The organism is Companilactobacillus futsaii JCM 17355 (genome assembly GCF_001435505.1).
GTDB classification, from domain to species: Bacteria; Bacillota; Bacilli; order Lactobacillales; family Lactobacillaceae; genus Companilactobacillus; species Companilactobacillus futsaii.
In genome coordinates, this window is the sequence record NZ_AZDO01000024.1 from 1 (window position 1) to 40,692 (window position 40,692).

Annotated in this window: 42 protein-coding genes, 1 other RNA gene, 1 pseudogene and 1 other annotated feature; of the genes and pseudogenes, 7 read left to right on the forward strand and 37 right to left on the reverse strand. The window is 36.2% G+C overall.

The genetic code is table 11. The annotated features are described in order from the left end of the window. Positions 1-71: 71 nt before the first annotated feature. The 23 genes and pseudogenes from FC88_RS02985 to FC88_RS03085 all read right to left on the reverse strand — a co-directional run bounded on the left by FC88_RS02985 (position 72) and on the right by FC88_RS03085 (position 16,272). Entirely contained in the window at positions 72-359 is a 288-nt protein-coding gene (locus FC88_RS02985; protein WP_057812638.1) for a YaaL family protein, read from the reverse strand. 1 nt (position 360) lies between these two features. After that, on the reverse strand, positions 361-960 hold the full coding sequence (recR, locus tag FC88_RS02990; RefSeq protein WP_057812640.1) for a recombination mediator RecR: 600 nt from the start codon (positions 958-960) through the stop codon (positions 361-363). Then, entirely contained in the window at positions 960-1,289 is a 330-nt protein-coding gene (locus tag FC88_RS02995) for a YbaB/EbfC family nucleoid-associated protein (RefSeq protein WP_010018682.1), read from the reverse strand. The genes recR and FC88_RS02995 overlap by 1 nt, the downstream gene beginning before the upstream one ends. Positions 1,290-1,300: 11 nt before the next feature. Further along, positions 1,301-3,007: a DNA polymerase III subunit gamma/tau gene (gene dnaX / locus FC88_RS03000; RefSeq protein WP_057812642.1), complete on the reverse strand. Its 1,707-nt coding sequence runs from the start codon at positions 3,005-3,007 to the stop codon at positions 1,301-1,303. Between the two features lie 83 nt (positions 3,008-3,090). Then, positions 3,091-3,173: signal recognition particle sRNA small type (gene ffs, locus FC88_RS12570), an RNA gene on the reverse strand. Between the two features lie 43 nt (positions 3,174-3,216). Then, positions 3,217-3,693, reverse strand: coding sequence for a nucleoside deaminase (locus FC88_RS03005; RefSeq protein ID WP_057812644.1), 477 nt, complete (start codon positions 3,691-3,693; stop codon positions 3,217-3,219). Positions 3,694-3,695: 2 nt separating this feature from the next. Beyond that, the gene (locus FC88_RS03010; RefSeq protein ID WP_057812646.1) at positions 3,696-4,010 is read right to left on the reverse strand and encodes a hypothetical protein; all 315 of its coding nucleotides are present in this window, start codon (positions 4,008-4,010) and stop codon (positions 3,696-3,698) included. A gap of 43 nt (positions 4,011-4,053) precedes the next feature. Beyond that, positions 4,054-4,655 (reverse strand): annotated as a pseudogene (locus FC88_RS03015) (class I SAM-dependent methyltransferase). 69 nt (positions 4,656-4,724) lie between these two features. Next, positions 4,725-5,093, reverse strand: coding sequence for a 50S ribosomal protein L7/L12 (gene rplL / locus FC88_RS03020; protein WP_057812648.1), 369 nt, complete (start codon positions 5,091-5,093; stop codon positions 4,725-4,727). A 42-nt stretch (positions 5,094-5,135) separates the two neighbouring features. Continuing rightward, on the reverse strand, positions 5,136-5,642 hold the full coding sequence (gene rplJ / locus FC88_RS03025) for a 50S ribosomal protein L10 (protein WP_057812651.1): 507 nt from the start codon (positions 5,640-5,642) through the stop codon (positions 5,136-5,138). A gap of 48 nt (positions 5,643-5,690) precedes the next feature. Continuing rightward, positions 5,691-5,810 (reverse strand) — a sequence feature (ribosomal protein L10 leader region). Between the two features lie 34 nt (positions 5,811-5,844). After that, a complete protein-coding gene (rplA, locus tag FC88_RS03030; protein WP_057812653.1) occupies positions 5,845-6,525 on the reverse strand; it encodes a 50S ribosomal protein L1 in 681 nt (226 codons plus the stop codon). Between the two features lie 96 nt (positions 6,526-6,621). After that, on the reverse strand, positions 6,622-7,044 hold the full coding sequence (gene rplK / locus FC88_RS03035; RefSeq protein WP_010018673.1) for a 50S ribosomal protein L11: 423 nt from the start codon (positions 7,042-7,044) through the stop codon (positions 6,622-6,624). Positions 7,045-7,163: 119 nt separating this feature from the next. Beyond that, complete coding sequence (nusG, locus tag FC88_RS03040) at positions 7,164-7,709, reverse strand: transcription termination/antitermination protein NusG (RefSeq protein WP_057812654.1); 546 nt, start codon at positions 7,707-7,709, stop codon at positions 7,164-7,166. A 95-nt stretch (positions 7,710-7,804) separates the two neighbouring features. Next, entirely contained in the window at positions 7,805-7,990 is a 186-nt protein-coding gene (secE, locus tag FC88_RS03045; RefSeq protein WP_057812656.1) for a preprotein translocase subunit SecE, read from the reverse strand. A 13-nt stretch (positions 7,991-8,003) separates the two neighbouring features. After that, complete coding sequence (gene rpmG, locus FC88_RS12575; protein WP_083484540.1) at positions 8,004-8,153, reverse strand: 50S ribosomal protein L33; 150 nt, start codon at positions 8,151-8,153, stop codon at positions 8,004-8,006. 70 nt (positions 8,154-8,223) lie between these two features. Beyond that, on the reverse strand, positions 8,224-8,781 hold the full coding sequence (locus tag FC88_RS03050; protein WP_083484541.1) for a sigma-70 family RNA polymerase sigma factor: 558 nt from the start codon (positions 8,779-8,781) through the stop codon (positions 8,224-8,226). 122 nt (positions 8,782-8,903) lie between these two features. Then, positions 8,904-9,680: a 23S rRNA (guanosine(2251)-2'-O)-methyltransferase RlmB gene (rlmB, locus tag FC88_RS03055; RefSeq protein ID WP_057812660.1), complete on the reverse strand. Its 777-nt coding sequence runs from the start codon at positions 9,678-9,680 to the stop codon at positions 8,904-8,906. Then, a complete protein-coding gene (locus FC88_RS03060; protein ID WP_057812662.1) occupies positions 9,661-10,074 on the reverse strand; it encodes a Mini-ribonuclease 3 in 414 nt (137 codons plus the stop codon). The genes rlmB and FC88_RS03060 overlap by 20 nt, the downstream gene beginning before the upstream one ends. Then, a complete protein-coding gene (gene cysS, locus FC88_RS03065) occupies positions 10,067-11,473 on the reverse strand; it encodes a cysteine--tRNA ligase (RefSeq protein WP_057812664.1) in 1,407 nt (468 codons plus the stop codon). The genes FC88_RS03060 and cysS overlap by 8 nt, the downstream gene beginning before the upstream one ends. Before the next feature lie 85 nt (positions 11,474-11,558). After that, positions 11,559-13,055 carry a glutamate--tRNA ligase gene (gltX, locus tag FC88_RS03070; RefSeq protein WP_057812666.1) on the reverse strand — a complete coding sequence of 499 codons (1,497 nt, stop codon included), beginning with the start codon at positions 13,053-13,055 and terminating at the stop codon, positions 11,559-11,561. Continuing rightward, positions 13,036-14,325 (reverse strand): PIN/TRAM domain-containing protein, encoded by a 1,290-nt coding sequence (locus FC88_RS03075; protein WP_057812668.1) that lies wholly within the window; start codon positions 14,323-14,325, stop codon positions 13,036-13,038. Before FC88_RS03075 ends, gltX begins: the two co-directional genes overlap by 20 nt. A gap of 14 nt (positions 14,326-14,339) precedes the next feature. Then, positions 14,340-15,710 carry a DNA repair protein RadA gene (radA, locus tag FC88_RS03080; protein WP_057812711.1) on the reverse strand — a complete coding sequence of 457 codons (1,371 nt, stop codon included), beginning with the start codon at positions 15,708-15,710 and terminating at the stop codon, positions 14,340-14,342. Between the two features lie 19 nt (positions 15,711-15,729). After that, entirely contained in the window at positions 15,730-16,272 is a 543-nt protein-coding gene (locus FC88_RS03085) for a dCTP deaminase/dUTPase family protein (RefSeq protein WP_057812670.1), read from the reverse strand. Between the two features lie 131 nt (positions 16,273-16,403). On the opposite strand from FC88_RS03085, the gene FC88_RS03090 reads away from it, so the two are divergent. From FC88_RS03090 to FC88_RS03110, 5 genes are all read left to right on the forward strand, one after another. Next, positions 16,404-16,706, forward strand: coding sequence for a GNAT family N-acetyltransferase (locus FC88_RS03090; protein ID WP_057812672.1), 303 nt, complete (start codon positions 16,404-16,406; stop codon positions 16,704-16,706). Further along, entirely contained in the window at positions 16,707-17,396 is a 690-nt protein-coding gene (rpiA, locus tag FC88_RS03095; protein ID WP_057812674.1) for a ribose-5-phosphate isomerase RpiA, read from the forward strand. Positions 17,397-17,420: 24 nt separating this feature from the next. Then, positions 17,421-18,764: a C1 family peptidase gene (locus tag FC88_RS03100; protein ID WP_057812676.1), complete on the forward strand. Its 1,344-nt coding sequence runs from the start codon at positions 17,421-17,423 to the stop codon at positions 18,762-18,764. A 129-nt stretch (positions 18,765-18,893) separates the two neighbouring features. Further along, positions 18,894-21,314, forward strand: a complete 2,421-nt coding sequence (locus tag FC88_RS03105) for a Xaa-Pro dipeptidyl-peptidase (RefSeq protein WP_057812678.1) — start codon at positions 18,894-18,896, stop codon at positions 21,312-21,314. 124 nt (positions 21,315-21,438) lie between these two features. Then, positions 21,439-23,523 carry a KUP/HAK/KT family potassium transporter gene (locus tag FC88_RS03110; RefSeq protein ID WP_057812680.1) on the forward strand — a complete coding sequence of 695 codons (2,085 nt, stop codon included), beginning with the start codon at positions 21,439-21,441 and terminating at the stop codon, positions 23,521-23,523. 34 nt (positions 23,524-23,557) lie between these two features. Here FC88_RS03110 and FC88_RS03115 read toward each other — a convergent pair whose 3' ends face one another. From FC88_RS03115 to FC88_RS03140, 6 genes are all read right to left on the reverse strand, one after another. Beyond that, entirely contained in the window at positions 23,558-24,076 is a 519-nt protein-coding gene (locus tag FC88_RS03115; protein ID WP_057812682.1) for a hypothetical protein, read from the reverse strand. A gap of 161 nt (positions 24,077-24,237) precedes the next feature. Beyond that, entirely contained in the window at positions 24,238-25,041 is an 804-nt protein-coding gene (locus FC88_RS03120; protein WP_083484542.1) for a Cof-type HAD-IIB family hydrolase, read from the reverse strand. 94 nt (positions 25,042-25,135) lie between these two features. After that, a complete protein-coding gene (locus FC88_RS03125) occupies positions 25,136-25,996 on the reverse strand; it encodes a GRP family sugar transporter (protein WP_057812683.1) in 861 nt (286 codons plus the stop codon). A 338-nt stretch (positions 25,997-26,334) separates the two neighbouring features. After that, a complete protein-coding gene (locus tag FC88_RS03130) occupies positions 26,335-27,009 on the reverse strand; it encodes a 2,3-bisphosphoglycerate-dependent phosphoglycerate mutase (RefSeq protein WP_057812685.1) in 675 nt (224 codons plus the stop codon). Positions 27,010-27,073: 64 nt separating this feature from the next. Continuing rightward, positions 27,074-27,952 (reverse strand): cation diffusion facilitator family transporter, encoded by an 879-nt coding sequence (locus FC88_RS03135; protein WP_057812687.1) that lies wholly within the window; start codon positions 27,950-27,952, stop codon positions 27,074-27,076. A 97-nt stretch (positions 27,953-28,049) separates the two neighbouring features. Further along, the gene (locus tag FC88_RS03140; protein WP_229239878.1) at positions 28,050-28,262 is read right to left on the reverse strand and encodes a hypothetical protein; all 213 of its coding nucleotides are present in this window, start codon (positions 28,260-28,262) and stop codon (positions 28,050-28,052) included. Between the two features lie 196 nt (positions 28,263-28,458). Here FC88_RS03140 and FC88_RS03145 point away from each other — a divergent pair, with 196 nt between their 5' ends. Further along, positions 28,459-29,202, forward strand: a complete 744-nt coding sequence (locus FC88_RS03145; protein ID WP_057812691.1) for a DUF5067 domain-containing protein — start codon at positions 28,459-28,461, stop codon at positions 29,200-29,202. 15 nt (positions 29,203-29,217) lie between these two features. Here FC88_RS03145 and FC88_RS03150 read toward each other — a convergent pair whose 3' ends face one another. From FC88_RS03150 to nagE, 8 genes are all read right to left on the reverse strand, one after another. Then, on the reverse strand, positions 29,218-29,955 hold the full coding sequence (locus FC88_RS03150) for a CPBP family intramembrane glutamic endopeptidase (RefSeq protein WP_057812693.1): 738 nt from the start codon (positions 29,953-29,955) through the stop codon (positions 29,218-29,220). Between the two features lie 208 nt (positions 29,956-30,163). Continuing rightward, a complete protein-coding gene (locus FC88_RS03155) occupies positions 30,164-30,760 on the reverse strand; it encodes a hypothetical protein (protein ID WP_149029861.1) in 597 nt (198 codons plus the stop codon). Positions 30,761-30,858: 98 nt separating this feature from the next. Then, positions 30,859-31,251 (reverse strand): DUF956 family protein, encoded by a 393-nt coding sequence (locus FC88_RS03160; RefSeq protein WP_057812696.1) that lies wholly within the window; start codon positions 31,249-31,251, stop codon positions 30,859-30,861. A gap of 112 nt (positions 31,252-31,363) precedes the next feature. Continuing rightward, entirely contained in the window at positions 31,364-32,275 is a 912-nt protein-coding gene (locus FC88_RS03165; RefSeq protein ID WP_057812698.1) for a PTS system mannose/fructose/sorbose family transporter subunit IID, read from the reverse strand. 19 nt (positions 32,276-32,294) lie between these two features. After that, positions 32,295-33,116, reverse strand: a complete 822-nt coding sequence (locus FC88_RS03170; RefSeq protein ID WP_057812700.1) for a PTS mannose/fructose/sorbose transporter subunit IIC — start codon at positions 33,114-33,116, stop codon at positions 32,295-32,297. 40 nt (positions 33,117-33,156) lie between these two features. Beyond that, complete coding sequence (locus tag FC88_RS03175) at positions 33,157-34,125, reverse strand: PTS sugar transporter subunit IIB (RefSeq protein WP_057812702.1); 969 nt, start codon at positions 34,123-34,125, stop codon at positions 33,157-33,159. A 656-nt stretch (positions 34,126-34,781) separates the two neighbouring features. Further along, positions 34,782-35,462, reverse strand: a complete 681-nt coding sequence (locus FC88_RS03180) for a DUF4867 family protein (RefSeq protein ID WP_057812704.1) — start codon at positions 35,460-35,462, stop codon at positions 34,782-34,784. A 155-nt stretch (positions 35,463-35,617) separates the two neighbouring features. After that, complete coding sequence (nagE, locus tag FC88_RS03185) at positions 35,618-37,594, reverse strand: N-acetylglucosamine-specific PTS transporter subunit IIBC (RefSeq protein ID WP_057812706.1); 1,977 nt, start codon at positions 37,592-37,594, stop codon at positions 35,618-35,620. A 371-nt stretch (positions 37,595-37,965) separates the two neighbouring features. Here nagE and FC88_RS03190 point away from each other — a divergent pair, with 371 nt between their 5' ends. Continuing rightward, positions 37,966-40,620, forward strand: a complete 2,655-nt coding sequence (locus tag FC88_RS03190) for an HAD-IC family P-type ATPase (protein ID WP_057812708.1) — start codon at positions 37,966-37,968, stop codon at positions 40,618-40,620. Positions 40,621-40,692: the final 72 nt, after the last annotated feature.

Genomic DNA, 40,692 nt, shown 5'->3' on the forward strand with positions numbered 1-40,692 from the left:
TCAACTTGACAAGGACGAGTGCATTCCAGCCAAATTTTCTTTGCTATGGAGGACGGCAATTAAAAACACTACTACCAGTGCTTTTCAGCTCGACTAGGTTGCTTCAAGAAAGTATCTTCTTCGCCAAAAATAATATTGGTCGTATTTTTAGCTTGAGCCTTTCTTCTTCTAGCTTCTAGATACAAAAATTGATACTTTAACTGATCTAATTTCAGATGGATCCTAGTCGTATCGTCTACATCCACTGAATTATTAATCATTCTTTGGGTATTCCCGATTCGTTGTTGAATCTGGTGAATATTATCTAAGAGGCGATCATTTTCCATCTTTTGGACGGATACTTTTTTTCTACCAAACATGTTAAATCTCCCTGCGTCCTAGAACAGCACTCTTTAACGTCATTTCATCAGCATATTCAATATCTGATCCGACTGCTAAACCATGTGCCAGTCTAGTTACTTTTATTCCTGCTGGCTTAACTAATTTGGCTAAATATTGAGCGGTTGCTTCCCCTTCTGGTGTAGCGTTTGTTGCGATAATCAATTCTTTAACACTTTGATTTTGTTTCAAACGATTTAGCAACATCTTAATATTCAAATCTTCTGGGCCAACTCCATCGACTGGCGATAAGACCCCTCCTAGTACGTGATACAAACCATTATAGCCGTTCATATCGTCTAAAGACATAATATCTTTAGCTTGCTCAACGACCAAAATAGTAGATTGATCACGACTCTTATCACTACAAATTGGACAAATATCCTCAGTGGTAATATTTCCACAGATTTTACATTTCTTCAAATCCGTTTTAGCGGAAATTAAATTATTAGCAAATTCTTGCACTTGATCTTTGTCCATACCAAGTGTGAAAAATGCCATTCGAGTAGCAGTCTTGCGACCAATACCCGGTAACATCATATAACTATCGATTAATTTCGAAATTGGTTCTGGATATTTCATTACATCAACCCGTTTGTGTATTTACCTAATTTGGCTTGTTTGTCATCATCAACGGCCTTGAAAGCATTGTTCAAAGCATCGATCAACATATCTTGCAATGTATCTGGATCATCAGGATCAATAATCTTGTCACTAATTGTCATATCAGCAATCTTCTTATCACCAGTTACTTTAACGACAACAAAATCATCGACTGATTTACCAGTATATTCTGTCTTGTTAAGTTCTTCAGTTGTTGCTTGAACTTCTTTTTGCATCTTTTGGGCTTGGCGCATGATATTGGCCATATTGCCACCCATTCCACCCATATTTGGCATTCCTTTACTCATAATAATTCCTCCTAGTCATTTTTTACATCAACTATATCGTCACCAAATAATTTTAAAGCTTCATCAACGGTGGGATCAGTTTTCTTAGTTTCTTTATTAGATTTTACCGTGTTTTTCTTGGTTGAATCAATATTATTATCAATATATTCTTTTCTTATTTTAGGCCAGTCGACCTTAGGCACGAGAACTATTTGACAATCTTTTTTCAACAACTTACTAGCATTGTCGGTCAAAGATTGCAAAAAGTCACTATCATCTTGAACTTGTTCGAACCACATAGCGTAATCAAATGCGACGACGATGCCTTCTGAAGATGCAGCAACTGGTTGTGCGACTCTCATCATAGCACGTTGTGAAATTGAAAGCATACTCATTAGTTCTGGCCACATGTCTCTAGCTGCAACCAAATCATTCTTGGTAGCATTGCCGAGAACCTTATAAATTGCGGTCTTATTCAAACGAGTATTATTGTTGGCCCGGTGATGTGGCTTAGGTTTTGAGCTACTCTTTGTTACTGGTGTGCCATTAGATAAATCCTTAACTTCATTTTGTAAATGAGAAACTTCATCTCGTAATTTATCAATAACTTCATTATCAACCGAATCGTTCTCCACCGGTTCTACGCTTGAAGCAACTTGAGGTTCTGAAATCTTAACCGTTAAAATTTCCATATAAATATCTGTTTGATTAGAATTCTTGAGATTCTTTTGGGTCGCACTGACTTGATCAACGATATAAAACAAGCGTTTATTATCAAATTTATCCGCAATTGCCAACAACTCTTTAGTCATAACTGAACTATCCATCTGCTTAGACAAATCTGAATTAGAATTATACAAAATCAAATTACGGCAAACTCGAATAATCATTTCTGTAAAACGCAAAGCTGAACGGCCACTCTCTAAGATTTGATACAAACTCGTCAAAGCTTGTGCTGGCTTATTTTCAGCAATAGCCGTCATATAAGAAACAATCTGCTCATTACTCAAAGCACCAGTTACTTCTTGAGCGTTCTTAAGAGTTAATTCATCATCACCATATGACAAAGCTTGATCCAAAATACTGAGAGCATCACGCATTCCACCTTCAGCAGAAGCGGCAATAATATCAAGGCCTTCTTCATCATACTTAATATTCTTATCATTTAAAATAAAAATCATTCGTTTCAGAATATCTTGTTTAGAAATTCTTCTAAAATTAAAACTTTGTGTTCTAGAAATAATTGTTGCAGGAATCTTTTGTGGTTCAGTTGTTGCCAAAATAAACATCACATTTGCTGGTGGTTCTTCTAATGTTTTCAGTAAGGCATTGAATGCACCTTGAGAAAGCATATGAACTTCATCAATGATATAAACTTTATATTTGGCTTCAGTTGGAGCATATTTAACTTTGTCACGAATGTCACGGATCTCTTCAACACCATTGTTTGAAGCAGCATCAATCTCAATTACGTCATTTAAACGGTTCTCATTGGCTGCTAAACAAATTTCACATTCATTACAAGGTTCACCATCTTGAGGGTTAAGACAATTGACTGCCTTAGCCAAAATCTTTGCACAGGATGTCTTCCCAGTACCACGTGGCCCACTGAATAAATACGCATGACTAGTCATATTGCTAGCCACCGCATTTCTCAAGGTCTGAGTAATGACATCTTGGCCAATTACGTCAGAAAAAGTTTGGGGACGCCAAACTCGATAAAGTGCTTGATATGCCATTTTTTCTCCTTCAAAAAGTCTGATATGTAAATTTTAACACAAAAAAACTCCTAATCCGGAATAGATTAGGAGGCTAATATACATAACAAAAGGCACATGGTACACCTTACTTAGTGCTGCTTTCTTCCGAACCTGACACGATTCACAAGAGCACCATTGCCCTAAGGCCTTACGGCAATAACTATGATACTATAAATCACAAATTTTTTCTACTTTTTGCGACGAATTTCTCGAAAGAAATTGCGAAGTAAATCAGCTGCCTCTTGGTCTTTTACCCCACTCAACACTTCTGGTTGGTGATTGTAACGGGTCTCAGCCAACAAATTATTGATAGAACCGACTGACCCAGCTTTTGGATCTTTGGCACCATAAATAACTTCTTCGATACGACTGTTGATGATAGCACCGGCACACATTGGACAAGGTTCTAGTGTGACAAATAAACTCGTGTGTTCCAAACGCCAACTGCCAACTTTTTTACAAGCCGCTTCAATTGCAATGATTTCCGCATGCTTAATTGCGTTTTGGGTTTCTTCGCGCTCATTTGAACCTCTAGCAATCACTTCTCCAGTTTGGTTGTCGACGATGATACAACCAATCGGAACTTCTCTTCTTGATTCAGCTTTTTTTGCTTCTTCTAGTGCTAAATCCATGTATTCATTTATTTTATCTTCTGAAAATATCATTTTTAACCGATTAAATTAGTTACTTTCTTTTCTAAATATTTGGGAATTGCTGGTGCTTTAATTTTTAATTGTTCTCGTTCTTTTTTCAAAGTTTCCAAGATATCAATCAATTCACGAACTTGATCATCGGACAATGTACCGACAAAAGCCATTAATTTTTCATTACCGTGAAGATATTTATCAACATATTCTTCTAATTGCTCGCGATCACTTTGGACAGTCTTCTTCTTTAAAAGATGAATTACAGATGATACCGTTAAAATTGTACCTGCAGAAATTGCAGAAATAATGATTCCAATTACGATTTTTTTCTTCATAAGTAAACGCCTCCAACTTGAATATACCATATTTGGGAGTAATTTAAATCAATTTACTTTTCAAAATATAATATCCTTTATCACGTGTAACTACTTCAACGTTGCCAAAAGTTTCATCCATTAGTTTCTTAGCTGACGGAGCACCTTGTTTCTTTTGCAAGACAATCCACAATTCTCCATTTGGTTCCAGATAGTCTTTTGATTCGGCTAAAATTGAATTAACGACCTTCTTACCAGCAGAACTGGTGGATTAGAAACAATCAATGCATACTTGTCTGACACTTTATCATAAGTATCTGATTCAAAGATCTCAGCATTTTTAATTTGATTGTTATCGGCATTTTTCTTAGCCAAATCTAATGCTCTTAGATTAACATCAACCATAGCTACGTTGCGTTTAGTTTGTTCTTTAGCTAGTGCCAAGCCGATTGGACCATAGCCACAACCAACGTCTAAAATATTGCCATTAGGAATGTTCTGGAAATCAATTGCTTCAATTAATACTCGTGAACCGTAATCGATTGTTTGTCTAGAAAAAACCCCACTATCGGACATAAAATCTAAATTATGCTTGCGCAAAGTAAAATTGAAATTCTTAACTTCATGCTCCACACTAGGAGTATTTTCAAAATATTGATTAGCCATAGGTTTCATCCTTCCTTTTTTGGATAAAAAAAAATCCTCTTACGAGGATTAATTTTAACATAAAGTGTATTACTTCAATGTAACTGTTGCACCAACAGCTTCTAATTTAGCCTTCATGTCATCAGCGTCAGCCTTAGCAACGCCTTCCTTGATAACCTTAGGAGCACCATCAACAAGATCCTTTGAGTCCTTCAAGCCAAGTCCTGTGATACCACGAACTTCCTTGATAACCTTAACCTTTTCTTGACCTGCTTCTGTAAGTTCAACGTCAAATGAGTCCTTTTCTGCAGCAGCGTCGCCACCAGCAGCACCGGCAGCAGCAACTGGAGCAGCAGCCTTAACGTCAAATTCTTCTTCAATAGCCTTAACAAGGTCGTTAAGTTCTAGAATTGATGCATTTTTTAAATCATCGATAATCTTTTGTGTATCTAAAGCCATTATTGTATCCTCCAAATATTATGAGTTTTTTAGTTAATGTAATTAAGCTTCTTGTCCGTCGTCTTCTTTGTCTGCGAGTGCCTTAACAACCATAGCAAAGTCGCGTACAGGAGCTTGTAATACAGATACCAACATTGATAGCATGCCATCTCTGTCTGGTAATGTAGCTAATTCTTGAATTTCGTCAAGAGATGCAGCTTTACCTTCGATGATTCCACCCTTGATTTCAACGGCGTCAACATCTTTAGCAAACTTAGCAGCAATCTTAGCAGGTCCAACAGGATCTTCTTCAGAATAAGCGATAGCTGTAGGTCCAACGAAGAACTTCTCTAGACCTTCAACACCAGCTTTTTCAGCTGCACGTCTCAAGATTGTATTCTTAACAACTTGCATAGTAGCATTTTGTTCGCGTAATTCAGCACGCATTTCAGTTGCTTGTTCAACTGTTAAACCTAAATAATCAACAACGATTACTGATTTTGCGCCTGTAAGTTGCTTAGCAATTTCATCTACTTCTGCTTGTTTTTGTGCTAATACTTCTTGCTTCATTATTACGTTTCACCTCCACAATTTTTTAGTTAATCTTCTACAAATTCGGCTAAAAAAATAAAATCTCTGTGCCCTAAGGACACAGAGATTAAGTGAAATAATCTTCTGGCCTCGGCAGGATATTAAGACTTTCATCACCTGAGTCTTCGGTAGAAATCAACTATGATAATTTATCATTATTTTGGTAATTAGTCAACACTTATTAAGCGTTGATCTTTAGACCAGGTCCAAATGTTGATGTCATGTTTACACTGACAATATAGTTACCCTTTAATGATGCAGGACGTGCTTTTGCAATTGTATCGTAGAATGAATTAAAGTTTTCTACAATCTTATTTGTATCAAATGACATCTTTCCGATTGGTGCGTGGATAAGACCATTTGGATCTACACGGTATGTAACTTGTCCGGCTTTAATATCATTAACAGCCTTTGTAACATCCATTGTAACCGTACCTGTCTTAGGGTTAGGCATCAAACCTTTAGGTCCAAGAACACGACCCAAGCGACCAACTTTGGCCATCATAGGTGGTGTAGCAACAGCAACGTCAAAATCCAACCAGCCGTCTTGAATCTTTTCTACAAGGTCATCTGAACCAACGACATCAGCGCCGGCTGCTTCTGCATCCTTAGCTTGTTGTCCTTCAGCGAAGACAATAACCTTTTGAGTTTTACCTGTACCGTTAGGTAGTACGATAGCACCACGAATTTGTTGATCAGCTTGTTTAGGATCAACATCCAAATTGATAGCAACTTCAACAGTTGCATCGAATTTAGCGTAGTCAACTTTCTTTAATAGTTCTACAGCTTCTTCAGCAGTATAACTTTTGCTTTTATCTACTTGTTTTAATGCTTCTGTATATTTTTTTCCATGCTTAGCCATGCTAAGTTCCTCCTTGCTTTGTGGTCTTACGGGGTTTTCCCCTCCCACTTGTTAAGAATGCTTTCACATTCTTTGTAAACTGCTCAATCTAGTCTTTTACTTTACTTCAAAGCCCATACTTCTTGCAGTACCAGCAACCATACGCATTGCAGATTCAACACTAGCAGCGTTTAGGTCTTTCATCTTGGTTTCAGCAATTTCGCGAACTTGGTCTTCAGTAACTGTGGCAACCTTGTTTGTGTTAGGTTCGCCAGAGCCCTTTTCAACGCCAGCAGCTTTCTTCAATAGAACTGCAGCTGGTGGTGTCTTAGTAACGAAATCGAATGAACGGTCTTCGTATACTGAGATAACAACAGGGATAATCATACCCTTTTGATCTTGTGTACGTGCATTGAAGTCTTTTGTAAAGGCAACAATGTTAATACCAGCTTGTCCTAGTGCAGGACCAACTGGAGGAGCTGGAGTAGCCTGTCCAGCAGGGATTTGTAATTTTACTACGTTAGCAACTTTTTTAGCCACGGTGCATACCTCCTTGTTCCGTGATGTGGTCATGATGAGAATGAAAATTTTCTCTCCCACATGTATGTGTCAAAAACATACCGTTATATAGTAGCACGGCCTACTAGTCTTTTCAATAACTATTTTTGTTTTTCAACTGATGTGAAATCAAGTTCAGCAGAAGTCATACGACCAAACATATCAACGTCAACTTTAAGTTTTCTATGTTCATCATCGATTTCTGTGATCTTACCAGTCGTATCTGAAAAGGCACCATCAGTGATGTTAACTGTTTCGCCAACTTCAAAGTCAGATGGTTTATTAGCATTCATACCGTATTGTTTCATGATGCTATCAATTTCTTCAGGTAATAGTGGTGCAGGCTTACTACCTGAACCGTGACTGCCGACAAATCCAGTAACGCCTGGTGTATTACGAACGATAAACCATGATTCATCACTCATAACCATTTGTACTAAAACGTAACCAGGGAAAGTTTTTTCCATTTCTTTCTTTTCTTTACCGTTTTTCATTTTTGTTTCTTCTTCTTCAGGAACAACTGCTTGGAAAATGTAATCTTCCATACCCATTGATTGAGCACGTGATTCTAGATTTTCCTTAACTTTATTTTCATATCCTGAATAGGTATGCAAAACATACCATTGTTTTTCGCCAGCTTCAGCCATAATTTCCTCCAAAATTCAAAATAAAAAAACTCCGAACCACAGTCGAAGTTTTTCTCATTGCTAATATCATAGCAAATTTTTGACGCTCTTACAATCTATTTACCCATGATAAAGGTTTGTAATAGTTTAATCAGACCCCAATCAACTACGGCAAAGAAGATTGCATACATCAATGATGTAGCGATAACAGTCCATGTATCACGTCTGTTTTCTTTAAATGTAGGCCAAACAACTAATTTCATTTCTTTATTGACACTACCAAAAAATTTAAATAGTTTCATTTGTTCCTCCAGCTTATCTTGTTTCTTTATGTAACGTGTGTTTTCCACAGTGCTTACAGAACTTTTTAACTTCTAAACGTTCTGTGCGGTTTGGGTTCTCACTGATTGTGTAGTTACGTGAACCACAAACAATGCAAGCTAATGCGACTTTTCTTAATCCCATGTTTATCTCCAAAATCTATTCTTAATCTTATTAATTGTAAACTCTGGAAATAGTTTTGTCCATTGCAAACTCATGACAAATCAGAATCATCTTGTTTCAAAATAAGTCGTTTCAATCGATAAATTGCATTTTGAATTTTTTTAGGCGTACAAGATTCCCTTTTGCAGGCTTGATCCATAGTGATTTTTCCTAAAATAAATTGCATCGCTGTTAATTCTAATTTGCTCATTCTTTTAGTCAAAATTTCAACTTGATCTTTTACTTCTATTAGATAGCGATGACCGTCAATTGGTTGTTGGTTCGGATGAATCTCCAAAGGTTCAGTCATCCCGTTAATTTTTCTCTTACTTGCATTTTCACGTCTGATCAAATCAATAATTCGACGTTCAAATTTCATCTTAAAAAAGCTACCGAATCTTGAACCACTGGTGCCATCAAAAACTTGGCAAGTCTCATAACAAGTTATAAAAGCTTCTTGATACCAGTCTTCGCGGTCAAAGCCGGCAATGTAATAATGTTTAGCTAGGTTATCGATCATCGGATGGTATCGTTTCACCAATCTATTTAAAGCTGGTGAATCTCTATTAGTTCTAACTTGTTCAATCCATTGTGACTCTGAGCTATACATTTGGCATGTTATTGTGGGGAATAACTTTATATTTTTAGAATAACATTGCTATTTCTTGTATTAAAAGAGAACATTTGTTTACAAAAAAAACGAATGAAATTTAATCATTCGTTTAATATAAATTACGCATTTCTTGAAGCAAAAGCTTGATACAACAAAATCCCCGTTGCAACTGAAGCATTCAAACTTTGTACATGTCCGACCATCGGAATATTCAAAGTTTGGTCAGCTTGTTTGAGAACTAGTGGTGAAATTCCTTTACCTTCGTTACCAATGATTAGAGCGACTGCTCCTTTGGCATTCCAGTTACGGTAATTATCACCTTCCATAGCTGTACCAAAGATCCAGACATTTTTCTTCTTCAAGTCGTTGATTGTGTTGACCAGGTTAGTTACACGGACTACTGGCACGTGTTCAATGGCACCAGTTGAAGTCTTAGCAACTGTTGAAGTAAGTCCAGTTGAACGATGCTTTGGCACGATGATTCCATGAACTCCTACAGCATCAGCTGTCCGCATGATTGAACCGAGGTTATGAGGATCTTCAATTTTATCCAAAATCAAAATAAAGGGATCTTCATTTTTTTTCTTGGCATTGTCAAAGATATCTTTCATTTCAGCGTATTGATAAGGGGCAATATAAGCTGCCATTCCTTGGTGATTGCCACCTTCACTAATATCATCCAACTTGTTCTTAGGTACTTCTTGCACGATCAAACGATCACGTTTAGATAATTTAATAGCTTCCGCGATGTGTTCACTTGAAAGTCCCTTTTGAACTAAAACTTTGTTGACACGTTGATCAGCTGTTGAAGACTTCAATAATTCAATTACCGAATGAACTCCATAAACTAATTCTTTTTCTTCACTGTTATTATTTCTATTCGAATTTCCGGTCATCTGCTGCACCACTTTCTACCTCATTTATACACCACAACGCAAGTTCTTTAACACGTTCTTTGTCTCCAGTAATATCCAAGTAACCAAAGACGGCTTCAAAACCAGTGGACATATGATAAGTGACAACACTTGTATTCTTTGCTTTAGTTTGCTTCTTGGCATTACGCCCGTTCTTATAAATCTTTACTTCTTGTTCAGTCAAAACATCATTATCGAGCATCAAAGTTATCAATGAAGCTTGAGCTTTTGCTGATACGTAATGTTTGGCTTGGTGTTGTAATTCATTTACTTTGACGATATTTTTGGACAATAGATGCTCACGAATAAATACTTCATAAACTGCATCGCCTAAATAAGCCAAAGTTACACCGTTAAATTTCTTAACATCAGTCATTAATATGCCACCGTGTTCCTTGAGGGGTATCTTCTAAGATTACGCCCATGTCTTTTAGTTGGTCACGTAATTTATCACTCGTAGCGAAATCTTTGTCGGCACGAGCTTGGTCACGTTGATCGACCATTTGTTGAATTTCTTTTGAAAGGTCTTGTTGATTATCCAAGTTGATTCCCAAAATACTTGTCAAATCAACCATAGCTTTTAGGATAACATTTACAGCATTTTTAGCAACTGCATCTCTTGATGAGTAGTTGTTAGCTAAACTGACCAAATTAAAGATTTCTGTCAAACCATTTTGAACGTTAAAGTCATCATTCATAGCTGTCTTGAAGTCATCAATGATACTTTGAGTTTGAGTAACGATTTCTCCATCATCAGAATCTTTGGCATCATCTAGTCTGAATTTCAAATTGTTGTAAGCTGTCTTGATTTTATCCAAGTTGTCAGCAGCCTTTTGCAAATTAGCTTCTGAATACTCGAGTGGTCGACGATAGTGAGTTGACGATAAAAAGAATCTCAAAACTTGTGGATTAGTCTTTTTGACTAAATCGTGAACCGTGACAAAGTTACCGAGTGACTTACTCATCTTTTCATTATTTTCAACAGTTACAAAACCGTTATGCATCCAATAATTAACAAACTTCTTGCCAGTCTTAGCTTCACTTTGGGCGATTTCATTTTCATGATGTGGGAACTCTAAATCTTGACCACCACCATGAATATCAAAAGTTTCGCCTAAGTATTTAGTCGACATAACGGAACATTCGATGTGCCAACCTGGACGACCCATTCCCCAAGGAGAATCCCATTTGATCTCACCTGGCTTAGCTTTTTTCCAAAGAACGAAGTCGATTGGGTCTTGTTTCTTATCGAATTCAGCTTCACCGATGTGTTCACTGGCACCTTCAACTAATTGGTCGATATTTTGGTCAGAAAGCTCACCATAATGTTTGAACTTTCTAGCACGATAAAAGACATCCCCGCCAGATTCATAAGCATAGCCTTTATCAATCAAAACCTTAACGAAATTGATAATATCTTGAATGTTGTCAGTAGCTCTAGGATTGATAGTAGCTTTTTGGACGTTGATAGCGGCAATATCTTCATAAAAGGCTTCGATAAAACGGTCAGCTACTTCTGGGACGGTAATTCCTTCGCGATTAGCTTCTTTAATCATCTTGTCATCGACGTCAGTGAAGTTAGACACAAATTTTACCTTGTAACCTAAGAATTCCAAATAACGGCGAACTGTATCAAAAGCTACGATCGAACGAGCATTACCAATGTGAATATAGTTATACACAGTAGGTCCACAGACGTACATGTTAACTTGATTAGGCGTTATTGGTTTAAATTCCTCTTTTTCACGGGTCAATGTATTGAAAATTTTCAACATAATCTTCACCTATATAAAAAAGAGCTTGGAGGCAAACTAAGTTTTCCTTCAACCTCTTTTTCTTTTCTTTTAGTTTTTAAACACTTTATTTCATTTCGTTCAAAGTCTTGTCGATATTTGCAAGAGCTTGTTCTTTACCAAACAACTCAATTGTTTCAGCAATTGCTGGACCATGCATTGTTCTTGTAGCAGCAATTCTAGCTGGCATGTAGAGTTTTCTACCCTTAACACCAGTATCAGCACGAACTGATTGAATAGCGTCCATGATTTGGGCAGCTGTAAATCTTGGTAAAGCTTCTAACTTACCTTTCAAGTCTTCAATAGCAGTTTTAGCATCATCGTCAGCTAATTCTTTTTGTTCGTCATCTGTTAAGTGTTCTGGTTGATTGAAGAAAACATCAGCCAAGTCAACGATTTGTTGAGTATATGACATTTGTGGCATGTAAAGTTCTGTCAAATGTCTTACCCATTGAATCTCATCAGTACTTGGGTTTTCGGCAACACGTTTTGCTTCAATCAAGTTAGCAAGTGCTAAGTCAGTGATTTCACTAACATCAGCGTGCTTAACATATTGGTTGTTGACCCATTCTAGTTTCTTTTGGTCGAATTTGGCAGGTGATTTACTCAAACGGTGTTCGTCAAAGATCTTGATGAATTGTTTGCGAGTGAATAATTCATCTTCACCAACTGGTGACCAACCTAGAAGTGTAATAAAGTTGAACATAGCTTCTGGTAGGTAACCTAGTTCACGATATTGTTCGATAAATTGGAGGATTGATTCATCACGTTTACTTAACTTCTTACCAGTTTCAGTATTGATGATCAATGTCATATGGCCGAATTTTGGAGCTTCCCAGCCTAAGGCATCATAAATCATCAATTGCTTTGGTGTGTTAGCAACGTGATCATCACCACGAAGAACATGACTGATTTCCATCAAATGGTCATCAATAACAACCGCAAAGTTATAAGTTGGCATACCGTCACGCTTTTGGATAACCCAATCGCCACCGATAGTATCTGAACCGATGGAAACTTGACCTTTTACGATATCGTCCCATTCGTAGTTCTTACCAACTGGTACATGGAATCTAACAACTGGTTGAACGCCAGCGTCTTCTGCTTCTTTGATCTTAATAGCTTTTTCTTCGTCAGACATACCTTCAAATTCGTATTCGTAATGAGGCATTTGTCCGTGAGCTTCTTGATCTTCACGCATTGCTTGTAGTTGTTCTTCAGTCAGATATGATTTGTAAGCTAAACCTTTTTCTAGTAATTCATCAATATATTTTTGATAAATTTCTTTTCTTTCTGATTGACGATATGGACCATAGTCACCACCGACATCTGGACCTTCATCCCAATCAACGCCAAGCCATTTTAGGTTTTCTAGTTGACTCTTTGTTCCACCTTTAACGTTTCTCTTTGTATCTGTATCTTCAATACGGATAACGAAAGTTCCCTTGTGACTACGTGCGAACAAGTAGTTAAAGATAGCTGTTCTAGCATTCCCAATGTGCAAGTGACCTGTTGGACTTGGTGCATATCTTACACGAATTTTATTATCTGACTTTTTTGCCATTTCTGTGTTCTCCCCTTTTATTTCTCGAGTTGTTTTTATTCGAATTCCGGTTGCCATTGTTACGGTTACGATTTCCATTATTGCGATTGCCGCCATTATGGTTATTATTGCCTTTATGGTTGTTTGAATTCTCCTTGGCACTACTCTTTTCCTGGATACCATGTATTGAATGTTTAGGCTTTGCGAATATCATTTTACCAGCATCGGTTTGTAATGCACTAGTTACGATAACTTCGACGTCTTTATTGATGAAGTATTTACCCTCTTCAACAACGACCATCGTACCATCTTCTAGGTATGCGACACCTTGTTCTCGTTCAGTACCCTCTTTTATAACTTTAACAGTCATTGCCTCTCCTGGCAAAATCATAGGTTTCAAGACTTTGGCTAGTTCGTTAATGTTAAGTACCTGAACATTTTGAAATTCACTTACCTTACTTAAATTATAATCATTTGTCATGACGGCACCACCAATTTCTTTGGCTAATTTAAGTAATTTCATGTCAACTTCTGGTATATTATCATAATCTCGCGTCGTTGTTTCATAATTAATAGTTTGATCCATCTTCATTTCATTCAAAATGTCCAAACCACGACGACCACGTTCACGTTTTTGACTGTCACTGGAATCAGAAATCAGTTGTAATTCATGAACAACAAAATCTGGTATCATCAATTTTCCTTCCAAAAAACCAGTCTCAGCTAATTGATGAATCCGACCGTCAATAATTACTGAAGTATCCAAAATCTTATATGGATAAAAATCTTTTTTGGCAGAACGACGAGTTACTTCACCTTCAGCAGCAATTTGGTCGTTCTTATCATTTGTCTTAGTATTTCGTTTAGTAATTGAGAAATTAGTCCAATCATTGCGCCGACTAGTCCCCATTCGAAAACCGATCCACCCAAAGACGATCATTAAAATTACCGGAATCACATTTGAAAACATATTGTGCATCATATAAAACGGAATTGAAATGATATTAGCTAAAACTAGTCCAGCAATTAAAAAACTAGCCCCATAAATAATCCAACCGGGGGATCTAGAGTTTAGATATTTTTCCATCTTTTGATTTAATTCCATGATTGGTTTAACAAACAAGAACGACAAGAAATAAAATATAATACATCCAATAAGTCCGTCAAAATAGCCGTTGTTGACAAAAGCAATTCCTGCTAAACCGAAAACTTCCCACAAGCTAGGTAAAATCGTAATTCCGACTGCGATACCTAACAAAGCGAAAATGATATTTATTACAATTTTTCGCATAAAAACCTCCTTAATTAAAATATTTTGTTCATAGCATCTGACACGGTACTGACACCGATGATTTGAATCTTATTATTTTTGGACCAGTCACCAAGATTATTTTTAGGAATAAAGATTCGCTTGAAACCGAGTTTTTCTGCTTCATTAACCCGTTGATCGATGCGATTTACTCGTCTAACTTCACCAGTCAAACCGACTTCACCAACGAAGCAATCAGTGCCAGGAATCCCCGTATTCTTATAACTAGAAGCGATTGACATCGCTAAGGCTAAATCGATTGCAGGCTCATCCAATTTTACGCCACCAGTTGACTTCAAATAGGCATCTTGGTTTTGAAGCATCAAATTACCACGTTTTTCCAGTACCGCCATAATAACTGAAACCCGATTATGATCTAAGCCAGTTGCGGTTCTCTTAGCATTGCCAAATACTGTTGGTGTGATCAAAGATTGAATTTCAACCAAAATTGGTCTGGTTCCTTCCATTGAGACTACTACCGCAGACCCATTAGCATCGGCTAAACGTTCTTCTAAGAAAATCTCAGATGGGTTGGCCACTTCAACTAAACCTTTAGTCCGCATTTCAAAAATACCAATTTCGTTAGTTGAACCAAAACGATTTTTAACTGAACGTAAAATCCGATAACTGTGATGAGTGTCACCTTCAAAATACAAAACTGTATCTACCATGTGTTCCAAAATCTTTGGACCGGCAATGGCACCACCTTTAGTTACATGCCCCACAACAAAGACGGTAATGTTTTGTTGTTTAGCAATGTTCATCAGTTCAGCTGTTACTTCACGAATTTGGGAAATGCTACCAACAGCAGAAGAAATCTCCGGCTCATCCATCGTCTGTACAGAATCAATAATGAGAAAATCTGGTTTCATATCATCGATGGTTTGACGAATATAACTCATATCAGTCTGTGGATAAATGTATAAATTATCGCCCTTGATGCCTAACCGGTCAGCTCGCATTTTAATTTGTGAAGCACTCTCTTCACCAGAAACGTACAAAACCTTGCCACCGGTCTTTTGCAGTTGTCCGGAAACTTGGGTCAAAAGCGTTGACTTCCCGATTCCCGGATCTCCACCGATTAAAATCAAAGACTCTGGTACGATTCCACCACTGAGAACTCGATTCAATTCGTCCATATCAGTCTTGATTCGAGGTTCTCTTTCAAAGGAAACATCCCCAATTTTAACGGGTTTAGACTCCAAATCACTGACACGACGACTAGGTGTAGCACTAGCTTTGGCGGTTGTTTGTTCAACTTCTTCGACCATTTGATTCCACACGCCACAGTTAGGACAGCGACCTAAGTACTTTGGGGAAACGTAACCACAATTTTGACATACAAATTTTGTTTTAGCTTTAGCCAATAAAATAGTTCCTTTCTTATTATATTCCTGAAGAACCAAATCCACCAAGGCGTTTCTTTAATCCACCTTCATCATCATCGGTTGTAAGATATTTAATGAAAATTCCTTGCGCCAAACGTTCTCCCTTTTTAACTTTATAATCCATTGGGAAAAAGTTGATCAGTTGAACGAACAATTCACCCTCATTACTATCATTATTATAATAGTCTGCGTCAACTACACCAATACCATTAGGAATCGAAAGTCCACGTTTCAAAGGATTGCTTGAGCGACTGGCAATAATCAAAACTTCATCGTCTTGCATATAAGCCTTGATACCGGTTGGAACTAGAACTGGCTTGATTGATTTTTGAATTTCGGCAAGTTTTGAGTCATCCATTTTACCTTTGTTCAAAATAAATTTCAAAACGTTCAAAACTCCAAATTTCCAAATTGAAGGTACCACGAAATCCTTTGCACTTTCAATATCATAACCAGCAGCGTTTTTAGTTTGGCGAACTGGCAAATTGATACCTTGTCCCTCGTATTTTTTCACAATTTCAAATCCACGTTTTTTTGTCAAATCGAAAACTCCTTTAGCATTAGATAACTAAAATAATAGCATTTTAAGCATCATAAAACTATTCATTACACTGACTTTCTACTTATAATAGAGTAATATAAAATTAAATTAATCTAGCAGGAGGTAATTATATGGAAATGAAACATGAGGATGGTCGTTTCTACCTTGAAGATGACGGCAAAATGATTGGTGAGATCACTTATTCGACTGTTAAAGACGGTGTTGTTTCAATCGATCACACGTACGTTGACGACAATTATCGTGGTCAAGGTCTAGCTGGCAAACTTTTAAACGCTATGTTGGATTTTTCTGATTTGAAAGGCCTCAAAGTAGTACCTGTTTGTGAATACGCCAAAGCTGCTTTTAAAAAGAAGCCAGAAATCAGATTTCTTTTAGCAGACAATTACCAAGAGCTATTGAAGGGGGAAAATTAGTTGAATCAAGATGAACTAAAAAAAGCCGTTGGTGTTAAATCCGTCGACTATATCAAAAGTGATACCGTAGTCGGTTTAGGTACTGGTTCTACTGTTTATTATATGATTGAAGAATTGGGTAAAAGGTATCAAAGTGGCGAGATCAAAAATATCGTTGCCGTAACTACTTCTTCACGTTCTGAAAAACAAGCTCAGTCTTTAGGTATCCCAACTAAGGATCTAAATGATGTTGACCATATTGACTTAACTATCGATGGTGCCGATCAGATCGACAAGAACTATCAAGGAATCAAAGGTGGCGGTGCTGCTCATCTACTAGAGAAAATGGTCGCCATTAACTCAACTAAAAATATTTGGATTGTTGATCAATCGAAAATGGCTGACACGCTAGGAAGTTTTCCACTACCTTTGGAAGTAATTCCATTTGGTTGTCAAAAGACTTTCGAGGATTTGCAAAAAGAAAATCTAAAGCCAGAATTTCGTCTCGATGAAAATGGCAAGTGTGTCCTAACTCACAATAAAAATTACGTTATCGACTTAAAAGTTGGTACGATTGAACACCCACATTTACTAGCTGACTGGTTGGATCATCAAGTTGGAATAGTTGCACATGGACTATTTCTTGATATAGTTAATACTATTATCGTTGGTTTCGAGGATGGTCCCAAAGTAATCGATAATATCAGATAAATTTCAAATAGAGGAGAATATTGCATGACTAAAGAAATTACATCATCAGATTTAATTAATTTTCAAAAGAATTTCGAAAACACACCCGCTTCTTCAGCTATTAAAAATGCTGTAATCAACAACGGACTTTTCAAATCAAGTGAAACTATCGAATCTAAAATCGCTATGGATCCAACTTTCTCAGTTGAAATAGACACTGGTAAAGTTGCTGATCAAATGCGTTCTGGACTCTGCTGGGTCTTCGCTGCTTTGAATACTATGAGACACCCTGTTCAAAATGACTTTAAGATCAAAGGTTTTGAACTATCACAAGGTTACATGCTTTTCTGGGATAAATTAGAAAAATCTAACTATTTCTTCGAAAACGTTATCAACACTGCTGCACTTCCAACAGGTGATCGCAAAGTTGACTTCTTAATGACAACACCTCAACAAGACGGTGGTCAATGGGATATGGTCATGGCACTTGTTCAAAAATATGGACTAGTTCCTAAGAGCGTTATGCCAGATACTTTCAGTCGTAAGAACTCATCTGAACTAAATAACGTTCTTAACAAGAAACTACGTAAAGGCGCAATTATTTTACGTAACTTAGTTAATGACAACAAATCAGAAGAAGACATCGAACGTAAGAAGAACGAACTTCTAAGCGAAATCTACAAGATCTTAGTTTACACAGTCGGCGTTCCTCCAACAAAATTTGACTGGGCTTACCGCGATGATGATAAGAACTATCACAAAGAAGTTGGCATTACACCTCAAGAATTCTTCAAGAAATACGTTGGTTGGGACTTAGACAGCTATATCTCAACTATCAACGCTCCAACAGCTGACAAACCATACAACCACGTTTACACAGTTGAAATGCTTGGTAACGTCGTTGGTGGTCGCCAAGTTCGTCACTTGAATCTTGAAATCAATGACTTCAAGAAATTAGCTATCAAACAACTTCAAGCTGGTGAAACAGTTTGGTTCGGTAGTGATGTTGGTCAAAGTTCCGATCGTAAGATTGGTATCATGGACACAAATATTTATGATCTTGAAGGTTTATTGAATACCGATTTGAAGATGACTAAAGCAGAACGTCTCGACTACATCGAAAGTATGATGACTCACGCTATGGTTATCACTGGTGTTGATTTGGACGAAAACGGCAACCCATTGAAGTGGAAAGTTGAAAACTCATGGGGTGAAAAAGTCGGAAACAAAGGTTACTTCGTTATGAGTGACTCATGGTTTGACGAATACGTTTATCAACTAGTTATCAACAAGGAATACTTACCAGAAGACTTAAAGGATACTTTTGAAAAAGAATCCAAAGAACCTAAAGTTCTTGCACCTTGGGATCCAATGGGTGCTCTTGCTTAATATTCAAATTAACCTCGTTAGAAACTCTAGCGGGGTTTTTCTGTACCTAAATTCCGACCCAAAGTCTATGTAAAACCCTTTCACTGTCTTATAATGAAATTAATATCGACGAAGGAGTTGTTCTGCTTAATGAAAAATAATCAATTTGCAATTCGTCCTACTGAGTACAAAGATCAATTAGTCGAACTTCAAACAATCGGCTTTCTAGATAAAGATAATGAATCAGAGACCGATCCCATTAAATTATGGAAAAGCTTTTTAAGTAAAAGTTTTTTAGAAGCTAAAACATCATCGGCTTTTGAGGAAAAATTAAAAACCTATATGGCAACTGACTCCTTGAATTTAAATGAATACTTAGATTCTGCAACAAATGTTTCTGTCAGTGCTTTTTATAACGTTGCTTTACAATTATTGAAATTCAATCCCGATGTAGACTTCAGTTTCAGTGATCCGCTAGGTGCAATGAAAAAGATTCAATTGATGATTGCCGATCACAACACTGATTCATTTTCGATAGATGAATTGAAGTCAGCTTGGTATTGGCTATTAGCTACCCACAACAAAAATGGTCAAACGTTCATTGATTATTTAGCCACTAAGGGATTTTTTGTCCGTTTTTATGGCAAAGTCAATCATCCAATGCTCTTCAATGGTAAAACTTTGCCCGTCTTTGATCCACATAAATTAATTCGTGAAGTCGTTTATGTCGAGTCACCTCAAGATACCGACCACGACGGCAAACGTGATTTATTAAAAGCTGAAGTATTGCGTCCTCAAGCTACTGAAAATGGTTTAAAAGTGCCCGTTCTTTATACCGCCAGCCCTTACAATCAAGGAACTAACGATGAAACTGGCGAAAAACTAACTCATAACGTTAACGTAACGCTTAAACGTAAAGAACCTAATAACTTACAATACAGTGATATTGAGTACCACGAACCAGACGAAAAGTTGCCTCATCCTCGTGTTGTTAATGGTCAAACTAAACATGCTGAAGAAGATTTCTCTCGTGAAAGTTCTTATACAATGAATGATTACTTCTTAGCACGTGGCTTTGCCGTAGTCTATATGGCAGGAATTGGAACTAAAGATTCTGAAGGGCTAAGAACTACTGGCGACCCTGACGAAACCACTTCAACAATTTCTATCATTAAGTGGCTAACCGGCGAATTGCCTGCCTTTACTAATCGAATCGATAATATTGAAATCAAGGCTTGGTGGTCCAATAAACGTATCGCTATGACGGGTAGATCCTATCTAGGAACTTTGGCCACTGCAGCTGCAACAACTGGCGTTTACGGTCTAAAGACAATCATCAGTGAAGCTGCTATTTCTAGTTGGTATGACTACTATCGTGACGGTGGACTAGTTATCGCTCCCGGTGGATTTCCCGGTGAGGATGCCGATGTCTTAGCCGAGGAAACATTCAGCCGTCGTCTTCAACCTGGTGACTTCCACAATGTCAAAGACACTTGGAAACAGCAGATTGAAAAAATCAACCAAGGCCAAGACCGGACAACCGGCGATTACAATACGTTCTGGGACGCAAGAAATTATCATAAGAATTTCAAGAACATCACCGCTGACGTTTTCATGGTCCACGGTCTTAATGACTGGAATGTTAAGCCTAGAAATGTTGAACGTCTTTGGAACGGGATAAAACATAACGGCGTTACAAAAAAACTGATTTTACACCAAGGTCAACATATTTATATCAACGCTTTTAGATCGATTGACTATAACGACATCATCAATTTATGGCTCACCCATGAATTACTCGGAGTGGATAATCAAGCTAAAGAAATCATTCCCAATGTCATTATTCAAGACAACACAAAAGCAGAAACTTGGAATGCTTATCAAGACTGGGCTAGCAGCAACGATGAACAAATTAAATATCACTTATCAAGTGATAAATTAATTACTGATGATTCCAAGGAGCAAGAACTATCTTTTAATGATCAATTAGACAAAAAGTCCTTTGATTTTTACGTAAAGCATAACGATACTTGGGAAAATGATTTACTATCTTCTAATGAGAAGTTATTTAAGAATCGCCTGCTCTTTAAGACGGATCCACTAGATGATGATTTAACAATCGATGGCAAAACTTTAGTTAACTTAAAAGTTTCATCCAACCAAAACATTGGTCTTTTGAGTTTCCAATTAGTTGACTACGGTCTAACTAAACGTTTAAGGGTTTCTCCTACATTACTTTCTAAGAATAGTCTAGCTGGAACCTTTGATTGGCGTGAAGATGATTTACGTGAATTTACTTATGACAAAGAAACTCCTTTCAAAATGATATCTAAGGGTCATCTTAATTTACAAAATCGAGAAAACAATTATAAAGTTGATGAACTAAAACCAGATGTTTTCTATAATGTGAGTGTTGAATTACAACCAACATTTTATAAACTCTTGAAAGGACATCAATTAGGACTGATCGTCTATGCAACTGATTTTGGAATGACGGTTCGTGGTAATCAAGATATTAAATACACAATTCAAACCAAAGATTCATCATTGATCGTTCCAATTAACAAATAGTACCAAAAGTCTTTAAATGCCTTGATATATATGGAATCTCACTAGACCAAAATTATGTGGTTTCATACTATCAAATTCAATGTTATAATCGCGGTTGAACTGTTTAATTTTGGAGATTATTTATATGGAAAAGACACAACTGAATTCTTTGAAAAATAACCCCCATTCAAAGATGAGTATAGCTGGATTCCTAATTGCTTTAGGAATCGTTTATGGAGATATTGGTACATCTCCTCTATATGTTATGCACTCTTTGATGGTTGGGAACGGTGGACTAGAAAAAATGTCCACTGATTTTATTTTAGGTAGTGTTTCACTAATTTTCTGGACACTGACTTTAGTAACGACAATCAAGTATGTTTTGATTGCTTTGCGTGCTGATAACCGTGGTGAAGGTGGTATCTTTGCACTTTACACTTTGGTTAGAAAACGTGCTAAATGGTTGATTATCCCAGCTATGATTGGTGGAGCAACTTTCTTAGCCGATGGAATGATGACTCCGGCTGTTACTGTTACAGCTGCAATTGAGGGTCTAAAAGGTATTGAGATCAACAATCTGGTCTTAATTAGTACTCAAAATCAAGTTATCATTGTAACGGTCATCATTTTGTCGACTCTCTTCTTTATTCAGAGATTTGGGACACAACTTATTGGTCGAGCTTTTGGCCCTATTATGTTGATTTGGTTCAGTTTCTTAGGTGTAGTTGGTATTTTCAATCTTTCATCAGATTGGACTATCATCCGAGCTTTAAATCCTTACTACGCTTTTGAATTGCTCAGAAGCCCTATCAATATTCGAGGTGTTTTCATCTTAGGTAGTATCTTCTTGGCTACTACTGGTGCTGAAGCTTTGTACTCTGATATGGGACACGTTGGTCGTCCAAATATTTACACTAGTTGGCCTTTTGTAAAGGTTTGTTTGTTGCTTAGCTATTTAGGACAAGCTGCTTGGATAATTGGTGTGCGTGACAATCATGCCTTGCAACAAATGGGTTCTTCAATGAATCCTTTCTACCAATCTATTCCTGCTGACTTTAGACTCTTTGGAATCTTCTTGTCGGCTATGGCAGCTATCATTGCTTCTCAAGCTTTGATTTCTGGTTCTTATACTTTGGTATCGGAAGCTACAAAACTAAGAATGTTCCCTCGTTTGAAGACTTACTATCCTACAAACTTCAAGGGTCAACTTTACATTCCAACTGTTAACTCAATTATCTGGGTCGTTTGTTTGTTTATCGTTTTCTTTTTCAAAACATCAGAAAACATGTCTAACGCTTATGGTCTGGAAATTACTATTACTATGTTAATGACTACGATCCTCTTGCATCAATGGTTGTTGATGAAACGTGCTAATAGGTTCTTTACTACTGTTATCATCAGTTTCTTCTTTATCATTGAAAGTATTTTCTTTGTAACTAATAGTAGTAAGTTCATCCACGGTGCTTATATTACAATGTTCATCGCGGCTTTACTTATCATCGTTATGTTCGTTTGGAGATACGGTGAAAGACTCAAGGATGACAATACATTTAGAAGTCACTTCGTTTCACTATTAGCTTTTAAACATCAATTAAATGACTTAAGAAAAGATCCTAGTTATCCGCTTTATACAACTAATTTAGTTTATTTGACTAAGATTCATGATGGTTATCGTATCAAGAAAAACATTCTTTATTCAATTCTTGATAAACGTCCTAAACGTGCGCAAGTTTATTGGTTCGTAACAGTTAACGTTACTGATGAGCCTTATACAGCCGCTTATAGCGTTGAAACTTTCGATACTGACTACATGGTCAGCGTACAACTATACTTAGGATTTAGAGTCGACCAAAAGGTTAATGTTTATCTTCGTCAAGTAGTTAATGACATGATGTCAAACGGCGAAATTAAACCACAGCCACAGAAATATACGACTATTCCTGATCGTGAAGTTGGTGATTTCTCCTTTGTTATTATTAAAGAAGTTATCTCACCAGATACTAAGATCAGTAGTTTGAACAAGAGCATTATTAATATGCGTTTGATTTTACAAAAATTCATCTCACCTGCTACTTGGTTTGGACTTTCTTACAGTGATGTTGTTGAAGAACGTGTTCCATTAGTTCTTGGTAAAGTATCACTCAATCGCTTGCGTCTCGTTAGAAAAGATCGTTCTGCTTTGAAAGATATTCAAATTGACGACGAAATCGATGACGATGACGACGAATAACAAAAAGCCTTCACAATTCGTGAGGGCTTTTTTGTTATGCTTGTAAAACTTTAACTGTTTTTTGATTTAATTTATTAGTAATAAAATCGACTACCCATTCAACATCCTTTTGTGGAGCTCCTGATTTTAATAAGTTCCAGGAAAGATCTAAAGCCACATCATGACCATCATCTACTTTTAAAATAATATAATGCGGCGTCCACTTATTTGATTTCTTAGTTACAACTAATGAATATGACAAGATATCGTCAAAAGAAATTGTTTTTTGCTTTTTAGCTAACGGTAGGAAAATGGCTTTGATACGTTTAGTCCAAGTACTGTAATCATAGTAAGAGACATTTCCTTCTGTGATTTTCCATTGTCCGTAAAGACTTGGCAAAAATCTTGGATAAACAATAATACTTTGAATTAAAAAGGCAATTGCTCCAAAGATTATACCTGCCGTTAAATTCTGCTTTAAGATAATAAAAAAGAAGCTACCTATAGCTGCTCCAAAAATCAAACTATTGATCAATGGAATCCAATTTAATTTTCTTGCAAAACTTTTTTCCATCTTAATCGCCTACTTTTAAATTCTTAGTCATTTATTATTTCGTTAATAAATTTAAATTAAAATAGGCATTATATCAAAGAAATTGCTCTAAAATAGACATCTTGTAACAGAAAGGGGTAACAATCTTTTGTTATTAAAAAAGTCCTACCAATTTTTTTGTATTATTGTAAAAAATTCTTTATACCATAAGCCACGCCATCTTCATCGTTATTCTTCGTAATGTACTTGCCATATTCTTTCACACCATCTAAGGCATTATCCATGACGACTGGCGTTCCGACCATTTCTAACATCGATAAATCGTTGAATCCGTCTCCAAAAGCCGCCATATCCATTTTAAGCAATTTTTCTAAGTCCTGAATATATTTGATGCCACGTGATTTCTGAGCCAAGTGACTAGTAATCTCGAGGTAATACTCGCCTGATTGTTTAATACTCATATCTCCAGAATTAATTGATTCCACTTTTTCAATCAACTGTTTCATTTCAATAGCATCAAAAGATATCATCATGATTTTAAAAACTTTAATATCAGGCTGTTTTAACAAAGAAACATAATCGACTAATTTAGGCGTTTGCCCACCCATTTTTTGTTCATATTTGACGCCTTTATCGAATTTATCAATATACCAGGTGTCAATATCGTAAAAACTACGACTTACTTTGGGAAAGTGTTCGTCAACTAAAGCAATTACTTTCTTTAAACTATCAATATTCAATGTATGCTCACTGAGTATTTTCAAGTCTTGATCTTGTTTTTGAAAAATCAGACCACCATTGAAACCAATTTGTGGCTCTTTCAAGTCAAGTTTATCAATGACTTCGGTCATTTCCATTGGCGAACGAGCCGAAACTAATGTAAACGGAATCTGACTTTCTTTAATAGTTTGGACGTTAGTTTCACTAATTTTACAGTCACTTTGTAAAAGAGTCCCATCCATGTCAGAAAAAATATGTTTGATCAAAATCATCCCTCCTGAATTGAGTTATCTCTCATTATAATGAAAGCGAATACATTTTTCTACAAAAAAACAGCCAATCAACTGATTAGCTGTTTGATTATGACGCAAATGATGTTGCAATACTACCGATAACAATCAAAACGATCCCTAAGATCGTAAAAGTCAATTCACGATGACTTTTGTGTTCGTGTAAGACGATAATCCCACCAAATGTACCAATCACAACGTTTAATTGTGTCCAGATAAAGGCAGAAGTATTACCGTTGGCTTTAGCTGAGAAAATATAAGCAAAAGCAGCGATTCCCCAAGCAATACCAGCAATAATATTTTGATATTGTTGTTTTTGTTTGAATGAACTACGGTCTGTAAACAAGGCATAGATAATCGCACCTAATAAAATACCTAACATTTCAGGCAAGAAAATTCCGGTACTACTTTCATTCTTAACGATTGACATATTTGGAAATGATGAATAAATCCAAAAACCTACCGTCGTGCATAGAAGGAATAAAGCATCCTTTACTTCCATCTTTTGAGAGGTTGAACTATCAGTAACTGATGTTAACAAAGCACCGACAACAACGATCAATAAAGCAGCGATTCCGATAACTTTGGCATGGGCACTATTCCAATCACCAAAAATCAACATCCCAATGATTGAATTACCAACTAGTTGAAAAACTGTTGATAAGGGAACCGTACCAGATACACCGATACGCTTGAAAGAAATGAATTGACCAATCTGACCAATTGTCCATAAGGCTCCACATAAAACAGAGAACCAAAAGGCTTGAGCACTAACACTTGGTTGAGTAACTAAGTAAGAAATCAATCCAACAATAGTTGCTCCAGCACCAATACCAAACATTTGGTTAACTGGAGAACCACCAACTTTTCCAGTAATGATTGGCATAAAACCCCAACCTAAGGCTGGTATTAAAGCGATTAAAATATTCATAGCAAACTCCTTTTCAGCAAACGAATATTAGTAATAATTATTTTTTTAACGTGGCATATATTTCATATATAAGGAACTGTGTTTCTCATCATACAATATCTATTACTCAGACAAAAAATGAACATTATTACGAACAAATTTAGCTAAATGAGTCCATTTGGCATCAAAAAAATTGCATAACTCATCTAGACCATTTAAATAGTTTACAACAATATTTGAAAAAAGAAAGCATTTTCTCTCAAAAAAGCAAAAAAATGAAAGTGCATTCAAAGCCGTCCTTAGGCTAGCAAGCACTTCCAAATATTTTTAAAAATTAATAATTTTGTATTTAATCAGCATTAATAATGTGGACGATTATTATTTATAATATTTAATTTGTCGTCAAAATCATAAATCAATGGAGTGCCATTGGCGACTTCTACCCCATCGATATCTTTATCACTGATACCTTCAATATATTTAATCAAGGCTCTGATCGTACTTCCATGAGCTACAATCAATTGATTTTTCCCATCTAAGAGTCCTGGTGCCACATGATCGACATAATAAGGAACTATCCGTTGATAAGCTTCATAAAGACTTTCTGCGACTGGCATCATGTGTTGATCAAAATATTTATAGGGACCAGTGGTTGGATCTGGCTTACTTAGAGCTGGTGGAACTGAATAAAAACTTCTCCGCCATAAGTGAACTTGTTCCAAACCGTATTCTTTTCTCGTATCATCTTTATTGAGTCCTCTTAAAGCTCCATAGTGACGTTCATTTAAGCGCCAAGTCTTAGTTATTGGCACATAATTAAGTTTTAAATCATCTTGAATAATGTAGGCTGTCTTAATAGCACGCCGTAAAACTGATGTATGTACGTGATCAAAATAAAAACCTTTGAGCTTTTTAGCAGCTTCATGTGCTTGCATTACACCTTCGTGCGTTAAATCAACATCATTCCACCCCGTATATTGATTCAAAGCATTAGCAATACTCTCTCCATGTCTTACCATGACAAGTTTTACCATATTATGACATTCCCAACTTTCATATAAAATTACCTTTTAATCTTAGCACAGTTTGGTTTTTAAATTAATCAATCAACGAATTATCAAGGCCTCTAGAACACTCTGCCTGCAAAGTTACGTGAGTAATATTAAATTTTTCAAGCAATAATTTATCCACTTGATCATACAAACTATCCAATTCTTTCATATTGCAATTTTTCAAAACATTAATATGAGCATCGAGCATGATATGATTTTCATCGATCATCCAGACATGCATGTGATGAACCCTGACTATTTCTGGGACGGTCATAATTTCTGCTTCAACTGCTGTCAAATCGATTTTGGGACTAGCCTCCATAAGGATGTTGATAGTCTCTGAAACAACTGTATAAGCTTCTTTTAAGAGCCAAATGGCAATGAGTATGGTAATGACAGGATCGACCCAATTCCAATTGAATAAAATAACAAAAACGGATGCAACGAAGACACCTACTGAAGACAATGTGTCTGTTAACATATGTAAAAAGGTCGCTTTAATATTCAGATTATGCTTTGATCCAGACATTAACATCAACATTGAAACTAAATTAGCCAATAGGCCAATGACCGACACGATCATCATCAATTTGCCGTCAATGTGTTGGGGTTGATTCAGACGTTTAAAGGACTCAAAGACCATCATAATTGTAATAATAACTAAAATAAGTGAATTTACAAAAGCTGCTAAAATTTCCGCTCTTTTATATCCAAAAGTCTTCTTCGCATTATTTTTTCTTTGTCCAATCACGTTGGCAACATACGAAATGACAATAGATAAAGAGTCTTCTAAATTATGAAAGGCATCAGAAACTAAGCCTAGACTTCCTGAAACAAAGCCACCAACAAATTCAGTAATCGTAATAATGATATTCAAGGCTGTGACATAGAAGAAACGTTTGCCAGTTATTTTTTCATGTTCCATATTTTCTGCCTCCTTATCTATCATAGCTAATTATTATAAAAATGTATAAAAAAGACGAGGTTTTTCAAAACCTCGCCTTCTTAATTATATTATCCTTCTATTTCGTTGTTAGCTTAGCAACAACTTTAATGGGATGAGCTACATCAATAATATCAGAAAATCTATTGGTAATATATTCTCTCATACCGTCACGTGCTTCCTTCTTGGAAGTATTGTGGCAAATGCGCTTCTCAGCAATTGTTTGGCCTTCTTTGCTCAAAAAATTACAAGTAACTTCATAATCGCCATGATTACCAAAAAACAACATCATTGTGACCCCCTTCTATGCAAAATAACTATCTCATTAACTTCGACCAGATATTTATACCACTTTTCAAATAGCACTTCAACACTCTATGTAAAAATTGTATTGTTTAAAAAAAACTAAGCATATTTTTGATAATTAATTCCTAAGAGTTAATTATGATATTATAAAGCTAACGATTTATTCACAGGGGAGTATCACTATGAAAAGGGAAAACAACAATAATAGATCTCGGATGACTCGTGAAGCATTTCGACGCAGAAAACAACCATTTTATAAAAAGAAATCATTCTTGATTCCAATTATTTTAGTCTTAATTATAATAATTGGCTTATTTATCATTTGGAGAACTAACTCTTCTAATAATAGCAATCATGATAATACCGAACAGTCTACTCACAAGATTGAGAAGGTTAAACCAAAAAAAGCTACTAAAAAGAAAAAAACTACTAAAAAAGCTAATAAAGCTGAAAAAGTAACTAAAGAACAGCCTGAACAAAAAGTTCAAAAGCAAGAAGAACCTAAGCAACAGCCTGCTCAGATCAAAAATGCTGGAACCTACAATGATTTAGTTTATGACACTGATTGGTACACTTTTAAAATCTCTAACGAAGTAAAATTAATCAAAGATGCTAATGGGGATGCTGCTTTGATGGTCAAATACAATTACACTAACAAGACTAACAACAACGAGATTCCCCAAAAAGTTCAAAGCAATGCCATCATGCTCAAACAAAACGATCAACAATTAAGTCCTACTACTGCCACCGGCGATAACGCCAATTTGATCAATTCCACTAACAACGGTCAAGTCCTGCCGGGTAAAAGTTTCGATGGCGCCCTATTAGTGAAGGTCAACGATACTACTTCTGAGGTCACAATGTACTTCAAGAATATTCAAACTAACGCTTGGTTAGATAGCACTCAACCACTTAAATTAGACTAAAAAAGCTGACCAAAATCAGCTTTTTTTTATTTCAAAATTTTGTAATTGAATATACGAGATAAACAGGGCTATGCCTAAGAAAACGACCATGACATACAAACTAGCCATATTAAAACTAGTCTGAGAAGCCTGTTTCATCAATTTATCGGAGAACATTGGGAACATGTCTCGAAATGCATGCAAAGCGATGACAATCGATAAATTACGGGTTTTGACGTAAATCGTTCCAAACAAAATTCCAATCGCTGCCGCAAAAATCATTTGAGCGGAAACATAGCCAAGTGGCAAAGCCTTTAAATTTGTAATATGAATCAAACCAAATAAAATACTCGAACCGATTACGGCGCCAAATGCATTATTGTGATTAGCTTTTAAAAATAGACTGATCAATAAGCCTCTGAAAATATACTCTTCAGCTAAACCAACTAATAAACAAATCAAAATCACTTGAAACTTAACTCGAAAGTCATTTACTAATAAAACTGGTGAATTCAAAAAGGCCACGATAATCAACGCCGGAAATGCAGTCGATAACTGTGCTAGTCCATTTTTTCGATTGAACCAAAAGACTTTCTCTTGGAAATATTGTCGATTTAATAAATAAGCGACCAAGAAAACTACCAAGTCTGCTAATGCTTGAGCAAAACTGTTAACTGACTGTTTACTCAAAATTAAACCAATAATCGTCAAAGTAATAGGAAAAATCAAACTGGCAATGATTATCTTTGTAATATTATTTTTGAATAATTTCATATAAACTCCCTTAAATTTCTTTTGAATAAATTATATAGAAAAACAGCTTGACATGAAACGCGTTCTATAAAGTATTCTTTGATTGTTGAAATACTTGTTCTGCATGAAAACACTGTTATCTTCCTTGTAGAGCTTACCCTTCAAAGCCGTATTTCAAAAATTTGTTTGTTTAAAAAAGACGAGCATCCCGAATGGATCACTCGCCTTTTTACATTTTTGAATTCAAAAAACTAATTAATCTTTTTAATTCATCCGCAGAAACGGGAAGATTATCACTAGTCCACGCACAATGTAAACAAACTTTTTTGTTAACGGTACTAATAATCAAGTAATGCGTTTTCCGAGCTAGTGGATTATTTAATTTACCACCATCGGGAACTTGTGTATTCATAATATTTTCCCCATCAACAATCGCGAAACTTTTAATTTGCTCAAAAGGAATTCTCTTTAATTGTCTACTCATTGGTAAAAAAATCGCCAGTAGCTGCTTTGACCAAGTGTCATAATCGGAATAATAAATCCCTGTTTTATCGATACTCCAATAATCATAAAACTTCTCTAGTGACCTAGGAAAAATCACTAAATTATCTATCCCAAAGACTAAAATCCCAATTATTAAAGCAAAAATCGGTACCATCGGGAAAATAGTGTAGACAATAATTGCTACGACGCTACCAAAAAAAATACTGATCAACAATGGTTCAAAACTGATTTTTCTTTCAAAACTCAATTCTCTATCCATTTTAATCACCCAGATTGTCTTTTTACTATCTATAAAGTAAGACAACCTAATCATTTTTTCCAAAAATAAGTTTCAATTTGTTAAAAAATATACTTTTTGGCACTAAAAAAGAACACTATAAGAATCCAATACCGAAATTCTCAAAGTGATCTTCTCTAGTTTTATTTCTTTTTATTTTTTTTCTTCTTATTAGGATTGGGCTTGAAAGCTCGCGCCACAACTTGGAAGAAACTCAACGAACGTACAATACGGTCCGGTTCGATGTAGACCCTAATTGCACGCAAAACTTTTTTCGGATCACGTGAAGAAAATGAGAAAGTTCCATTCTTCTTAGTTTGAAGTGCAAAACGTGGTATCCATTTGCCACCAAACATAATTGAAGCGATAACTAGATCCACTTCACTCCAAGGAATTTGAATGTAATTATTAACGTCACGGTCATCATAAAATTCAAATCCTTTGTCCCCAATCATGATTTTGCCATAATCGGTCATTCCCAAATGCGAGGTAGCTTTTTCAACTAGATCTGCTTTCGTATTGATTGATTCAACCATCTAAAATCTACTCCTTTAACTTCCTGAATCGTATTATACGTCTGAACTTATTTATTATCAAAAAAGGGGCTGAACTCCAAAGAGTTCACCCCAAAATGAAAGTTTCGAATTATTACATAATGTGAAGTACGTGTAGGACAACACCGACAACGAACAAGCCAAGAATAATAACGATTGGTGAAACTTTCTTCTTTAGTAACCACATACAGAATAATGTTAGAAGCAAAGCAGCTAAACCAGGGATCAATTGATCCAAGTTATCTTGCAATGTTGTTACTTTAGTTGATGTCAATGAAAGACCAGCTTTTTGTTGAATCAAAGCTTCCTTGATTCCTTGAGCACCTGAAGGTAGATGTGCCCAGTCAATGTATGCACCTTTATCTAGTTTTACATTTGAAACTGTTGGTGTGAACTTAACAGTAACCCAACGGTTGATCAATGAACCTAGAATAAACATACCTAGAATTGAAGCACCCTTTGTGATGTCTTGTAGAACACCACCAGAAACGTCTTCTGTAATCTTTGAACCGGCTTTGTAACCTAGTTCTTGTGTATACCACATGAAAGCCATACGAATAGCATTCCATGCAACGAAGTAAATGATTGGTCCAAGAATATTACCAGTCATAGCAAGTGAAGCAGCTAAGGCACCAATAATTGGCTTAACAGTAAACCAGAACACAGGATCACCGATACCAGCTAGAGGACCCATCATACCAACTTTAACACCTTGAATAGTAACGTCATCGATTGGAGCACCATTAGCACGTTCTTCTTCCAAAGCCATAGTAACACCTAAAATAGGTGAAGCTAAGTATGGGTGTGTGTTAAAGAATTCCATGTGACGTTTCAAAGCAGAAGCACGGTCTTCTTTTGTCTTATATAATTTCTTTAGTACTGGGATTAATGAGTAAGCCCAGCCACCATTTTGCATACGTTCATAGTTCCATGAACCTTGAAGGAATGTTGAACGCCACCAAACAGCGATTCTATCTCTTTTTGATACTTTAACTTGATCTGCCATTTTTATGAGTTCCTCCCTCTTAGTAGTTATCTATGATGTCGCCGACTGGATCACCTGTATTGGAGTTTCCTCCACCACCATTTGATGAACCGCCATTACCACCTGATTTAGATAATTTCAAGTAGATGAGCGCCATAGAAATACCGATAGCACCAAGACCGATAAGTGTTAATTCTGTAACTGTAGCAAGTACGAAACCAATAGCAAAGAATGGCCATACTTCACGACTAGCCATCATATTGATAACCATAGCGTAACCAACAGCAACAACCATACCACCACCGATTGACAAACCATCTGTCAACCATGTAGGCATAGCATCTAGCAATGCTTTCACAGGACCAGCACCAATAGCAAGAATCAATGCAGCAGGGATAGCGATACGTAGACCTTGCATACAGATAGAAACATATTGCCAGAAATCAATTTTTCTAAAACTACCTTCTTCGGCAGCTTTATCCATGATGTGAACAATACCAGTTGCAAGAGTACGAACAAGGATTGTTAGTAGTAAACCAGCAACAGCCAAAGGAACAGCGATAGCAATAGCTGAACCAACACCAGCTTGACCTTTACCACCAAGAACTAAAATAATAGCTGAAGCAACGGCTGCCAAAGCAGCATCAGGTGCTACGGCAGCACCGATATTAGCCCAACCTAAGGCGATCATTTGTAGTGAACCACCAAGGATAAGGCAAGGTAACAAGTTACCTGTAACTAAGCCGATTAAAGTACATGCGATAACTGGTTGGTGAAAATGGAATTCATCCAAAATACCTTCCATACCAGCTAGGAATGATACTAAAACGACAAGAATAATCTGAATAGCATTTAATTGCATGATTATTAATCCTCCGTTTTATTTCTTAAATATAAATTAATTAATTTTTGTTCAACTCATCTTGAGCTTTCTTCAAGATATTATCGAGGTTATCGCCAGAGTCTGTAGGAACTTTACGAACATCAAATTTGATGCCTTCTTTTTCCATAGCCTTGAATGTATCGATATCATCTTGACCGAAAGCCAAAACTTTATTAGGTTGAACTTTACCAACTGAGTGCGCCATTGAACCGACGTTAACTGTTTCCAATGGAACTCCTCCGTCAATAGCTCTCTTAACATCTTGTGGTGTTTCGAAAAGCAATAGTGCACGTTCGCCACCAAAGTGTTTATCATCTTTGGCAATCTTGATCATTTGATCAATTGGAATAACGTGTGCGTGAATACCAACTGGGGCAGCTTGCATAATCAATTGTTTACGCAAATCATCCTTAGCAACATTATCTGAAACGACAATGATACGTGTTGGTGCAACTGACTTAGACCATGCAGTAGCAACTTGACCATGCAATAGACGTGAGTCGATACGTGCCAAAACATACTTCATCTTACCAGGTTTACCACCTGAGACAGCTTGTTGTTTTGGAGCAGCCTTAGCTTCTTTAGGTTGTAGAGATTCCGGACGAACCTTAACACCTTCCTTGGCTGTTTCAATGATGTGTGCAGCAATTTCATGTGCAGAATTCATTGACATACGTGAAGCATAAGCTTCAATCAACATAGGTAAGTTTAGACCAGCAACGATAGCCCACTTATCCTTATGTGCTTCGAACAAACCATTTACTTGGTTAAAAGGTGTTCCTCCCCAAAGATCAACTAAGAACAAAACTTGTTCTTGATCTTCAAGAGCCGAAACAGCTTTTTCCAATTTTGCTTTAAGGTCATCAGGCCCCATGCTTGGTTGCAATGTAACGGATTGAACATCTTTTTGTTCACCGAAAATCATTGAACCAGACATCTTGATACCGTCGGCAAAGTCACCATGGCTTGCAATAACAATTCCAACCATGTTTAATCCTCCTTTATTTTTATGTCATTAAAGCGCTTACTTTAACCACCTAGTGATAGCCGAAGTGACAAAAAAATAGAATAATTTCTAAATAAACCGCTTTAATAGAGCTCACCCTTCATGTGAACCCTTACATAATATCATTTTTTCAGAAAAAAAACAGCCTTTTTAACAAAAATAAGCAAATAAAAACAAATTTAAACTTTTCTTATAAAATTAACAATATAGTTTTTAGCTTTTTGGTCCTTAATTTAAAGCTATTAAATCAAGTTATTTGAAAAATAGGTATTAAATGGTCAAAACCAATTCAAATTTCTGAGGAATATTTTTAGAAGATCTGTACTGTTTGAAAATCTTTCCATCTTTTCAGCATTTTCATGATTTTATGGGTCTATACCCTTTTATATCAGCATTTTCAAGTTGGTTTATAAAGTGTATTTTTTTCGATTCAAGATTCTTCACATGTTTTTTATACGTAACATGATGTAGACTATACCTTTTATTTTTTAGTAAATACATTTCTCCATTTTTTGTGAACGATATTTCGTTATTTTTCCTAAATAAAAAAGAACCCCATTATATGCAGTATGGATAACTACAATTCCAATAAGGTTCTTTTGTGTTTTTTGAATAATTAAGCTAAATCTTAGAAATAATTACTTATCTAAAGGTGTCATTTCGATTAATTTACCCGTCAAACCAACTTCAACGCCGATAGCAATCTTATCTTTACGACTAGGATCGACTAATTGGAACTTGTTTTGTTTAACGATTCGTTTGTTATCACTCTTAAAGTCAGCAGGTAATTCTTCATTTGAACCTTTAATCAAAATAACAATAATTGAGAATCCTGAGTCATGAACCTTGATTGGTGCGTAATGCAGAGTCGTACTATAAAATTCTACAACTGTCCCCGCAGGAACAAAGAAAATTTGACCATCTTCTGAAGGACTGTACTCACCTTTTGTATCAAGAGTTGAACGTTGACCTAAAACCATGATGACATCAGTCAACATAATATTAGTTTCGCTGCCTTGGTGATATTCAATAGCTGAGAAGTTAGTTGATTGACCAGTACATTCACCTGCTTCAATTGGCATAAAGGCATAAATATCTTTTCCCATTTCTTGAATTGCAGGAATTTTTTCGAGATCTTTATTTGATGGTGTGTAGAAATTACTTGGACTTGAAATCTTAACATTCTTATCCATGTAGTCCTTTACTTCACTAATATCATATTTAGTATAAACTTTTCCATACTTCTTAAAATCAGGATCATCGATGGAGAGGATCTTGTAATCTGGATTCTTTTTTTGGAAATCTGCTAATGTACTCATACTTTTCCCCCATGTTTGTTAATGTTTATTTCAAACATAATCTAACAGTTGAAAACGTTTTAGTCAATAGTAAAAATGGTTTTCGTCCAATAAAAAAGCCATTGGAAATTGAATTCCATAGGCTTTTAAGTGAATTATGAAGGGTGAAAAAACTATTATTTAGTTGTTGCTTTTAAAACAATTTGATTCAATTTAGTCTTTTGGTCCAAAACTTGATACTTCAAGTAAGCGACATTTGGCATATTAGTAATAATCACCATCATATCAGTCTTCTTGTTAGCTTGAATTATCTTGTCCAAATCCACTTGAGCTAATTGATCACCGTGTTTAATTTTTTGACCAGCTTCAACTTTAATATCAAAAGGTTCGCCTTTTAGTTGAACTGTATCGATTCCCATGTGAACTAAGACCTCTAGTCCACTGTCAGTTTTAATACCTAAAGCGTGTTTAGTTGGGAAAATACTTTCAATCGTACCGTCAACTGGTGCAACGATTTTACCATCGCTTGGAATGACTGCATAACCATCTCCAAGCATCTTTTGAGCAAAGGTTGGATCAGAAACTTCCTCAATATCTTCGACTTGTCCATTAGCAACACTATAGAAGGTATTGACTTGTCCAGATTCAACATCGCTGTCATTATTTGTTTTAACTGACTTGGCTGGCTTTGAATCAACAGTTTCAACTTTGGCATTTTGATCGTACAATTTCTTCAAATCATCAGCTACGAATTGAACTTCAGTTCCGACGATAATTTGAATATTATTTTTATCTAAAACATTTACTCCAGAAACACCTGCATCCATAATTTGAGGTTTATTAGATTTATCCGTGTCATTTAATTGTAGACGCAAACGAGTAGTACAGTTATCAATCACTTTAATATTATCGTGACCACCGATTCCAGCGTAGACTTTTTTAGCCATAATCATATACTTATCGTCAGAATCTGATGTGGCAACTTCTTCAACTGATACATCATCAGTAGTTTTCTCACGACCAGGGGTCATTAGATTGAATTTCTTAATTGCAAAATCAAATCCAAAGTAATAAATTACTGCCATCACTACACCTTGAACTAATAGCATATAAGGTTTATTAGCAATCGGCATATGGAAACTCAAAATATAATCGACTAACCCAGCACTGAAGGTAAATCCTGCCGTCCAATGCATAAAGGCTGCAAAAGCCATTGATAAACCGGTAAAAATAGCATGAATAACATAAAGAGGCCAAGCAACGAACATAAATGAGAATTCCAAAGGTTCAGTTACACCGGTAAAGAACGAAGCAAACGCTCCAGCCATCATCAACCCGGCGGTAGTTTTCTTTTTCTCGGGCAAAGCATTTTTATAAATTGCTAAAGCTCCCGCAGGTAATCCAAACATCATAACTGGGAAATATCCAGCTAAGTACATACCAGTGATTCCCTTGGTTCCTTTATTAGCCCAAAAGTTACCAATATCATTGATACCGGCGATGTTAAATTCAAAGACTTGATTCAACGCTTGATGCAATCCAGTTGGAATCAACAAACGATTGAAGAAACCGAATAATCCAGCACCGATCCAACCTAAGTTAACGATGAATTTACCAAAGCTAATCAAGGCATCATACAATACCGGCCAAACAAATAATAGAACGACTGAGACTAATAACATTACTAGCGTGGCCAAAATTGGTACTAAACGCTTCCCACTGAAAAAAGACAAAGCCATTGGTAATTTTGTCTCATGGAAACGATCAAATAATGCTGCAGCAATAAGTCCGGCAACAATACCGATAAAGACATTTCCTGCAATTGCATTAAAAGCTGGATTAACAGCACTAACTTTTATTCCTAATAATAAGGCAACTTGTTTTGGCGCTAATACATAGGTAGGAACTATATAAGCAACTACCCCGGCCATAGCAGCAGCGCCATCTTTGGCTTTGGACATCCCGAGTGATAATCCAACCGCAAATAACAACGCTAACTGCCCTAAAATAGCAGATCCACCAACCTGGAGGAATTGTGCTAGGCCCCAGTTTTGTGGAAGCCAGTGACCGATTCCTTCAAGTAAAGCCGCAGCAGGCAAAACTGCAACAGGCAATTGAAGGGATCGACCCATTCTTTGAAGATAGGTTTTCATTTTCCTATTTCCTCCCCAAATAAAAAAGTTTTTATTAACGAAAACTACAATACTGGTCTACATACACAATTGCAATGACTTTCTCTTAATTTTCCATTATGTAAGCCAATTAAACGTTTTCATTATATAATTGGACTAGATTAATTTTTAATTGGTATATCCCAAATAGCTAAAATTAATACTCTTAAAGAAACTCTAATATTGACATGATATAGGTGAACCTGATATCTTTATTGTTACAGATATTTGAGGGAGTGAAATTTAACTGAAAACGAATCTTATATATTTCTTCTATCGCATCCGTTGCTGAGTTTGGCACATTACTTTTATAGCAATGCGCTTTTTTTAACTCAAAAAACTAGGAGATGTCAATGAAAACTAAACCCTATCAGATAGGATTTAATGAAATAAAAGAAACATATAACACAAATGATTTTAAACAAGGACTTACAACCGACGAAACTAAAAATCGTTTAGCTCAAAATGGTCCTAACAAACTTGAATCGCAGAAAACTCCAAAATGGAAAATTTTCTTGCGTCAATTCAACAATATGGTCATCTATGTCTTGATTGCCTCTACTATTATCACATTATTGATGGGGCACTATTCTGACTCAATTATTATCGGCTTGGTAGTCGTTATTAACGCTATCATTGGTTACTACCAAGAATCCAATGCTTCAGATGCCTTAGAAAAAATTAAACAAATGCTATCTATTGAAGCGACTGTCTACCGTGATGGTCAAAGAAAAGACGTTCCAGCTGAAGATTTAGTTGTCGGTGATACGGTCTTTTTAGAAGCTGGTGATAATGTTCCCGCCGATCTTCGAATTATTGATTCTGATAACTTACGTATCCAAGAGTCTGCTTTAACTGGTGAATCTAACTCAGTTGAAAAAATTGATTCAAAATTAACTAGTGAAAACATTGCTTTAGCTGATCAGCTCAATATGGCCTTTGCCTCAACTGCTGTAACTAACGGTAGTGGTAGTGGTGTTGTCGTTGCAACTGCTAAGGATACTGAAATTGGTAAAATCTCAACTGAAGTTAGCTCTGTTAAACAACGTAAAACTCCATTGATGCAAATCATTGACGGTTTAGGTACGAGAGTTTCTTACTTTATCGTAGCCGCATCGATTTTAATTTTTATCATTGGTTTAGTCTTTGATACTTACGCTTTACCTGTTTTGGCCTTAGCCGTAGTTGCCATGATGGTTGGTGCGATTCCTGAAGGTATGCCCGCCACTACTTCTGTTATTTTAGCTAAAGGTGTTAGCGACATGGCTAAAAAGCAAAATACTATCGTCAAAACTTTACCCGCAGTAGAAACCTTAGGTTCAGTTGACGTCGTTGCAACTGATAAAACTGGTACTTTAACAAAAAACGAAATGACCGTGACCGATATTTTAATTGGCAACCAAGAACTACAAGTTAGTGGAACTGGTTATGAACCAACTGGTCAAATCACTCAAAACAATCAACCCGTAGAAATAACTCCGGAATTAAAACTCTTTTTAGAAGCTGGATATTATGCTAACGACACTAATTTGTCACACGAAAATGGTCAATGGATCATTAATGGTGAACCAACTGATGGTGCTTTCTTAACGCTTTATCACAAAGTCTTTGATTTTGAACAAAAGCCTGAATACGAAGAAGTCGATATTTTGCCGTTCGATTCCGACTATCGTTACATTGGTAAATTAGTCAAAGATAAAGACAATCAGCGAACACTTTTTGTTAAAGGTGCTCCTGATAAACTTCTAGATATGGCTAAGAAACAAGATCCTAATTTTAATTACGATTACTGGCTTAAAAAAATCCAACAATTCTCGGCTGAAGGTAAACGTGTCATTGCTGTGGGTTACGAAAAACAAGCTCCAACAACTGACAAAGTTACTCACGAAATGATTGTTGATGGTTTGAACTTCTTAGGTGTCGTAGCAATCATTGACCCACCTCGTGAAGAAGTAATTGAATCGCTAAAAGTCATGCGTACAGCCGGTGTTCAAGTTAAAATGATCACTGGTGACAATGCCATTACTGCTAAAGCTATTGGTGAAAAACTTGGCTTAGCTGATGAAATAAACGCTATTACTGGTGTGGAATGGGATGCTTTATCTGCTGACGAAAAAATTATCGCTGCCGATAAAAACCAAGTCTTCGCCAGAACTACACCAAGCAATAAATTAGAAATCATCGAAGCTTTGCAAAAGAACAACAAAGTCACAGCTATGACTGGTGATGGAGTCAACGATGCCCCGGCTTTAAAACGAGCTGATATTGGTGTTGCTATGGGTATCAAGGGTACTGACGTTGCTAAAGATTCTGCTGATATGATTTTGACTGATGACAATTTTGCTACAATGTCTTCGGCAATTAGAGAAGGACGTCGAATTTTCGACAATATCAAAAAGAGTATCCTGTACTTACTCCCTATCTCTTTTTCCGAAGGTTTGATCGTAGCTTATGCTATCTTGACGAAACAAGAAATTCCTTTGCAACCTTCACAATTACTCTGGATCAATATGGTGTCTGCTATTACGATCCAATTTGCTTTGATTTTTGAACCAGCTGAAGAAGGCATCATGACTCGTAAACCACGTAAAACTGGTAGTAAGCTGATGAATCGCCACGATATTTTCCAAATGACTTATGTAGCGATTTTGATTGCTGCAGTCAGTTTGATCATTGATACTTACCTCAACAACATCGGTGTTAGTGACGCTATTTCAAGTACAACTATGGTTAACACCTTGATTCTAGGTAAGATTTTCTATCTCTTTAACATCAGAACTCCAAAACTAGCTTTATCAAAGGAACTCTTCTCCAATTCGAAAGTCTTCGTTTTCGTTGGCTTGATGTTAGTTCTACAATTGTTCTTAACTTACGTACCATTCATGCAAAAAATCTTCTACACTGGAAATATCGGTTTAGTCGAATGGAGTATGGCAATTGTCGCTGGTGCAGTAGTTCTCTTAGTTACTGAGATCGACAAAATAATTCGTTTAAAAATTAATAGATAATAAAAAAGCGTTCGCTATGAAGTGCAATAAAAAAGTTAGACATTTTTATAAGTTTTAAGAAATCATGGATTG

Excerpts from the sequence above, each read along its gene's own strand:
- gltX (WP_057812666.1), bottom strand. The coding sequence starts at position 13,055 with ATGGCAAAAAAGTCAGATAATAAAATTCGTGTAAGATATGCACCAAGT.
- FC88_RS03140 (WP_229239878.1), bottom strand. The coding sequence starts at position 28,262 with ATGATGTTGTTTTTTGGTAATCATGGCGATTATGAAGTTACTTGTAAT.
- FC88_RS03160 (WP_057812696.1), bottom strand. The coding sequence starts at position 31,251 with ATGGTTGAATCAATCAATACGAAAGCAGATCTAGTTGAAAAAGCTACC.
- FC88_RS03125 (WP_057812683.1), bottom strand. The coding sequence starts at position 25,996 with ATGAATATTTTAATCGCTTTAATACCAGCCTTAGGTTGGGGTTTTATG.
- secE (WP_057812656.1), bottom strand. The coding sequence starts at position 7,990 with ATGAAACTATTTAAATTTTTTGGTAGTGTCAATAAAGAAATGAAATTA.
- FC88_RS03105 (WP_057812678.1), top strand. The coding sequence starts at position 18,894 with ATGAAAAATAATCAATTTGCAATTCGTCCTACTGAGTACAAAGATCAA.
- FC88_RS02985 (WP_057812638.1), bottom strand. The coding sequence starts at position 359 with ATGTTTGGTAGAAAAAAAGTATCCGTCCAAAAGATGGAAAATGATCGC.
- FC88_RS03100 (WP_057812676.1), top strand. The coding sequence starts at position 17,421 with ATGACTAAAGAAATTACATCATCAGATTTAATTAATTTTCAAAAGAAT.
- FC88_RS03135 (WP_057812687.1), bottom strand. The coding sequence starts at position 27,952 with ATGGAACATGAAAAAATAACTGGCAAACGTTTCTTCTATGTCACAGCC.
- FC88_RS03050 (WP_083484541.1), bottom strand. The coding sequence starts at position 8,781 with ATGTATAGCTCAGAGTCACAATGGATTGAACAAGTTAGAACTAATAGA.
- rplA (WP_057812653.1), bottom strand. The coding sequence starts at position 6,525 with ATGGCTAAGCATGGAAAAAAATATACAGAAGCATTAAAACAAGTAGAT.
- rplL (WP_057812648.1), bottom strand. The coding sequence starts at position 5,093 with ATGGCTTTAGATACACAAAAGATTATCGATGATTTAAAAAATGCATCA.
- recR (WP_057812640.1), bottom strand. The coding sequence starts at position 960 with ATGAAATATCCAGAACCAATTTCGAAATTAATCGATAGTTATATGATG.
- FC88_RS03090 (WP_057812672.1), top strand. The coding sequence starts at position 16,404 with ATGGAAATGAAACATGAGGATGGTCGTTTCTACCTTGAAGATGACGGC.
- nagE (WP_057812706.1), bottom strand. The coding sequence starts at position 37,594 with ATGAAAACCTATCTTCAAAGAATGGGTCGATCCCTTCAATTGCCTGTT.
- rplJ (WP_057812651.1), bottom strand. The coding sequence starts at position 5,642 with ATGAAGCAAGAAGTATTAGCACAAAAACAAGCAGAAGTAGATGAAATT.
- FC88_RS03150 (WP_057812693.1), bottom strand. The coding sequence starts at position 29,955 with ATGAAATTATTCAAAAATAATATTACAAAGATAATCATTGCCAGTTTG.
- cysS (WP_057812664.1), bottom strand. The coding sequence starts at position 11,473 with ATGTTGAAAATTTTCAATACATTGACCCGTGAAAAAGAGGAATTTAAA.
- dnaX (WP_057812642.1), bottom strand. The coding sequence starts at position 3,007 with ATGGCATATCAAGCACTTTATCGAGTTTGGCGTCCCCAAACTTTTTCT.
- rpmG (WP_083484540.1), bottom strand. The coding sequence starts at position 8,153 with ATGGGATTAAGAAAAGTCGCATTAGCTTGCATTGTTTGTGGTTCACGT.
- FC88_RS03115 (WP_057812682.1), bottom strand. The coding sequence starts at position 24,076 with ATGGAAAAAAGTTTTGCAAGAAAATTAAATTGGATTCCATTGATCAAT.
- FC88_RS03005 (WP_057812644.1), bottom strand. The coding sequence starts at position 3,693 with ATGATATTTTCAGAAGATAAAATAAATGAATACATGGATTTAGCACTA.
- nusG (WP_057812654.1), bottom strand. The coding sequence starts at position 7,709 with ATGGCTGAAGCTGGCGAAAAACAATGGTATGTTTTGCATACCTATTCA.
- FC88_RS03130 (WP_057812685.1), bottom strand. The coding sequence starts at position 27,009 with ATGGTAAAACTTGTCATGGTAAGACATGGAGAGAGTATTGCTAATGCT.
- FC88_RS03170 (WP_057812700.1), bottom strand. The coding sequence starts at position 33,116 with ATGCAATTAAATGCTATTCAGATTATTCTTGTCGTTTTAGTATCATTC.
- FC88_RS03110 (WP_057812680.1), top strand. The coding sequence starts at position 21,439 with ATGGAAAAGACACAACTGAATTCTTTGAAAAATAACCCCCATTCAAAG.
- FC88_RS03190 (WP_057812708.1), top strand. The coding sequence starts at position 37,966 with ATGAAAACTAAACCCTATCAGATAGGATTTAATGAAATAAAAGAAACA.
- FC88_RS03075 (WP_057812668.1), bottom strand. The coding sequence starts at position 14,325 with ATGCGAAAAATTGTAATAAATATCATTTTCGCTTTGTTAGGTATCGCA.
- rlmB (WP_057812660.1), bottom strand. The coding sequence starts at position 9,680 with ATGACCGGAAATTCGAATAGAAATAATAACAGTGAAGAAAAAGAATTA.
- FC88_RS03180 (WP_057812704.1), bottom strand. The coding sequence starts at position 35,462 with ATGAGTACATTAGCAGATTTCCAAAAAAAGAATCCAGATTACAAGATC.
- FC88_RS03010 (WP_057812646.1), bottom strand. The coding sequence starts at position 4,010 with ATGAAGAAAAAAATCGTAATTGGAATCATTATTTCTGCAATTTCTGCA.
- FC88_RS03165 (WP_057812698.1), bottom strand. The coding sequence starts at position 32,275 with ATGGCAGATCAAGTTAAAGTATCAAAAAGAGATAGAATCGCTGTTTGG.
- FC88_RS03060 (WP_057812662.1), bottom strand. The coding sequence starts at position 10,074 with ATGACTGATGTTAAGAAATTTAACGGTGTAACTTTGGCTTATTTAGGC.
- FC88_RS03175 (WP_057812702.1), bottom strand. The coding sequence starts at position 34,125 with ATGGTTGGAATTGTTATTGCAAGCCATGGTGACTTTGCCGACGGTATC.
- FC88_RS03145 (WP_057812691.1), top strand. The coding sequence starts at position 28,459 with ATGAAAAGGGAAAACAACAATAATAGATCTCGGATGACTCGTGAAGCA.
- FC88_RS02995 (WP_010018682.1), bottom strand. The coding sequence starts at position 1,289 with ATGAGTAAAGGAATGCCAAATATGGGTGGAATGGGTGGCAATATGGCC.